This is a genomic window from Psychrobacillus mangrovi (assembly GCF_037104765.1).
Classification (GTDB): Bacteria; Bacillota; Bacilli; order Bacillales_A; family Planococcaceae; genus Psychrobacillus; species Psychrobacillus mangrovi.
Map to the genome: position 1 here is coordinate 1 of NZ_JBAWSY010000016.1, position 57671 is coordinate 57671.

The following is a 57671-nucleotide window of genomic DNA, read 5'->3' on the forward strand; positions in this document are numbered from 1 at the left end:
CCTTCTATTTTTTGATAATCTTGTTACGTTTGTCTGTCCGTCGCCCTCCTGCAACTATTGGAGACTAGTTAAGAGCCTATTGGATAATTATAAAATAGATACGTCCTATTCATATTGTAAGCTTCCGAAAATGCAATTTCGGAAAAGCTATTGTACTACTCTTTTGGTGAGTGCTTTCTATTTTCTGAAATTCCGATTATAACCATACATACACCTTAATATAAAAAAATATCTTTCGTATGGATATTTATTAAATTTCATCTGTTTTCAAACGTTTCCGAAAAACTATGGACAGACTTTTGCTACATCATTACCGCGTGAATTATCTTTTGGCAGTTATTTGATTCAACAAACAGAATTCGCTGGAAAAAAATGTGGCCCTAATATTACGGACCACATTAAATTTATTAGATATAATGTTTTTCCACTACTTCTGCACAACGAGTACATAATGTTGCATGTTTTTCGTTTGCCCCTACTGAATCAGAAATTGTCCAACAACGTTCACATTTTTCACCATCTGCTTTTTCAACCAAAACAGAAGCATTTTCAAGAGCCAAACAATTGTCTGTAGCATCTTGTTGAGAACCTGCAAGTTCAAATTGAGAAACAATGAACAACTGAGCAAAGTCAATCGCATCTGTATCAAACAATGGTTTGAATTCATCTTTGACATATAACGTTACTTTTGCTTCTAATGATTTACCAATTGCTTTAGCATTTCGAGCTTCTTCTAATGCTTTTAATACATCATCACGTAAATCCATAATTTTATTCCACTTAGCAGCTAATGCTTCATACTCTGGGTATACTACAGCGTCTGGCATATCTGTAAGTTGGATACTCTCTTCTTGCTCATGCGCTAAATAAGACCATAGCTCATCAGCTGTGTGAGGTAATATTGGTGTCATTAATTTTAATAGTGATAGAAGTGTATCATACATAACTGTTTGCATTGCACGACGATCTTTATGATCTTGACCATAAATGTATACAACATCTTTTGCAATATCTAAATAGAATGAGCTTAGCTCTCCTGAAACAAAGTTATTTACCGTATGATAAACGCTAGCAAAGTCATAACGCTCATAAGCAGCTCTCACTGTTTTAATGACTTCCTGAAGCTTCATATATACATATTGATCTACTTCACGAAGATTTTTAAATTCAACACGATCATTCACTGGATGGAAATCACTAATATTACCGTGTAAGAATCTAAATGTATTACGAATTTTTCTATAAACTTCCGTTACTTGTTTAAAGATCGCATCAGAAACACGTACGTCAGCTGTGTAGTCAACAGAAGCAACCCAAAGGCGAACAATGTCTGCACCAAGCTGATTCATCACTTTAGAAGGGACAATAACGTTACCTAGTGATTTACTCATCTTACGTCCTTCACCATCTAACGTAAATCCGTGGCTTAATAAGCCTTTGTAAGGTGCATGTCCATACACAGCAGTACTAGTAATTAAAGAAGAGTTAAACCAACCACGATATTGGTCTGAACCTTCTAGATATAAATCAGCAGGGAATACTAAATCGTCACGTTCAACTAAAACTCCTTGATAACTAGAGCCAGAGTCAAACCAAACGTCCATAATATCTGTTTCTTTTGTGAAGATACCATTTGGACTTCTTGGATGCGTAAATCCTTCTGGTAGTAATTCTTTCGCTTCTTTTTGGAACCAAATATTTGAACCATGTTCACGGAATAATTTTGATACATGTGAAATTGTTTCTTCTGTAAGGATTGGCTCTCCATCTTCCGCATAAAACACAGGAATTGGAACACCCCATACACGTTGACGAGAAATACACCAGTCTCCACGATCGCGAATCATATTGTATAAACGAGTTTCACCCCAAGTGGGAGTAAATTTAGTATTACGAATCGATTGCAATAGTTCATCTCTAAAAGCTTCAATTGATGCAAACCATTGTGCAGTAGCACGATAAATAACTGGTTTTTTAGTACGCCAGTCATGTGGGTATGAATGCGTAAAGAATGAAAGTTTTTCTAAAGCCCCAACTTTATCAAGAGCTTCTGTAATTGCTTTATTAGCATTATCATAAAAAAGTCCTTCGAATCCTGGCGCCTCTGCAGTCATAACACCTCGGTCATCAACAGGACATAAAACATCTAGTCCATATGCTTTACCAACATAAAAGTCCTCTTCCCCATGTCCAGGAGCTGTATGAACACATCCTGTACCAGATTCTGTCGTTACATGTTCTCCAAGGATAATTAGTGAATCACGATCATAAAGAGGATGTTTTGCAACAAGACGCTCCATTTCTTTTCCGACTAATGTACGCTCAACAGAATATTCTTCCCAACTTAGCTCTGATGCAACAGATTCCACTAAGTCTTTTGCAACAACAAATTTATTTTCTTTTACTTGAATTACTGCATATTCTACAGATGGATGAAGGGAAATTGCTAAGTTCGCCGGAATTGTCCAAGGCGTTGTCGTCCAAATAATAAATTTAGTTCCTTCTTCTAGAACGCCTTTTCCTTCCGTTACTGAAAAGCTTACATAAATTGAAGGTGATTTTTTATCTTGATATTCAATTTCTGCTTCAGCTAGAGCAGATTCACTAGAAGGTGACCAGTAAACTGGTTTTAAACCTTTATAAATATAACCCTTCTTCGCCATTTCTCCGAATACCTCGATTTGTCGAGACTCAAAAGATGGTTTTAGTGTTACATATGGATTTTCCCAATCCCCACGAACACCTAGACGTTTAAACTGATTGCGTTGGTTGTCAATTTGTTGATATGCATATTCTTCACAAAGCTTACGAAATTCTGCTAAAGTCATTTCTTTTCGCTTTACACCTTTATTTGTAAGTGCCTGTTCAATTGGTAAACCATGTGTATCCCATCCTGGTACATAAGGTGCATGGAATCCAGTCATTGATTTTTGTCGAACAATCATATCCTTCAATACTTTATTTAGAGCATGCCCCATGTGAAGATCACCATTTGCATAAGGAGGACCATCATGTAAAACGAAAAAAGGACGTCCTTGTGTACGATCTTGCACTTTTTTGTAAATATCCATTTCAGCCCATTTTGCTTGGATATCTAACTCTTTCACAGGTAAATTTCCACGCATTGGGAAATCTGTTTTTGGCATTAATAACGTGTCTTTGTACTCCATTTGTATTCCTCCTAATTTTAGAAAAGCGTAAGGCTCTATATAAAGAAAAGAGCTAGAAAATAAAAAAAACCCTCATCCCAAAAAGGGACGAGAAGTTATTGCTCGCGGTACCACCCTACTTGCGATTTCCTAGAAAATCGCCGCTTAGTATGTCATAACGGGACATAATCCGAAGACACTTACTCGCAATGTAAAGTTCAGTGTCTTTGCTCAAAAGGGATAATCTAAATAGGTTTCATTGCTCGGGCTTTCACCATCCCCAAGTCGCTTTACGAAATCTTGTTTAGACGTCTTTTTCAACGCATATTTATATGATATGAAATTATTATAGGAAAAGTAAGTGAATCAGTCAAGAAATGTATTAGTCCTCTTTAATAGATATGCGATCTATTTCCGTCGTATCTACATCATATTCCATTAAATGATTCCAATCATCAGTATTAATTAAGTCTAGCTGTGCTTCCACAAGCATTTTGAAACGATTACGGAAGACTTTTGATTGTTTTTTCAGCTCTTCTATTTCTAGCGCTATTCTTCTTGCTTTCGTAAGTGCTTCATTTACAATTCGATCCGCATTTTTTTCTGCTTCTTTAACGATTAGCTTAGCCTCTTTTTGGGAATTACGACGTACTTCTTCCGCTGCCTCTTGCGCTACAACGATAGATTTATGTAAAGTCTCTTCGATCGATGTGAAATGTCCTACTTTTTCGCTTGACGATTTCAGTTGTAATTCAAGTTCTTTTTTTTCTTTCATAAGAATTTCAAGGTCTTTCATAATTTGGTCTAAGAATTCATTTACTTCATCCTCATTGTACCCTCTGAAGCCTTTACTAAATTCCTTGTTATGTATATCAAGTGGGGTTAGTGGCATCTATTCCATCTCCTTTACTATCTATCATCCTTTCCCTCTATTATACATTTAGAATAGAGGGAAAACATCAAAATTCGAACATAATTTATAGATTATTTAATTTTTATATCTAAACGACCAATTTGCAGTCTAATTTTGTCCTTTTTTGTACGACCTTCGATCATTAATAGTTTAACTCTTCCCAATCCTCTAATCGAAATAAGGTCTAATTCTTGTAATTCTAATGATATTTGATCTTTCTCAGCCCAGTTTACTTTCACTTTTCCGCTCTGAATAAGCGAGGAGGATTTCTGCCTAGATATATTGAAAACAGCGGAGATGACCGTATCAAGTCTTAACGAACTGACAGTTAAAGTTTCAGAGGACCATTCCTCCTGTTGTTGAAAATAATTAGTGGGGTCGTCAACCGTTTCTATATGTACTTTTACTTTTCCAATCGCCGTGAAATTTGCACGAACATAGTCTAAAACTTCACTTGCTACCACAAATTGAACAGACCCATCTTGCACTCTGATATCTCCAAATTTGCTTCGATCAATTCCTAAAGACATCATAGAACCAAGTACGTCTTTGTGTCGTAATGTCACAAACTTTTTAGGATAATGAACTTCCACTACAGTCATCAAGAAGTCTTCTAGAGAAGGTATAAAATAGGATGGATATAAGAGTAATCTTTTTCGTTCTACTTCTTCTAATGCTCCATTCGAAGCCACTTCGATATCACCATATTGTCTTCGGATAGAGTCTACAATAAATTGCTGTCTCGGATCTAAAAAATCAGTTAGCTTTGGAGCATAATGGTCCTCCACTTCTCGCATCATATTCACCACTTGTTCAATGAAAGGCTGCTCTTCTCTTCTAAAATGCTGCAATACATTTTCCATATAAATAATTCCCTCTCAGATATAGTAAAAACCTCACAAATGTGAGGTTTAAAATAAGTATACTAATGATACTATACCATTTAATGCAATATTTAACACAAAGATTGCAACAATCGGAGATATATCAATCATTCCAATTGGTGGTATAATTTTTCTAAACGGTTCTAAGTATGGTTCACAAATTTTTCCTAATAATTGTCCAAAACTCGATTGTTGAATACTAGGAACCCATGACATTAATATATATATAATCAATGCATATGTGTAATATTTAACAACATAACTTAACAAAATTAAAACTATGTCCATAAGATTATTTACTCCTCTATCAATTTAGGTCATTATAATAATAATCCGATATTGCCCCAGCCACTTCTACAGAATCTGGCGCACAGAGGAATATATCTGTACCTATTCGTTGAATGTCACCACCTAAAGCGTACACTGTTCCACTCAAAAAGTCGATTATTCTAATTCCTTGGTCTTTATCAATCCGTTGTAAATTGACAATTACAGCTTTTTTACTTTTTAAGTGTTCGGAAATATCTTGAGCTTCTGCGTAAACACGTGGCTCTACTAATATTACTTTAGAAGACTTTTGCACATTTTGGATACTTACAAGATTTGATGCTGCAACCTCTTTGGAAGCAGTATTAGCTTTACGTTCTTTTGTGGAAGATTTTATCGGTTGCTGTCTCATTTGATTATCCACAGGCTGTTGTTGTTGAGGTCTTGGTTGCTGTCCTGTTGAAGTTTCTTCATCCTCTTCTAGGTAGAAGAAATTTTTCATCCAGTTTTTCATGCTCATTGAATTCCCTCCCTCTCTTTACCGACTAAAGCTGTCCCTATGCGTACAAATGTTGCTCCTTCTTCTATAGCAATCTCATAATCTCCAGACATACCCATCGATAATTCAGTACATGGAGCATTCGATATTTTTTTAAGAGCGATTTTTTCCTGTAATTGCTTTAAATTACGAAATACGTTTCGGATAATATTCTCATCATCTGTATTAGGAGCCATCGTCATTAAACCAATCACTCGTATACGTGAGTATTTCTCAAGCTCACCAATAAAGGATTCTACATTCTCCATAGATAATCCATGCTTTGATTGTTCTTCAGATACATTCACTTGCACGAAGCAATCCTTTGTAGAAGTTGCCCTTTTTTCGATTTCTTCTGCTAAACTTATTCGATCTAATGAGTGTAAAAAGTCTATGTGATTTATTACTGATTTTACTTTTCTTGTTTGAAGTGTGCCTATGTAATGCCATTTAACATCGCTTTGAATGGCATCTAACTTTTTATTTAACCCTTCTGGTCGATTCTCACCAAGGTGCTGCAATCCAGCTTCAATTACTTCAACTGTTCTTTCTACAGATACCGCTTTAGTTACTGCAATAATCGTAGCATCAGATAGTTGACGATTTGCTCGTGATAAAGCTGCATTCATATGATCTTTAATTGTTTCTAAATTTTGCTGAACATTTGTCATGTAAAAACCAACTTTTCATCAATTGTTTTTGTTTATTGTATCAATGAAAGGCTTATTTATCAATGATGAATACATACTAGAGTGTATTTTTCGAAACAATTATTACATCTTTACCAATTATAGCTATATTTTGTACAGCAATTTTTTTAGTTTCACTTTTTTTATTAAAAAATGTTGGATAAGAACCCTGTGCTTCTACAATAAAAGATGTGATAAACCCTGTCTCCTTATCGATTTCTGCATCAATAATATACCCTAACAATTGACCACTAGTTGCTTCTATAACTTCCTTTTGTTGCGCATCAGAAAATTTCATCTTCATCCCCCTTTTCCACATTATATGAATAGGAACATAAAAAAACGCTTTTTCATTTCAGAAAAAGCGTCAAGCTTTAGACAAACTCTAATTTATTATTTTTATATTGGAGATTTCAGATTTTTCCGAAGCTACCGCTCGTTTAGGACGCCGTTGATTTCCTTTCCAGGCGGACGCTTTCCGCAGGTGAGTGCTTCCCTATTTAAATTCATGGCAATTTACAAATAGGCAAAGAAATAAAGACACTTTCTGTTCAAAATTGAACAGAAAGTGCTTTTTTTGTTTAAAATACACGTCATTTAAAACGTAAGCCTCAGGTTGCACCAAATTAATTTAAATATTTTATCTTTACGATTCCTTAGGATTCAACTGACCTTGAATAATAGACAAAGCGCTTTTTTCTAGTCTTGATATTTGAGCTTGTGATAAGCCAAGATCACTTGCTATTTCCGTTTGAGTAGCTCCATAGTATATCCGTTTTGTTAGTATCTTCTTCTGCCTAGCATCTAACTTTTGAAATGTATCTTTCACTGTAAAATAAGTAACCCATTGTTCTTCCGATACATCATTATCACATAATTGATCCATCATATAGATAGCATCTCCCCCATCGCTAAAAATGGGTTCTTGTAACGATACTGGATCTTGAATTGCATCTAAAGATAATAAAATATCTTCCACTGGGATTTCTAATATTTTGGACAAATCTTCTAGTGTCGGTTCTTGTAAATTATCGTTAATATACTGTTCTTTTGCTTTCATTGCTTTATATGCGATATCTCTTAAAGATCTAGAAACACGTACAGAATGATGGTCGCGTAAATGCCTTTTTATTTCTCCAATGATCATTGGTACAGCATAGGTTGAAAAACGGACGTTATGCTTTAAATCAAAATTTTCAATTGACTTGATAAGACCAATACAGCCTACTTGGAAAAGGTCATCAGCCTGTTCACCACGATAAGCAAATCGTTGAACAAGACTTAAAACTAATCTTAAATTACACATGACTAGCTCTTCTTTTACAGATTCTTCACCAGCTTGTAATCGAATAAACAGTTCTTTCATTTGTTCGTGGGTAAGTAAAGGAAGCTTAGATGTATCAATGCCGCATAATTCTACTTTTGTTCTCGTCATAGATCTTCCTCCGGACTCTTTTAATAGTTCTTAATCAGTTTGTCCGAGAGTATGAACTTTATTCGAAAGGTGCGGCATCCAATTTCACCCATTAGGCTATCGGTTCATTTAAAAGCTCTTTTAAATCCAATATTATTTTCTTTTCTAAACGTGATATATATGATTGGGAAATACCTAAATGATCTGCTACTTCTTTTTGTGTCATTTCTTCTTTACCGTTTAATCCAAAACGACATTGCATAATATATTTTTCTCGATTTCCCAAAAGATTAATCGCATCAAACACATGTTGTCGCTCTAGCTTTTTCTCGACGTCTTCAATAATTAAATCTTCGCTTGTTCCTAAAATATCAGATAGAAGGAGTTCGTTACCATCTGAATCAGAATTCAATGGTTCATCAAAAGAAACCTCTGATTTCATTCGATTTGTTTTTCGCAAATGCATTAATATTTCATTTTCAATACATCTTGATGCGTATGTTGCCAGTTTAATACCTTTATCCAAATTAAAAGTTTCTACTGCTTTTATTAGACCTATAGAGCCTATACTTATTAGATCTTCTATATTCGTATTTGTTTGGTCGAATCTTCTAGCTATATACACTACAAGACGTAGATTCCGCTCTATTAATACATCTCGTGCATATTCATCTCCATCCATAAAAGCAAGGAGCATTTCTCTTTCTTCTTCTCTTGTTAGTGGTTTTGGTAAAGATTCATTTCCACCAATGTAGTGTACACTGCTTTTCCTTAAAGAGATTAACCAAAAATAAATACGACGAAAAAACTTCAATAACATTATAAGACACTCCTTTTCTTTAGATGATAGTAGGAAGAGCTATGTAAGATTCCTTCAGCTCCATGTGGAAATTTATCACGCAACTTCGTCATGACAATATATCCTCTAGGTAAATATTGGTCGTTTATTTTCCACTCATCAAATTTCATCCCGATGACCCACGTTTTTTCTTGTTGAATAGTTGAAATAGGTATTAACCTTAATTTGCTTATAAACTCTTTTGGAAGGTTGTCCAAACCAACTCTTCGATCAAACTTCCATTCAAAAATTGCTTGAAACAAAGACTCTGGAAGAATATCTTGTAACACTTCTGCAGCAACAAAATGGACCGGATCATTGGAAAGAGGTTCTTTGCAAACATTCCCTGAGTCTATAAATAGGGTTAGTTCCTTTGTTTGGCCAAACAAACGGAGATTTGAGGAGAATAGAAGCTCTCTTTCAGATTGAGCAATGTTAATATGCAATACATGTTTCGTTAATAAATACAAGCCGCCAGTGGCAATCAAAGCGAAGTTTACAAACATGAAGAGATTGCTACTAGTGTGATAGAGTGGAGCAATTGCTGTAAGTAAACCTCCAGCAAATAGACTTGCAAGTAAAGTAAGTGCGATAGCCTTAATGATTTGTGAACGTTTACGCCAAAAAGCTATTCCGATCATAAGAAAGAAAGATAAGAAAACAGTAATGAAATAGTTTGAAAATGTAACTGTAATTGTTCCTGCGATAAAGGCGGAAAGAAACAAATATCTTTTTTTGTTCTCAATCCAACCAATGCGATTTGCAAATGCCAAAACAGTGTAATTAAAAAAAGTATTGGTTGCAATCATCACTTCTGCATACATAGCTTCCCTCCTTTTGACTAAATCGTAACATGGCATTTGTAAGAAAAATGTCAAATCAGGGGATAGAAATCATTCTTTTTTTACGACAAGAAGTGCTATATAGAATAACTAAATGTCAGTGGAATGGGTAAGATAAGAGAAAGAGGCAAGTTAAATAGCTAAGGTTTGTTATCTAATTAGAGAAAAAGTAAAGATATGAAAGGTCATACTATCTAGATTAATTCGGCTTGCCTCACGTCGACAAGAGCTCGATAAATGTGCCCCCGTAAAGAACGTTGGAGCGACATAGGAGCGAATCTTCTTGCAGAGACTCATATGCGTAGTGTGCAGCAAGCGCACACCCGTTTTTTCCACTTTCAAAATGTTATTATGCACAGAAAGGAACGGATAGATCACCAACTATAGGCATTCGCGCTGCTCGCACGTCCGAATGAGCCGCTGTACGCGCTAGCGCATTTCGCTGTCTCATACTGCACGTCATGCGGCTTGCAAGGCGCGAATTCCAGTTTATTGATGGAATATATTAGGTTCTATTAAAAATAGGATGTGGGATTGCTTCTTTCGATATTTATTTTAAATTCATTGGGATGTCTACACGATGTGTGCCTTACAAGCAGCAGGAGAGAGAAGAATAAGACCTCGTAAAGGAAGTAGAAGAAACGAAGGAACGAATCATCTTGCGTAGCGTGCGGCAAGCGCACATCCGTGTTCTAATTTATAAGATATTGATTGGTTTTATTTTTTCTAAACACACATAATAAAAAAAGCAACCACCTGTTGGTGATTGCTTTTTTGTTTAGAAATTTAGTTTCTTCTTTGACGATTTCTTAAGAATGTCGGAATATCTAATGCATCTTCTTGTTGATGTTGTACATTTGGACGCTCTTGGTGTATAGGTTGTTGATGTTCTTCCTTTCTTTGCTCACGAATAGGAGGAGGAGTACTTGCAGCTTGTTGTGCACGAGCTGCGCCAAAACCAGTATTTCTTGGTTTATTTTGAGTAATTAACTCTTCATTGAAACCAGTTGCAATTACTGTAACAATAATTTCATCCTTCAAATTATCATTAATAACTGAACCGAAGATCATATTCACTTCTTCATCTGAAGCAGAAGCAACGATATCTGCAGCTTCTTGAACCTCAAATAGACTCAAATTTGATCCACCCGTAATATTCATAAGTACTCCTGTTGCTCCATCAATTGAAGTCTCTAGAAGTGGACTTGAAATTGCTTTTTTAGCAGCTTCAGCAGCACGGTTATCTCCACCAGAAATACCGATACCCATTAGTGCTGCACCTTTGTTAGACATAATTGTTTTAACGTCAGCAAAGTCTAAGTTAATCAATCCAGGAACAGCGATTAAGTCTGAAATACCTTGGACCCCTTGACGTAGTACGTTATCTGCTTCTCTAAATGCCTCAAGCATAGGTGTATTTTTGTCAACAATTTCAAGAAGACGGTCGTTAGGAATAACAATCAGTGTATCCACTGATTCTTTCATCATTCCAATACCACCAATTGCTTGAGTGGAACGTTTGCGTCCTTCAAATGTGAATGGACGTGTAACAACTCCTACAGTTAATGCACCGATATCACGTGCGATTTGAGCAATTACAGGAGCCGCTCCAGTTCCAGTACCTCCGCCCATCCCAGCTGTAACAAAGACCATATCAGCGCCTCGTAACGCTTCCTCAATTTGCTCTTTACTTTCTTCAGCTGCTTTCTTACCAACTTCTGGATTTGCACCTGCTCCAAGTCCTCGTGTAAGTTTTCCACCAATTTGTAACCTAACTTCTGCTTTAGACATTTTAAGAGCCTGGGCATCCGTGTTAACAGCAATAAAATCAACACCCTGTACTCCATGTTCAATCATTCGATTTACAGCATTATTACCACCGCCACCTACTCCAATAACTTTGATAATGGCTAATTGGTCATCGTTCGTTTCAAATTCTAGCATGCTATTGCCTCCTATATTCTTTCAACTATGATAATGGTTAATTTTATTCAAAAAACTTGTCGAAAAATTTCTTGGCTTTTGTAATTGCGCTTTCTTTGTTTTCATTGTTTCCATTTTGAACAGTCTGTTTTTGTTTCTTAAGACTTGGTGTAGATTCATTTTGTGCAGTTTGAGATAAGGCATGACTGCTACCAATTTTACCATAGAAAAGATCTTCTTTATAGGCATATCTTATAAGACCAACAGCAGTTGTATATTGTGGCTCACGAACACCAATGTAATCCGGAGTATATAAACGTACTCTTGTTTGTAGAATATGTCTTGCAAGTTGACCAATACCTTCTAACTTCGCAACTCCTCCTGTAATTACAACACCACCAGGTAAGTCTTGAAGTCCCATTCGGTAAAATTCTTCTAATACCAATTCGAAAAGCTCTTCTAAACGTACTCCAATAATTTCAGCTATATAGCGCTGAGAATATTGTTCTTTCATATCGGCACCAATGACTGGTACTTCAAAAAGCTCATCATCTGATGCATCATCATAGAAGGCATGTCCATATTGGATTTTAATTTTTTCTGCTTGTTCTGTTGGCGTTTTTAATACAATTGATAAATCTTTTGTTATATGATCTCCACCTACCGGTATAACGGAGGTATTTATTAAATGGCCTTCACTAAAAATAGCGATAGTGGTAGATCCTCCACCTATATCAATATAGGCAGTACCATGATTTTTTTCATCTTCGGTTAAAGCAAAATAACCACCAGCTAATGGTTGTAGATATATTTCTCTTATTTGTAACCCAGCTCGCTCCACACATCTTAACACATTATGTAAAATTGTTTTAGATGTAGTCATCATGATTCCATCCATTTCAAGACGGGTTCCAATCATTCCACGTGGATCTTTAATTTCATCTAGATGATCTACGATAAACTGCTTTGGCGATATATTGATAAGCTCACGTTCTGGAGGAATAGACATTACTTGAGCAGATTCTATTACTCTATCTAAATCTGTATCTGTAATTTCACGGTCCTCACGATTAACAGCGACTACACCTTTAACGTTTTGTATGTTTGCTAGATTTGCAGGAATGCCAAGTACTATCTCCTGAATTGACATCCCAATCATTCGTTCAGCTTCACTTACAGCTTTCTTGATGGACTGCACGGTTGCGTCTATATCTACAATGGAACCTTTACGAATCCCATTTGATTTAACATTCCCTACACCTATAACATGCAGCGAGTCATCACTCATTTCACCGATTAAAACTTTAATTGAAGACGACCCAATATCTAATGATACGTACAATTCTGATTGATTCAACCCGTGGCACCTCCTAAAAACTCTTTATTTATTATTCTATTGTAAAAAACTAATAAAGTCTAAAAATTTATAATCAAAAAGTCAATATTTCATTACCATTACGTAAATATGACTATGTATTTTTTCTTTCAGACCATTTTGTCAAAATTAACCGACGGATAACCGCAATATTTTGGAATAAACGAACCCCAAAAGCAAAGATTGCAGCTAAGTATAAGTCAACTCCTAGATGTACTCCTAAAAAAGCAAGTGCGGCTGCTAAAACAATGTTAAAGAAAAATCCAGAGACAAACACCTTATCATCATATACGCCTTGTAATTGGGCTCTAATTCCTCCAAATAACGTATCTAAAGCCGCAAGTACAGCTATAGAAAGATAACTTTCATATATCTCAGGTATTTGTATTTCTGTTAAAAGACCAAGTGAAATTCCAAGTATTAGACCTAATAACGGCAACCACATTTATTTACTCTCCTCCTGGAATTTCAAATAAAAATTGTTTATTGATTGTTTGATCAAAAGCTTCTATGTTTATATCGTTTACAGGTTCACCAATTGACAATTTTAGGTTATCAATATAAAAATCATCCCCAATAGAAGAAGCCTTTAATTGATTATACATTTTTTTAGCGTCGTCGTAAGTGGAAGTACCAATTTTTATCGTAAATGGCGCAGTTTTTATAGCAAGATTGTTAACTGTTGTTCTTCCATTCACATCCCTTATCGCTGATGAATGGATCATCCTTTTCCCATCAACTTCTATAGCTTTTGCTTTAAAACGATTTATTTCATTAACTAGACGAACAAGTAAATCAGGAGTTATTCCTTCCACAGCTTGTCCAACAGCAATACTTTCAAGGGATGGTTCAACGGTAATTGTTAAGCCTGGACCACTAAAATCTGTTAATCCAATGTCTTGTTTCAATTGCATTACCGTTTCATTTAAAGCAGTTTTGGGACTTTCATTTACCATATTTTCATATTTACCAATTGTTTGCTCCAACACACGTACTTCCGATAATAACTCTGAATGTAATTCGGTTTCTTTTGCAAGCTCTTGTCGAATTGTCCAAACGTCCCTAGTATCCCGTTCCTCTGGTTTTTGCACCGTATTATATTGGACTGCTAACATAAACCCAACAATAAACAAAATTAATGAAAACCGAATATAGACGGTTTTTTTCATTTATTCGGCCCCCTTCACCTTGCTTAATTTTTGTCGTCACGTAAAGCAGGCATCGATATTTTTCCTTTTTCCTCTACAGTTACTATAATGTTATCACTTGTTAATTGATCAACAACACCCCCACCAAGCTTAACAGAAGCGAGTAATACTTCGGGATCTCCGACAGCTTCAATTTTAAAAGGAGCTGGAAATGTTTTACCGTCAACCGTAATAACTGGACCCGTACAACTAATATAGGAATTTGTATGGAGCCTCTGTCCATTTATTGATATAGCTTCAGCACCAGATATTTTCAATTCATTGATGACCTTAAATACATGGCTTTCATGGACAATATAATCATTTGGATTCTCTTGTGACGGATTATAAGCACCATCTTGTAGAGAAACAGCAATTCCTTTGCCTTGGGATGGAATGTCACCAATTAATAATCGCAATTTTTCCGCCTCTTCTACTAACTCTTCGACGCTCTCTTCACTATTTGCAAAAGACTGTTCAAATTCTTTGATTTCTTGCTGTTTCCCATTAATTTCTTCCGAGAGCTCTTTATTTCTTTCTTTTTGCTCGATTAATTCTTTTTTGTATTTTTCCTGTTCATTTAAACTTACCGAGTTTGTAACTTGTTCTTTGTTTACAGAAGAAATACTATACGAGTAAGCGAGTATAAATCCTAACACTAAGCTTACTAAAGAAATTAGTACTAGTCCTCTCGAAGGAATTCTAAGGAGTCTGTTCTTCCTCAACCTCCATCGCCTCCTCTTCGACTACATTGTTATACACTTCTTTATATGGTTGAAAAAAGGATCCAACTTCAAGATCAATAATTCCTTTTACATCTGGTTCAAGCTGAGACACGATGGAAGGATAGAAATTCATCTTTTCAGAGAAAGAAGGAATTATTGCTTGAACCTCATTCCCATCATTCATAAAAACTTGAATAGAATAGGGATCATTTTCAGTCGGCTTATAATTAATTTGAGAAATAGTTAATAATACTTCAGAGTCCAAGTTTTTTAACTCTTTTATGAGCCTTACCCTAATTTTCTCTTTCTCAAAACCCGAAAGGATCGGGCCATCAATCGGTACTACTTGTCCCTCAGGTTCGATAGTCTTTCCATTCTCTAAAATAATATGAAGAGCTTCTCCGTTTTCTTCATAACCAACTTTTTTGTATTCTTTTACTTGTATTTCTACCCCAGTTAACCAAGTCCGTTTAACTTTAGCAGATTCAACCCAATCATTTTGTTCTATTATTTCTGTCACTTGGTTTTCTCTAAAACCCCACATTGATTCTCCAAGCTTTATTGTACTTTGCTCTATATATTTTTCCTCAGAGACTAGAGACGCACCACTAACTGAAATAGATTGAATCTGGCTATAAGAGGATTGAAAATATAATACTATTAATAATGTTGTAACGAAGAGAAAAAGTAGAATGGAAAACTTTTTGTTCGTTCTTCGTCGTCTACGTTCTTTAAAGGTTGGTATTCGATCTTCAATATCTATTACTTTTTCCATTCTACCGCCTCCCTTCTCCTGTAGAATTATTTGCTAAGTTTAAGATTATACCGATAATCCCCCATGTGGTAACTAGAGAAGAACCACCATAGCTTATAAATGGTAAAGTAACACCTGTAACTGGTAGTAAACCTGTAACCACACCCATGTTAAGAAACGTTTGTACTGCTAATAAGGAAGTAAATCCGATAATTGTTAATTGATAAGCACGTGTTTTGGCACGTGCAGCCATTGCAAAGCCTGTCGTGAAAAATAGAACAAAAGCTGAAATAATAACTAAACCTCCGATGAACCCAGTTTCTTCTAATAAAATAGAGAAAATAAAATCATTTTGTGGTTCCGGTAAGTATAAAAACTTCTGTCTACTATTCCCATAACCAAATCCGAACAGTCCAGCCGGGCCAACCGCAAGTAAGGATTGAATTGCTTGAAAGCCAGTACCTAAAGGATCACTCCAGGGATCAAGAAACGATTGAATTCGGTCGAGCCTGTAAGGTGCCGAAGCTATCAATGCTACTAATGCTATTATTCCAGTTATTCCAATGGTAACAAAAAATTTTAAAGGTAATCCTGCTGCAAAAAGCAGGAAAAAAGATGCCACAATCAAAACGAAGGCTGAACCAAAATCTGGTTGAATCATAATAAAAGTAATCGGCAGTAATAAAATTACGGCACTTTGGAAATACATCTGCCCTTTTGTTTTTTTCTCATTCGACAATGAAAATGCTAGCATTCCTAATACAGCGATTTTAGCAAGTTCGGCAGGTTGAAAGTTCATAAAACCAAGTGAAATCCAACTTTGTGAACCATTTCGAACTACCCCAATTCCAGGAATGAGCACACCAATTAAAAATAATATAGAAAACACATAAATGATTAGCCAAAACTTTGGTAGCCTTATAAATCTCTTATTTCGAATAAATAATGCACCTAAAATACCGACTATTAAATAACTCCCTTGCTTTAAAGCAAATGGTAATTGGTCTTTGTAATGCACCTGACTCCAATAAGAACCTGCAGAGTGTACGAATAGTATCCCGATAATAGATAAAAATAGGACAGATGCTAAAAATAGGATTGTTCTTTTATCGTTCGTTTAGTTCATCCCTTCGTTAATCTTTTAATGCTAGCACTTGTTCGATAAATTCATCTCCACGAATTTCAAAGCTTTCATACTGATCCCAACTTGCACAAGCCGGAGAAAGTAAAATAACATCTCCCTCAGCAGAAATTCTAACCCCTTCTGCAATTGCATCAATTAAGTTATTCACTTGTATAACAGCAGGAATTCCTTGCTGTTCTCCAAATTTTTGTAGACGTTCCGCTGTTGCTCCGTAGTGAATGAGTGCCTTCACATTGTGTAAATGTGGAATCAATTCATCAAAGGAATGACCACGATCTACACCACCTGCAAGTAATATTACAGGTTCAGAAAAACCTTCTAATGCACTTTTTGTAGCAAGTGCATTTGTAGCTTTTGAATCATTATAAAACTTTCTATTTTTCCACTCACGTACAAATTGTGTTCGATGCTTAACACCGTGGAAATTCGTAAGAACCTGAACTATACTGTCTAATGAGCAATTCAGTAAAATGGCAGCAGCAGTTGAAGCTAATACATTTTCTAAGTTGTGTTTTCCTCGTAGTGCAATGATAGATCGTTCAAATAACATTTTACCATTCCAATATACATATAGATCATCAGCACTTATTCCTTCCTCTGTTTTTTTACTTACATAGAAAGGGATTTTCTTTGCATTACTTTTACTAGCATAATCTTTAACAATTTGCTGCTCGCCATTATAAATAAACCAGTCCGAATGATCTTGATTTTTAGTAATATTGAATTTTGCATCTGTATATTCTTGAAAACTTGAATGATAGTCTAAATGAGCTTCATATAAATTCATCAAAACTGAAATCTTTGGTTTTAGTTCTTCCGTACCCATCAACTGAAAAGAAGATAGTTCCGTTACAATAATATTATCATTTGTAGCTTTTGCAGCGACTGCACTTGCAACAGTACCAATATTTCCAGCAATTAATGGTTGTTTATTTCCTGCTTCTAACATTTCAAATATTAATGTTGTTGTGGTAGTTTTCCCATTTGAACCAGTAATTCCAATCATTGGAGCATCACTTATTCGATATGCTAATTCCACCTCTGTCCAAACTGGAATACCTCTCTTTTTAGCTTCGGCAATAACAGTATTTGTGTAAGGAATACCAGGGTTCTTTACTATAAGACTGAATCCCTCGTCTAATAGATCCTCAGGATGACTTCCACAGATGACTGTTAATCCTTTAGAAAGTAAGTACTGTGCATGTTCATTTTCATCAAAAGGTTTTGAATCATTAACAGTTACAAATGCTCCTAAATCATGTAAAATTTCTGCTGCAGCTGTTCCGCTTTTCGCAAGTCCTAATACAAGAATTTTTTTATGATAAACCATTGGTAATTGCTTCATTTTTTATACAACCTCCAAAATAACAACAAGCATTGCTGCTATAAAACCGATAGCCCAAAATACAGTCACAATTCTTTTTTCTGACCATCCAGAAAGTTCGAAATGGTGATGAATAGGACTCATTTTAAAAATCCGCTTACCTGTTGTTTTAAAACTAATTACTTGCAAAATAACAGACAGCGTCTCTATAACAAAAATAATTCCTACTAGTAATAATAAGAGTTCTTGTTTTACGAGAATAGAAACCATCGCCAATGCCCCGCCTAATGCTAGTGATCCAGTATCACCCATAAAAACTTTAGCGGGGTTTTTATTGAACAAAAGAAATCCTAATAGTGCACCTGCTACACTAAATGTAAAGATCGCTATATCTGTTTGCTCATATGCTAGTGCAAGTACACCGAACGTTGCAAATGCAACAGATGCTGTACCTGATACTAAACCATCTAAACCATCTGAAAGATTTACTGCATTAGAAAATCCAACTAACCAAAATATTAGAAATGCTACATAAAATTGTCCAAAATCTAATTCTGCATTCGTAAATGGAATAGCAAGTGTTGTGTCAAATGGTCCAAGTTTTAATAAGAAATATGCGCCAACTGATATAACAATTTGACCAATTAATTTTTGAATTGAAGTTAATCCCAAATTTCTTTTTAATACTACTTTAATAAAATCATCTAAAAAGCCAATTAAACCAAAACCAACTAAAATAATTAGCAGCACAATAGATTGCGTCGTTAGCTTATCGAAGTAAAACGAGACTGCTACTGTCCCTATAATGATGGACGTTAAAAATATAAGCCCACCCATTGTTGGTGTTCCTGCTTTTTTTTGATGGGATTGTGGTCCTTCTTCTCGAATACTCTGACCAAATTTCATCCTTCTCAAATATGGGATAATTATTGGCGCGAGAATAACGGACAAAAGAAAACTAATACTAATTGTAATAATCGTTGTAGATAAAGTCATGAAAAAATCTCCTTAGTTGCGATCAACTATCAATAAATTTACTATAGTTAATTATTTTGTGTAGACATGTATTTTTCCGTCTATTGGAATTAAACTGTTTTCCTTCGGTAATTGTGAAAGTATTTCTTCCCCATCACCATGCCAAACAATTGTAAATGGGTACATATAGGTTGTAATCTCTTTTTTCTTTATTCCTACTAAGTTTGGTACACGAACTTGTTGGATATCCCCCCATCGATATTCTTTTTCAAGTTGCTTGCCACCGGCAGTAACCTCAAGTGAATCCTCAATGATCTGCCCTACTATAGGTGCTGCAATAACTCCACCAAATTGTGAACTATGTTTAGGATTATCAATGGCAACATAGACGATTAACTCTGGATCATCTGCTGGGGCAAATCCAATGAATGAAACAATATATTCTCCGTCCATATATCTGCCATTTTGTACTTTTTGTGCTGTACCAGTTTTTCCACCTATTCGTAAACCATCTCGATATGCATTTCTACCTGATCCTTCTGCTACTACATGTTCAAGTGCATCTCGTACCATTGCTGAAGTTTCTTCACTAATTACCTGGTGCTTCATCTCCGGCTCAGATGTCGATAATACTTCGTTCGTTTCACCATCTAAAATATTTTTTATAATAAACGGTTTAAATAATTTACCACCATTTATAGCGGCAGCAACCGCTTGCACTTGCTGAATCGGTGTTACAGAAATACCTTGACCAAATGAAGTGGTGGCATGCTCTACAGGACCATAAGCTTCTTTGCTAAAAAGAATTCCTGTTGATTCTCCAGCCATTCCAGAACCCGTTGACTGCCCGAAACCAAATTTTCGTATGTAATCCGAAAGTTTTTCCGGCCCTACTCTTCTTCCAAGCTCTATAAAACCTGGATTACAGGAGTTCTCCACAACTTCTAAGAAGGTTTGGCTTCCATGTCCAGATCTCTTCCAGCATCTAAGGCGAGCACCCTCTATCATTGTATAGCCAGCATCATGAAAATGATCATCTTCCAAATCCACTACTTTTTCTTCTAAGGCTGCACTTAATGTAATTATTTTAAAGGTAGATCCAGGCTCGAAAGTCATCCAAACTGGTAAATTACGATTATAAATAGTAGAGTCAACTTCTTGATAAGATGATGGATCAAAGTTTGGGGCAGAAGAAAGTGCAAGTATTTCTCCATTTTTGGGATTCATCACAATAGCAATTGCTTGCGTCGCTTCGTATTTCTGCATTGCTTGTGAAAGTTCTCTTTCCACTACCTGTTGTATTTCCATATCAATTGTCAGTTGAACATGGTTACCTGAAACTCCATTTTTCCACCCATCATCCACATGTGGAAGAGGTACCCCTTTTGCATCTGTAAACATACGTATAGCAGATTGCTTTCCTTTTAAAACGGAATCATATTGATATTCGATTCCCGCTAGTCCTTGAGCGTCATACCCAGTAAAACCTATCAATCTTGAAAGTATATTACCCTGTGGATAGTCTCGTACATAATCAATACCCGCATACAATCCAGGTATATTTTTATCTTGGATTTGCATCGCAAGTTCTGCACTAATGTTTTTTCCTTTTGGCGCGAGTTTTACTAAATAATCTCTTTTATTGAGCTGTTCAAATAATTTTGCTTCATCCATTTTTAACAGTGGAGCAATTTCTTTTGCCACTTTTTCTGGTTCATCGTTTTGAGAAGGCATGTAAAATAACGTAGGAGAAAGCTTATTTCCAACAATTACTTCTCCATTCCTATCCAGAATATTACCCCGAAGTGACGCATAAGGAAGTTCGCGATCCCAACTTTCTTTTGCTTTTGTTGTCAATTCATCAAACTGAAAAAATTGAAGTTGCACTAATTTCAATACCACTGCTAAAAACAATAAAATCATCAATACCCAAATTAAGCGGAGGCGCAATACTTGTTTTACTTTAGAAATTACATTTTCCCCTTTTATTCGTTTAAGATAACCTATGAGAAAATGACAAGAACTATTCTATTTGCTCAACTAGTCTTGTGGTGGTACTTCCATAGATTCCTCTAATCCCGGGGCAATTTTTGTTTCTTCCGGTGTCGTCAAATGAACAACAACAGGAGTATCTTTTGAAACAACAGAACCAGCAGTTAAACTTTGGCTTGTTACATAGCCATCTCCTGAAATTTCAATTGGTATATTAGACAATGATTTGTAAATCATTATATTTCGTTTAGACCAACCAGAGAAGTTAGGAAGTTTAATATTTCCCTCCCCTTGTAGAAAAACTGTTCCATTGGCTAAAATCGAAGTTCCTGCAGCAGGGAATTGCTCTTTTACATTTTCCGCTTGTCCAATTATAACAGTTTTTAAGCCTTGTGACTCTAGTCTACTCTGACTTTCCACCACATTTTCCCCGACAATATTTGGCATTTCTATCGAAGAGGCAAGTTCTAGATTTTCTGGTTGTATATTTAAGTATTTTAAGCTGTTTTCCGTTACAGAATTAAAAATTTCTGAGGTAGGCTCTGATCCCACTTCGGTATCTTTCAATTTCGGTTTATGAACAGCAACATAGACAATAAGCTGTGGATCTTCTACAGGCGCCATCCCTAAAAAGGAATACAAAAACAAATTACGGCCCCAAAAATATCCACCCTCAGGGTTGGCAATTTGGGCAGTACCTGTTTTTCCTGCAGTTGTATAATCAGCTAATTTAAACCGTTGAGCAGTACCTTTTTCTGATGTAACTGTGCTTGCTAAAATTTCTTTCACCTGATCAGCAGTCTTAGCAGATATTGGAGATTTCTTTTCGACTGGTTTGTGGTCACTTATTACCTCACCAGTGTTTGGATCTACTATTTTCTCTATCACATATGGCTGCATCATTTTACCTTTATTTGCTATAGCTGTCATGGCCTGAATTAATTGAATTGGTGTAACAGTTGTCCCTTGTCCATAGGTTGTAGTCACTCTATTAATCGGATACTTATCGCTTACTGTTCCGGTTGCCTCATGTGGCAAATCAATTCCCGTTTTTTCTCCAAATCCAAATCGATGAATATACTCAATAAAAGTCTCATCACCGATTCTATTTAACAAGTAAGCCATTGATACATTTGACGAGCGTTGAAATCCTTCTAAGTACGAAATAGTACCCCATCCGTATACATTATGATCACGTATTGTTCGGTCGTATACTTTATAAGATCCGGATTTATAAGTTGCATTAGGTTCCCATACCCCTTCTTCGATCGCCGATGCCAAAGTGAAGATTTTCATTGTAGAGCCTGGTTCTATTGTTTGTTCAATTGCTTCGTTTAGCCAGTTTGTTGATAAACCTTCTCTAGTATTCGGTTCGAAGGTTGGTCTTTGAGACATAGCAAGAATTTCTCCTGTTTTTGGATTCGCGACAATAGCGGTAATCTTTTCAGGATTATACTTTTCTTCTGCTTTGTTAAGTGCATCTTCTAAAAAGTTTTGAATTGTTTTATCAATAGTTAAATAAATATTATCTCCATCTTGCGGTTTGGTTATCATTTTTTCAGTATTTGGCAATAAAAAGCCTTTCGTATCACCTTTAAAATTCACCTTACCATGAGTTCCAGTCAATTCTTCGTCATAAATATATTCCAAGCCCATCTTTCCTACTGGTACAGCTTCTCCATCTTCATTTTCTTCTTTTAATGCAAAACCGATTAGATGAGATGCGAATTGTCCATTTGGATAAAGTCTTTTCATATCTTGAACAAAAATTATTCCAGGTAAATTGTTATTTTTTATTTCTGACATCACTTTATAACTAATATCTCTACCAGATTTTCCGAACTCCACTTGATATTTTCCTGCTTTAATATTTTTGTTTAGTATGTCCAATATATCTTGCTCTGGCAGATTAATATATTCTGCTAACACTTTTGCAGTATTTTCAGGATCCACTACATGCCGTGGAGCATTACTGTTATTAGTAGCTTTCGGGCTAATAACAGCAATAATTTTGTAACTGAGCGTATCTTCTACGATAACATCTCCGTTGCGGTCTATAATTTTACCTCTACTCGCCGGAATCACTTGTTCTCTACTATACTTTGAGTCTGCTTTAGTAGATAATACTTGCCCTTCAGCAGTCCCAGTCACTTGAATAAATACAAATCGACTAAACAATAGAAAAAAGAGCCCTCCATAAAGTAAAAACATTAGAAAGGCTCCCCATTGAAAACGAAATTTCTTATTCATTGTCCTGGTACTACCTTTACGTTTTGCTCATTCAGTTTCAAACCGAGCTCTTCCGCCTTTTTCCAAATACGCTCATAGGTAGATAATTCGCTTACTTGTATGGACAAGTCTGTATTTTCTTTTGATACATTGTCGATTTGTTTTTCCATTAGTTGAATGTCAGCACTCGTTGAACGAACAGCTGTCTGAGTTTGAATAATCATTAAGCCTAGTATAGTTACTACTGATAATAAACCAATAAGGAGAAACCTCTCCCCTTTGGTTAATATTTTTTTTGCTTGTTTTGTCGGCTTCTTTATTTGTGGTTGTTCAGGAAAAGAAGGACGACTTATGTATGTTTGAGATTGTTGTTTACGTAAAGCCATTTAGACACTTCCCTTTTCATTAATTTTTTCCACAATTCTTAGTTTAGCTGAACGAGACCTATTGTTTTCTTCTAATTCTTCTACAGAAGGTAGAATAGGCTTTCTTGTGATAAGTTTTAAAGCAGGTTCCATTCCTTCCGGTATAACTGGTAAATTAGGTGGCAATTCTGGTAACGACGCAGCTTCTTTAAAGATAGTTTTTGTTAATCTGTCTTCTAGAGAATGAAACGTAATAACACTAATCCTTCCGCCTACCTTTATAACTTTAATTGCATCTTCCAAAGATTCTTCCGCTGCTCCTAATTCATCATTCACAGCAATTCTTATAGCTTGAAAAATTCGTTTTGCAGGATGTCCACCTGTTCTTCTAGCAGCTGCAGGAATCCCAGCCTTTATCAATTCAACTAATTGAAATGTTGTTTCAATTGGAGCGTTCTCTCTAGCTTGTTCAATCTTTCTTGCAACTTGCTTAGAGAACTTCTCTTCTCCATATCTAAAAAATATTTTCACCAGTTTTTCATATGGCCAATCATTAACTATGTGATATGCGGTTAGCTCACTAGTCTGATCCATCCTCATATCTAGTGGGGCATCGTAATTATAACTAAAGCCTCTTTCTGGAGTATCAAGCTGAGGGGATGAAACACCTAAATCATATAAAACTCCATCGACTTTCTCAATTCCAATGTTCTCAAGTTCTTCTTTTAGATAACGGAAATTTGCATGTACAAATGTTACTTTGTCTAAGAAAGGAGCTAATCTTACTTTTGCATTCTCAATAGCAATCATGTCTTGATCAAAACAAATTAATCTTCCATTTTCCCCTAATTGCTGGACGAGATATTCACTATGGCCAGCTCCTCCAAGAGTACAGTCCACATAAATTCCATCTGGACGAACGGCTAGTCCATCTACCGTTTCTTTTAATAATACTGTTGTGTGATGAAACAAGCCTTTTCCTCCTCTTTATCAAGTATCCTCGATGTTTACCTGTACATTGCTATGCAGGTAACATTGCTTCCAGTTTTACGTGGAAGGCAATATCTTTTTAGCAAGTGTCTAACACTATACCGAATAAGATTAAATGTCAAAGCCAATCATATTCTCTGCTATATCGTTGAAAGAATCCTCAGATTCCTCAAAATAATTTTCCCAAGCATCCTTAGCCCATATTTCTAAACGATTAGAAACACCAAGAACTACACATTCTTTATCCATCTTTGCATAGCTACGCAAATTACTTGGAATATTAATACGTCCTTGTTTGTCAATTTCAACTTCTGTAGCACCAGAAAAGAAAAAACGGGTAAATGCCCGAGCATCTTTTTTCGTAACAGGAAGTTCTTTTAATTTTTCTTCGAGTTTTCGCCATTCATTCATAGGATAACCAAATAAGCAATTATCAAGACCACGTGTTAAAACAAAACAATCTTCTAAATGCTCCCGAAACTTGGAAGGTATGATTAACCGGCCTTTCGGATCAACGTTATGTTGATATTCGCCCATGAACATGCTACTCACCCCACTTTATGTGAATAACATACCACATCCCCCCACTTTCCTCCACCCATTTTTCAAAATTTAGTGTAATAAATTTCAAAATGTGTAAATAGTACTTGTTGAGATGGAAAATGCGAAGCAAAGTTTAAGTAGATAATTAAAAATACAGGTATTTTTCCATATAAAAAATCTCCACGAATTACCGTGGAGATTTTTTATAATGAATGGTTAAACTTCATAATCGCTATTTAATTTGCTCCTGCGCAAAGCTCGTCGCAGAAGATATTTGCTCCTGCGCAAAGCTCGTCGCAGAAGATATTTGCTCCTGCGCGATGCTCATCACTTAATTATAAGTTGCCAATACCTTGGTACTTAATATAGTCGATAAGGTATTAATGCAATTGTCTTCTTTAAACTTAAGAGAAATGTAACAATTCAAGTTAATGTTAGGCAATCAAAAGTACTGAATACCGAATCCCGCGTTTACTTCTTCCATTGAAGGGGTATTACATCTTATCCGAATTACAAATTCACAAAAATAAATTAAAGAGCCTTTTATATAAATACTATATGATGCTGCCCATTAAACTCATATTGAATTTCTAAAAGATCTTGTATCAATTCCGTCCCAGCTTCATTTAAAAGCTGAAGTGGTGAAAATGTACGTTCTTGTAATCCGCCGTTTGGAGTTAATTCCATCGTTAAACGGTCATATCGATTAATGGAAGCATCTAACTTTCCAAGGAAAGTATCTTCAATTGCATTGTTTAAAAATGTTATCTGTTTTTCATGATAGTCTAAATTTTTATTTACTAAAGGAGCTAATTTTATATTCTCTTCTTGAAGAATAGTTTCTAACTCTTTATATTTTGCTGTAAGATCTTCTTTTATAGAAGCTAGCAATGTTGGTATCTTTTCATTTCTATGCTCATCAATATATTGCAGCTTCGCTTTTTCTGCCATTCCTTCCCATATATCAGGAACTCGGAAAGAAAACTTCTCCAACAAATTTTGCGTTTTAGAGTTAACAATTGTAATGCTTAACCTTGGCATAATGACTGGCATTCTCATCTCAAATAGTTCAAATGCAGACCTAAGTGTACCCCAATAAGCAATTTCTCCCGGTCCTCCAATAAAGCTTAATACAGGAAAGACCATTTCTTGCATAAGAGGTCTCGTTACGACATTATTACTTAATCTTTCAGGTTCATTTATAGCAATATTCATCAATTCTACTTCTGAAAAAGCTATTCCTTTTCCTTCATTGACAAATTTCCCATCTTTTCTTTCTAATAAAAAACGTTCACCATCTTCTACATAAAATAAATGAGCTGCATTTTCCTTAGTCTGAATAGGTGTACCATAGCCTGCCTTCTCAAAAGCTGCCTCATTTTCAAATACGACCTCTGCTAGCTGAGAAGAATACTTCACCATTTTTTGAAAGTATTCACTTTCTAACTTACGTAAAGGCTCATAGGCAGCATCTATCAATAACAAACCTTCTTGTTGGAAAAAGTCATTCATCAACGCTGCAAAAAAATCACTATAATTCAAATTATTTTCTAATAAAGCAATTACCTTTTGAAATAACTTTTTAGTATGCAACGTTTCAGGCAGACTTTTAAACAATTCTTCCAAATAAGCTGTAATCATTTTTTTATCAAAAGGACTTTTAGAGGCTATTTTTTTGATTCTCGATGCTTCAGGATAAGTCATCTTTTGAAGCTTTCGTCCTCTTTCTATGTATACATGATTAACCTCATCAATATCGTGATCCTCACCCGCTATCCAGAAAACTGGAATGACAGGTACCCCTAGAATTTCTCGTTGTTGCTTTGCTAACACGATTACTGAAATAGCTTTATGAATGGAATACATAGGGCCTGACATTAGACCTGCCTGCTGCCCACCAATAACAACAATTCCATTATCCTTTAGTTCTTCTAAATGCAATTTACTTTTTTCTGATAACCCAAACGGACTCATATAGCTAGTTATCACTTCTACAAGTTCATTTCTTTTATGTTTACTAAAATCAGTTTCCTGAAGTCTATTATTTAATGCATTTTGATTCCATTCATAATGATAGAAAGAAGACAAACTAGATATATCTTCTAAATATTTCTTATAAAATGAGGAAGCGAATGGTTGTGTGTATTGCTCTACTCGCACGATTTTTCCACCTCTAAATTTCAAATTCACCTTGGCGTATTTGAGCTCAGATTAAAATGCAATCTGTGGCATCCGCCGTTGGCATCATGCAGGCGTCCTGCTTGACAAAATTTTATACTTTACGAGTATATCACTTCGAAAAGAAGTGTTAAAATTATTAGCTTATATAATACAATACATAGCGGATAACTCCGATTAACCAAATGAGTGCATAAATCACGCATAGTAATAGGAATAGTAACCTCCATATTTTCCGAAGAAGAGGCTTAATTTCAATCTCTTTTTCTTTCTTCCATTCAATATAAGTTAAAGTACTGGCAATGATTAAAGAAATACCAATTAGTAGAAGAAAGATATTCTTTGAAAAAACTACATAAAAAGCATTAGATACGGAGAAAAACAATAAGAATGTCGTTAAATCTGCCGCTAGCCCAAATGACTTTTTTCTCTTTTGTAATAAATACTTTGAAATAATAAAGGAAACAAAGAACACAATAACAGGAAATAATATTAATAAGGTAATCATCTTACTCATGGCGATTACCTACTTTGTTCATTTCTTTCAACAATAGATAAAAAGTATTTAATATAGGTAATACTTCATTCCTTTTCTTTGCTTCATCCAATATTGCTCCCACAATTGTGTCAATCTCCATTATTCGATTATTTTCAAAATCCGCTAACATAGAAGAACGGTTATTTTCTGTGTTTTTGCAAAGCTCGACTACCTCTTCCCAGAGAAGTAGTTCATTCCATTCATTGAACACATTCATTATTTCTACATACATATTTTTCATAATCAACTGATAAGATTCATTTTTAATGAGCATTCCGTTCGGAGACTTTGTAATTGTCGATAAAGGATTTATTAAACAGTTCATTAATGCTTTTTTAACTAAAGTTGTTTTTATTTGATTTGAATAAACAAGAGGGAAATTATTTGATGAACTTTTGAAAAAAACATCGGCATTTTCCCAAACACCTCTATACACGCCAACCGATGTTTTTCCTATGCCCAGATGACGTACTGTAAATGAATTAACTTTCGTAGCCCCAAGTAATACAGATCCAATTACAATTGTTTCTTGCTTAAGTTGATCTGTATATGATAGGTGGAGTAAACCATTCTGTAGAAACAATAATGGGATATGTCTTGGTAGTAAATCTAATTCACTTTTCAAGTTTTTAAGATGGTGGTATTTCACAGCAATTATTATTAAATCCATTGAAAATAGTGATTCTATCACACTTACTTGTTTACACCTAATAAGTTCTGGACTATTTGGTTCTTTTTCTATGTATAAATTTTCATTTTCTTTGCGTACGTAAAATACAATGTCATGCTTAGCCTCAGCTAAATAGGCGCCAAATATCATACCTATTGCACCTGCTCCAATAATACCTATTTTCACCAGTTCATCACCCCAAGCTTATAAAAAAGGCCTACCAGTATGGCAGACCTTATTTTTAGATTTATTATACAGGAAGCACAGGATGTTTTCGAGGTGCTTTCGGAATTTCTTTATTTTCATAATATCTAAAACGATTTGCAAGCTCGTTGCGTAGCTCACTCGGAGAAACTATTTCATCAATAATCATCTCAGATGCTAATTTATAAATATCAATTTCTTCTTTATACTCAGCATGTTTTTCTTGGACAAACTTTAATCGTTCTTTCGGATCTTCAATTGCTTCTATTTTATTAGAATACACTGCATTGACTGCAGCCTCTGGACCCATTACTGCTATTTGTGCAGTAGGTAATGCTATACATACATCAGGTTCAAATGCTGGACCAGCCATCGCATATAGACCTGCACCATATGCTTTACGAACAATAACGGAGATTTTTGGTACAGTAGCTGAGCTCATAGCTGCAATTAGTTTCGCTCCATGGCGAATAATTCCAGCACGTTCTACCTTCGTTCCAATCATGAAGCCTGGAACATCAGCTAAAAATAATAGAGGAATAGAAAAAGCATCACATAGTGAAATAAATTTTGCGGCTTTATCCGCTGAATCAACAAAAAGTACTCCACCTTTTGCTTTTGGCTGATTTGCTATTATTCCTACAGCTTGACCCTCGATACGCCCAAAACCTGTAATTAACTCAGGAGCAAATAATTTTTTTACATCAAAAAATGTATCTTCATCTATTAATGCACTAATTGCTTCATACATATCAAATGGTGCATTTTGATTTTCAGGAATAATGGCTTCTAAAGTTCTGCCTTCTTTTGCTTTCTTCGGTTCTACTTTTTTAGGCTTTTCCGTATAGTTTGCAGGGAAATAGCTTAAATATCGTTTGGCTTCGCTGATTGCTTCTTCCTCAGTAGTTGCCAACACGTCTCCACATCCACTAACTGTACAGTGCATGCGTGCTCCACCCATTTCTTCTAAAGTAACCTTTTCACCAATTACTTTTTCGGCCATACGTGGGGAACCTAAGTACATAGAGGCATTACCTTCTACCATAATAACTAAATCACAGAATGCTGGTATGTATGCCCCACCAGCTGCAGATGGACCAAATAGTATACAAATTTGTGGTATGAAACCAGAAAGTCTTACTTGGTTATGAAATATTCTGCCTGCACCACGGCGATTAGGAAACATGTCTAATTGATCTGTTATACGAGCACCTGCAGAATCTACTAAATATAACATTGGTACTCTATTTTTCTCTGCAATTTCTTGAATACGAATAATTTTCTCCACTGTACGTGAACCCCAAGAACCTGCCTTTACAGTAGAGTCGTTGGCCATTACACAAACCGTTTGACCATTTACTTTTCCAGTTGCTGTTACAACTCCATCAGCAGGTAAGTCACCTGCCTCGACATTTGCAAAGCGTCCATCTTCTATATATTCCCCATTGTCAAAGAGTAATGCTAAACGATCACGAACAAATAACTTATTTTGCTCTTTCATTTTTTCATGGTATTTGGAATGACCACCTGCAAAAATGGACGTTAACTTTTCTTCTAATCTTTCATTATACGCTTTCGTTTCTTCCAAACTAAAAACCCCCTTGTCTGAAGCATTGGCTGATTTTATAACTGTTATTTTGATTTGCAAAAGAATTTGAACACGGCTGTGCGCTTGCCGCAAGCTACGTAAGAGCCTCCACAGGATGAGTCGCTCCTTTGTCGCTCCCACATCCTTTACGGGGTCTCATTCTTCGCGCTCTTGCGGCGTGTAAGGCGCACATCCTGAAAACGACAGTGGATAAATTACCGTTTCAATAAAAGCTGTTCCATTCATTTAATAGAATCTTCATTTCACTCTAGTTGCATTTGCTTGCTCCTTGCCAACTGCATGGCATGCCAAACGGTACAAGTTTTTCAAACTCAAAGCAATTGATAGTTTACTCAAACGTTACTAAAACGTCTCCTTCATTAACAAAATCGCCTTCTTTAGCATTAATAGTAGCTACTTTACCTGCAACTTCTGCTTCAATTGGAATTTCCATTTTCATTGATTCTAGAACCATCACTACTTGTCCAGCAGAAACTTCTTCTCCTACTTCTACATTCACTGTAAATACTGTACCTGCCATTGTCGACTCTAAATTTTTCATTTTGAAACTTCCTCCCCTTGGTTTTGCATCCATTCCCCTAAAATGGATGTGGAATAAACTCCACTGTTAAAACTTTCATCGTGTAAAAAACGATTAAACAAGTCAATATTTGTCTTTACACCTTCTATTTTAGCAGAAGAAAATACTTTTTGTGCTTTCTCAATAGCCAATTCTCTGTTCGATTCATGAATAATTATTTTAGCAATCATCGGATCATAAAAAGGGGTAACTTTATTTCCTTCTTCGTAACCAGACTCAATTCGAATATCTTCCACTTCTCCCCAATTTAGATGAGTGATTGTACCTGGTGAAGGAAAGAACGTTTTTGGATCTTCTGCATATACTCTAAATTCAAATGCATGTCCTTGTGAATTAATTAATTGTTGGTCTTTAACAGGTAATTCTTCTCCTGACGCTACTTTTAACTGCCATTCTACTAAATCAAAACCAGTCACAGCTTCGGTAACAGGATGTTCTACTTGAAGTCTTGTGTTCATTTCTAAGAAATAAAATTGATGATTTTGATCGACTATAAATTCAACCGTTCCAGCATTAACATACTCTACAGCCTTTGCGGCATTTATAGCAGCCTCATACAATTTTTCACGTGCTTCTTGCGGAAAATTTGGGGACGGAGACTCCTCTAGAACTTTTTGATTTCTTCGTTGTACCGAGCAATTTCGTTCAAATAAATGAACGATATTCCCAAAGCTATCCCCAAATATTTGTACTTCAATATGCCGTGATGCATCAATAAATTTCTCTAAAAATACAACATCATTTCCAAAGTATGATTTTGCACGTGTTTTAATTGACTCAAAATGCTTTTCTAAAGTGGCTTCATTATCACAGCGAATCATTCCTATGCCTCCACCACCCGCACTAGCTTTCAGCATAACTGGATAGCCTATGTTAGATGCAGCATCTTTCGCTTCCTTAATAGAGGTTAGACCCTCCTCCGTTCCAGGAACTACAGGTACATTTGCATGAATCATCGTTAGTCTAGAACCAATTTTATCGCCCATTTTTTCAATTGTTTCTGGTTTAGGTCCTATAAATTTAATACCTGCAGCTTCTGCTTTTCGAGCAAAGTCTGCATTTTCCGATAAAAATCCATAGCCTGGATGGATAGCATCAACATTCTCTTTTTTAGCAATTTCAATAATATCGTCCACTTTTAAATAGGACTGTTGGACAGGGTTTGGTCCGATTAAATAAGCATAATCTGCTTCTTTTACATATGGTAGTTCTTGATCCGCTTCCGAATATATTGCAACGGTTTTAATATTCAGCTTTTTACAAGTTTTAATAATACGCCTTGCAATTTCACCCCTGTTTGCAATTAGCACTTTTTTCATTATATTACCCCCTTTTATAAAAACGTGATCCCCTTCTCTATTAGTCTATACGAATAATGAAAACGATTTCAACTAAATAGTTAGATTTTTTTGTTCGAGAAGTAATTTATTTTACAATTTAAAAAAAGCCTCTAATTATAGAGACTTTATGTTATTACTATTCTATATGCGTAATCCCTTGTTTAACCCAATTAACTAATTGTTCGTAATCTCTCTTTAATAAGTTGTAAGCATTGGAAATTTGATCATAAGACTGTTTCATCTCATCATAACTTTCCATCGCTAACTGGAGATGATTTTGCACAGATGATGAATCTGCAGTATCTCTTACTGACGCTTCTTTTTTCGGTGTTTCTCTTTGTATTACAATTGGGCGAAGATTTTTATTCCACCTGAAAGCACAGGCTTGTTTTGAGCGACCTAACAAAATGCTTGCTTCTTCAAATCCAGATATTTGTGTATGGCCTTGCTCTATTTTCTTTAAAACTATTTCTTTTAAAAGATTGTCTTCTTCCGCAGTCCAACTATCTTTTCTAATTTTAACAGTCATGTTATCACCCTTTGCTTTTTTAATAATATATGCAAACTGGGTGTAAATAGACTCTAATATTATTTCTTTTTTTATAAGAAAAGCGTAAAAAATTCGATTAGCCGTGACATCTTTTTTCTAGGACGACGTTGGCCGGGATAGATTTTTTGTTGCGAAGAAAATTGGCAAAGTAGATAAATGGTATTTGACATCGAGCAGCTGCCCTCAAAGACATACTAAACTGAGTAAATTTTAAACCCTCTTATTTGATAAAAAGAAATTTACAGCCTCGTGGTGAAGATCTTGCTCCCAAAGAATAGCGCAGCTTGCAACCTCTTCCATTACTCGTTCATATAATTTACTTTGCTCCCATTTACGGATTGCTTGAATTTTATATGCTTTTAACACAGTAGGATGGGGTACAATCATTTTTTGGATAAACTTGTTTAATGCCATTAGTTTATCACCTTCATATAAATGAGTTGCCCATCCGATTGATAAAAGGTGGTCTGCAGTGTAGGGCACAGCTTCTGTCAGCATTTGTAACGCTTGGTCATGTCTCATCCCTTTTTCAAATAAGTAGGTTCCACCTCCCCAGCCAGAAGTAATTGCCAATTTCCCTTGAATAAACCCACATTTCGCTTCCTTTTTTACAAGACGATAATCACAGAGGGTAGCTATTTCACAGCCACCTCCTACTGCTGTCCCGTTAATTAACGCTAGTGTAGGAATTGGTAATGTCGCTACTTCGTATAAAACTTTTGCTGTCTCACTTAACATTTTATAGGATTCCTTTTCTGTTTTTAATTTATGAAAAACAGAAAGGTCTCCTCCTGAGCAAAACGATTTTTCACCTGCACCAGTAATGACAGCAAATTTGATCGATTCATTTATTTTTACATTATGTATTAATTCCTTAAATCCTTCCATCACTTCTCCATTAACGGCGTTATGAATTTCAGGTCTATTAATTTCAAAAATTATCATGTCGTCTTTTATTTCAATTGTAAAAGCCATATCATGCACCCCTTTTTTGAAAATATATAGAGAAAAAGGCTACCGAAGAGCCATGGTCTCTTTGGTAGCCTTTAATGGAACAAATACTGAATTATTTGCTCACTACTTCTTTCCCTTTGTATTGACCGCATGATTTACAAATTCGGTGAGCCAATTTCATTTCACCACAATTTGGACAAGCAACCATACCAGGTACGGATAATTTAAAATGTGTACGACGTTTTCTTTTTACAGTTTTAGAAGTTCTTCTAGCTGGTACTGCCATTGGTGGCACCTCCTTACAGATCTATTATTCGTCTGTTTGATCAAAATACTTAGCTAAGTCAGCCAGTCTTGGATCCAATTTTGGTTGATCATCTTCCTGCATATCATTAAGATCTTCATCTGTTGTATATGACCAGCCGTTTCCACCTTCTGGTTTAAATTGGTCTGCACCTTCTTTAAACACTTGCAATGGAATTTCTAGTAGGATTAACTCCTCTAAAACTGGATCAACTTCAATTACATCGCCTTCTACAATATGAAAGTTATCATATGCTTGCGCAATAGCAGTTGCAGTGTCAGACCAGCTGAAAATTTCATCAGATTGAATCTCAAATGGAAATTCTACATCTTCCCAAGTGCGAGCACAAGGTAATATGAGAGTCCCTGAAAGCTGAAAATGACAAGTCATTTGCGCTGCACCAAACGTGCAGTGCCCTGTTACATGAACGGGTGAAATATTTCGAACGTCCGGGTTTCGCTTCTTCACATTTTCGAGAATTACGAATTCATCTAACGTCATCCCGTTATCACGATATTTAGCTAATTGATGAATTGCCCATTTCATACGATTATCACCTCAAGACAACAAAATTTATTATATAATGACAGGATTTAGATGTCAAGATAATTTCTTGTCACTACTTTATTTTAACATTATACTCTCATTAAGGAAAGCGTTGTATTCTAGACAGTTACTATTTAAGAAAGTTATACTTTCTTAAAGTAATGAAAGGATTTGATTAATGATGAAAGCTACAGGAATAGTTGTTGAATATAACCCTTTTCATAACGGACATTTATATCATTTAAATCAATCACGAAGTAAAACAAACAGTGACGTGATTATAGCTGTAATGTCTGGAAACTTTTTGCAACGAGGAGAACCAGCGTTAGTTGACAAATGGACGCGCGCTAAAATGGCTGTTTCTGCGGGTGTTGATTTAGTAATAGAATTGCCATATGCATTTGCTACTGCCCAAGCAAGTGACTTTGCAAAAGGTGCCATATTTTTATTAGATTCTTTAAAATGTGAATTCTTTTGTTTTGGTAGTGAGGAAGGATCTTTAGATTCATTTCATCATACATATCAATTATTATCTACCAATAAAGCAGATTATAATACAGCTATTTCAACTTTTATAAAACAAGGTATTAGTTATCCAAAAGCTTTAAACGAAGCTTATAAACTGATTTCAGCAAATTCAACAGTTCCATTAGTGGACTTATCTAAGCCAAATAATATTTTAGGGTATCATTATATCGAAGCTGCATATAAGTTAAATGCATCTATAAAACCAGAAACGATCCATCGGGTCATTGCAAACTATCACGATGAAGCTAATCCCTCCGAAACGATTGCAAGTGCTACAGGAATAAGAAAAGTGTTGTTCGGGGAGATGAATCTTACGTCCATTCAATCTTTTTTACCTAGCACTAGTATAACTGAATTACAAACTTGGCATACAGCTTACAAAGCTTTTGGTAGTTGGGAAGGATTTTGGCCATCTTTACGCTTAATTATTTTAAGACATACTAAAGCGCAATTGGCAAACTATGCAGAAATTACAGAAGGCATAGAGAATGCCATTTGGGATGCTGCGATGAAAAGCGAATCATTTCAATCTTTTATGATGCAAATAAAATCAAAACGATTTACCTGGACAAGGATCCAAAGAATGTTAACGCACATATATAATTGCTTTACATGGAATGAATTAGAGCAAATGGATTTGCCCACTTATATCCGACCACTTGCAATGAGCAAGAATGGTCAAGCTTATTTAAATTCATTAAAAAAAGATTTGCAGCTTCCTCTTATAAGTAGAGTAGCTGCTCATAAAGAAAACGATATGTTAATGCTCGATTTAAAAGCTTCTAATTTGTATTATTTAGGTCTTCAATCAACAAATGCACATGAGATGATTGGAAACGATTATAGAAATGCTCCAATCATTCAGTGACAGCTTATTTAGGTTCTAATTGGTCTAAATAGGCAAGTGCATCATCTATTGTTCTTACTGGCACAATTTTCATTTTTGTGCCTATTTTTTTTGCAGATTTTAATGCTTCTTCATAGTTAGTTGTTAAATCAGGATTATTCGCTAAAATAGCTGGATCTATTTCGTCATCTGGTGCAAACATTATTTCTATTCCTTTTCGATCCGCCGCGATAACTTTTAAATCTATTCCACCGATTCTTCCAACCGTGCCATCTGGCTTCATTTCTCCAGTACCTGCTATGTTGTACCCTTTTGAAATATCTTCAGGAATAAGCTGATTCAATATTTCTAATGTAAACATGAGACCAGCAGACGGACCTCCAATTTCTTCTGAGTTCATATGAACAACAGGTGTAGTTTCGACTTTTTTGTCTTCTGTGTAAGATATCCCAATTCCTGGTTTTTCTAAAACACCTGGTATTGATTTTAAAGTTACTTCTTTTTCAAGTGTTTTTCCATTTCTTTCAACAGTCAGTTGGACAACATCACCTTGAACTTTTCCACTCAGATAAGTTTTAAGTTTTTCTTCGGTGAGTTCAGATAAATTATCCATTCCAATAATTTTATCTCCAGGTTCTAAAATTCCGTCAGCAGCACTATCTTTTAAAACATTAAAAATAAATATTCCGTTGTTTATTACTTTATAAGGCTTATTCGCTCGATCAAAGGCTACCGAGATAGCATTAAATTGAGAATCAGACATAAGCTTTAATTGACGTATATTATATTCTTGTTCATTTTCATCTGCATTACGGATTTGGCTAGTTTTATAAATTTTTTGGTTATCGACTAATTTGGCATAAGCATAAGTTAATGGAGTAGCTTTTGCTAAGGAGATTGTAAGAAGACTCATCATCCCTTCGTCGTCTTCATCTCCACCTTGTACTTCAACAAATGGCGTAAGTTCATATGCACCACCCGGTTTCGAAATATAAGATTCCATTGGGTAAAAGGCTAGGGTTGATACTAGCACCAAAATTAGAAGGAAAATTATAGGTTTTCTCTTCAACATAAAATATTAATCCCTTCCTTTTAAATTTCATATTCATTAGTTTATCACTTCGATTTTTTTCTGACAAAACAAATGAACAATAAAGGATGTAATAATATGCACAAAATAATATCAATCGGCAGTTGGGCACTCATCATTCTTTTATTTTTGCAGCCAGGTATTGCACATAAGGGGGCTGTAGAAGGAATGCGTATATTTACAACCGCATTACTTCCTTATTTACTGCCCTATTTAGTAATCACTCAAATGTTTATCCGTTCGCAAAATTCGTTTTTAAAAACCAAAAATAAGTATAAGCTGTATTTGAATATTTACCTTCTTAGTGCCATTGGCGGCTTTCCTAGCGGTGCAGCGATTATTTCATCTTTAAAAGAAATGGGCACTTTAAATAATAGGAATGCAAGCTGGCTTATCGCAATTTGCCATGCCCCAAGCCCAATGTTTGTCATTGGTTTTGTCGGTATTGATATATTTCATGCAGAAATTGCAGGCCTCAAGTTGTTACTAATAATTCATATTGTAAATTTGTTATTCCTTTTAGTATTCATTATTCGAACCCCTGCTATTCAGACAAATCTTGAGAATGTTAAAATTTCTTCTTCGCCGTTTCAAGAGAGTATCAAAGAAACCTCTCAAATATTACTATTGATTGGCACTACAGTGGTATTTTTTACGACGGTAAGTATTATTGTGTTTGAATCCGTAAAAGAGATCTTGCCTAATCTATCTCCACTTTTGTTAGTATTTGTAGCATCCTTTTTTGAAATGACAGGAGGAATTAGTCTTGCCGGTGAAATATTATCTGGAAATGAATTGCTACCTGTAATTGTAGCATTGATTATTGCATTTAGTGGAATAAGTATCCATATGCAAATAATTGTTCTAGCCCAAAAAGCAGGCATCTCCATTCGACGTTACATAGTCTTCCGTTTTCTTCATATAATCATTATCCCAATGCTCTACTACATTTTTGCATAAGCAAAAATGTTACGAGTATATTACTGGTGCCAGGCACTAGTAATATACTCGTAACATTAGGGGAAATCGGGAATTAGGGAATTAGGAAAATAAGGAAACAAAAAACCTTGCAATGGTTGCAAGGTTAGTCGAGGTTGAATTTAAGTTTAAGTGCAGCTTCTACTTGAGGTGGAACTAACTCGCTAATTTGGCCGCCATATTTAGCAACTTCTTTAACTATACTCGAGCTTAAGAACGAATACTGATTTTTGGTCATGATGAAAAATGTTTCTATTTCATCATTTAACACTCGATTCATTGAGGTAATTTGCATTTCATATTCAAAATCCGAAACTGCTCGTAAACCACGAATGATAGCGCTAGCATTTACACTTTCTGCATAATCCATTAATAACCCTGAGAATGTTTCTACTTTCACATTCGGAAGATCGGCTGTTACTTCCTCGATTAGCTTTACTCTTTCTTCTACTGAAAAAAGTGGATTCTTCGATGAATTGTTAAGGACAACTACATTAACTTGTCCAAAAATAGTTGCACCTCGATGAATAATATCTAAATGACCATATGTAATTGGATCGAAACTTCCCGGAACGACTGCAATTTTAACCAACTTAATTCCCCTCTTCCATACGTTTGCGGTAAATAGAGATAACGGTATTTCCATATGTTTCTCTTCTAGTTAGCGAAAATGTTTCTAAATCAGTTTCTAAGTCAATGGTTTTATCATGTTCGCAAACAATTATCCCCGTATCTTTCATACATCCCATTTCTACAATCTTTCGTGCTAAATCATAAAATTGTACTTTGCTATAAGGTGGATCGACAAATAGCAAGTCAATTTGAAGTTCTCTTTTCTCAAAAGCCTTCACTGCTCTAGAAGCATCAATTTTATATCTTTCACTTGATTCTTCTAAACGGCATTTTTGTAAGTTATCCACAATAGTTTGCATCGCTTTTTGGTCTTTCTCGATAAAAATACAAGTATCAATTCCTCGACTGAGTGCCTCAATTCCTAAATTTCCACTACCTGCAAACAAATCGACTGCTATTCCCCCATCGAAATAAGGACCTATCATATTGAAAATAGATTCTTTTACTTTATCCGTTGTTGGTCTTGTATTAGTTCCAGTTACCGCCTTTAAAGGCAACCCTTTTTTCGTTCCTGATATAACCCTCATTTTTACTACTCCTAGCTTTCAAATTCGCCCTAGCGTATTTGTGTCCAGATTTCGCGCCTGATTTCCAGGCATCTCCTAGAATAACGGAAGACTTTTACTCAATTTAAATTAAGATAATCAAGATTGTATAATATTAATTCTCTTATCTTCTTTTTCTACATCCAGTAAAAATAAGCGGATCATCCACGCCTCTTCAATATAATAAACGGAACCAATTTTTTCAAATGGTTCGGACATTGCATCGTATCTTTTTTGGTTTAATACATAAAAAGGTTCATGAATAGGAAAACGAAAAGCTCTTGTAGCATTTTGAACATATAATCCTTTATCTGTATCATTTATCGAATATCCTAAAACAGACAATAAAGGTTCTACAGCATACAATACTTTACCTTCTTTAAATAATACCTTCATATTTTCCTGTTGTAATTCATTTATATAAACAGGTCTTGAATCTTCAAAAAGCAACGGAAAATGCTCGGCACCAGCTTGCACATTTAATGCAAAAAAAGAGGTCTTTAAATGAAGAATGTTTGATAACAACGCATCTAATTTTTCAGCATCCATTTGATTTTTTTTCTCAAATTCTGCTTTCCAACTTTCCAATTGCTCCGTAGTAAGATAGTTAACAAGCGTATCATACATCCAGTTAGCTTTCTCGGTTCCAATAGGTCGGTCAAGTAAAAAACTACTAATTACTTCTGCTAACAACGGATCAGCCGAATCTATTCCATATCTTAGCTGAACTTGTTTAACAATTAACTCTCTTTGAATTGAAGCAATATCCTCATTTTCAATAAAAATAATTCTGGAGTCATTCATATCATTTTTTTTGTTTGTAAAAAGCACAGACACATGTTCCCTATTTGGTAAGTGTAATTCTTCTAACTGTACTATTAATTCTTTTGGTATTTCATTATGAGAATAAAGGCTATAGTAGTTAGCTTCATATTGAACAGGCAGCACTTCTTTTTGCCAATATAAATCCCTAAGATCCCCTTCACCTTCGAAAAGCGAATAGTCTATTAAATCTAAAGAAGTGCTTCCTAGCACAGGCAATCCACTTACCCACATCCCACCTCTTTTTAACTCATCCGTTATGTGAAGTGTTGTATAAGAAACGCCACCTTTTTCTAATTTAACAAGAAAATCAGATAGAATTTGACCGTCTTTAAGTCCATCTTTAAATGGAATTTCATATGAAATGCTTTCGCTCAAAGATTCACCTTCTTTAAAGGAAGTTAAGTCTTCAGTTAAACGATCACAGTTTGTGCTTTTACTTAAGTCACAGCTTCTATTTTCACTAGAAATTGGCCAAACTACTGCAATTTCTCCTTGAGGTAAATTATTAAAATGTTGTTTTACAATAATTTTATCTTCTTTAAATTTCAATTCAACCTCTTGCTCGTAAAAGTACGAAGCCTCTTTCTCATCCAAACTAGAGGAGTAGACGTGATACTGAGATAATAATAAAACGCTATTTGCCACAATGAGTAACATGGTTATAAAGCTAATAATAAATTTCATAGAAATGTCCTCCAACATAATGGTAAGATAAATTGGAAAGGAAGTGTTATCATTGATTCAACGTTTTATTGAGCTTGGTGAGGGCTATGGAGATATATTTGAGCTTTGTGAACTTGCAAAAGTAAACAAAAATCGCATTCATCGGGCTTTCATCTTTACTTCTAAAAAAGAAAGTAAAGAATATTGTTCCATTGCAATTGCCCTTAAACCAATTAATTCTGCTAATTTTTTTCCGATTTATATATGTCGTGAAGGTATACCTAATACCAATCCAAGTACACAAAGGCTCTTGACCTTTCAAACAACATTAGATGATTTAAAAATAATACCAGTCAAATTGGATATCAAACATTCATCCATTTTTGATGATAAGGAATTATTTTATCAATATGTTATCGGAGTTTTACGTTTAAATCATTTAATACCGCCATTACAATAGACTAGTTTATAAACCGATTTTATAATCATATTCTTTCGCTTTATCAGGCTTACTATTTTCAAATTCAGTTTTTAAAAACGGACGATAAGATTCTAAAATTTCTTTAACAAAAGGTAGCTTGCTCATCTTTTGTTTCGCAATTTCAATTTGATCTTGATCACAATATAAGACTACATATTTTAATCTTTTTGAAATAAAATGGACATGCCCATATTTACGTAAAGACTTTGCTTGTTTTAAATGATGCACATAGACAATTAATCCTTGTCTTTCTGTCATACGTTTCCCCTCATTTCTTCATATAAAGAATAACATATGCATGAAATTGATAGCAACAACAACTAGCTGACAGTTACTCATCAATTCGATATAATTAAAACTACCTTTCGTTTAAAAAGGAGGATTAGAAAGTAATGGGTAAAAAAACAAACGTAGCAATCGCCATTGCAGCAGCTGCTGGAGCAGCATGGGCAAGTACAAAGGCTCTGTCTAAACCACTAAGCCGTACTGCAAAAGAAGCGCTAGAATATAATCAACCTATTATTCTTGCTCATCGTGGAGGATCTGCTCTTGCACCCGAATGTTCTCCATCCGCTTTTGAAAATGCAGCGAAGCTTGGTGTTCATGGTTTTGAAATAGATATTAGACTAACAAAAGATGAAGAGATTGTGGTTTTTCACGATGAATATACAGGCAGAGTGACTAACCTTACTGGAAGAGTTTCGGATTATACGTTAGAAGAGATTAAAAAAGCAGATTTAGGATTTCACTTCCTAGATTTAAATGGAGAAAATTCTTTTAGAGATTGCGGAGAACAAATAATGACATTAGGGGAACTTTTAGACAAATATCCTCAAATGCTTATTAATCTGGATATAAAAGATGCACCACAGTCTTACGAAGGAAGCTTAATGCCATCTAAACTTTGGAGATTATTAGATGAAAAACAGGCGTTGCAACGGGTTGTGGTCACCAGTTTTTATGACGAACAGATAGATAGATTCAATCTATATGCTCAAAACACAGTGGCTCTAGGAGCTGGAGAAAGAGAAGTAAGAAAAGCATATACAGCATTCACTAGTCAATTTAAACACTTATACCATCCAAAGGCAGATGTGTTTCAAATCCCAGTGAGATCGAATATGTTCCCTTTAGATAGCGCGAGTTTCATAAAATTTTTAACTTCTTTAAATATCCCAGTCCATTATTGGACAATTGATGACCCTGTTGTTATGAGAAAGCTAATTGACAATGGAGCAAAAGGAATTATAACAGATCGACCTGACCTAGCTATCGAAGCACTAAAACTAGACTAATTCAGAAAAGCATCGTAAAAAAGGATGTGTGCCAATGCACACATCCTTCCTTATGCCATACATTAAGCTGAACAAGAGCAGGAACCACCTGTACCACAACCACTGCCACAGCTAGAACCGCTTGATGCAAAAAATGGATTACTTACTGGTACTTTTACACCCTCTGAAACAGATTTACCGATTAACAGGCTCACTTCGTCTAACAAATCTTGCAAGTCGTTTTCAGCGACTTTTAGTGTCGCTATTTCTTCTACCATATCCAGCTTTCTTTTAGTAACTCGAATATTCTTCATTACTACAGAATAATCTGGATGGTATTTTCCGAAACGTTGAACCTCTTCGTATAGGTCCTTAAGTCTTGCAAAATCATTAATTTCTCTGACTAAGCTTGAATTTGTATATACAGCACTGTGTGCGTCTAAGTATCGATAAAATTGTTCAGAGGAAAGTATCATATTACATAGATCATCCGATTGGTCCATTATAGTGGCCCATTCATAGGTCATAATCATTTAGACATTCCTCCAATCATCCTTATCATAACAAAAACTAGAAACAATTGCTAAACTATTATCTTAACGTTAGGAGTAATAAATATGAATGAATTACATACTTTAATAGCTCAGGTGACAGAAAGTGCAACAGAAGTAGAAATAAACTTACTAAAACAATTTTTAAAAGGTTTACAAAATAAGCAACAAGAAAAAGCAACTACATATCTAAATGCAGTTTTTCATATGGATACTCAATATGAAGAAGACAAATGTATTGTAACTCTACCAGTAACTCCATTATCTTATAATAGCTTCGATATGCCACATGGTGGAGTAATTGCGACTCTTGCAGACAATGCCATGGGTTTTCTAGTAAATAAAGATTTACGTTCTGAAGGTAAAGGTGCAGTAACAACAAATATGACGATCCATTATGTAAAAGCAGCAACAGAAAAAACTTTAATAGCTACTGCTTCATACTTACATAAAGGCCGCCAAACATTGGTGATGGAATGTACGGTAACTCAGCCCAATGGGAAAAAAATTGCTTATGCAACTGGATCATTTTTTGTTATTGATCCATCTAACTCTTCAAAATAATTTTGAACTACTTCATGATCAGAAAAAGGGACTACAAGATCATTCACAATTTGCTCTTGCTCATGTCCCTTTCCTGCTATTAATACAATATCTCCTCTCTTGGCAATACTTAATGCTAGTAATATTGCTTGTTTTCTATCCATTTCTATAATAATCTTATCTTTTTTCGTGCCCTGTATAATGTCTGCGATTATGTCAGCAGGATTCTCATATCTTGGATTATCGTTCGTTATTATAGCCTTTGTAGCATACTTAGTCGCTACTTCTCCCATCGATTTTCTCTTTTGCCTATCTCGATTTCCACCACAACCAAAAACAACATAAACATCATTTTTCGCATAGGTTCTTATTGCTCCTAAACTTGCGTCTAATGCATCCGGAGTATGTGCGTAATCTATTAATACTTCGATTCCTCTTTCATTATCAATTCGTTCTAATCTACCTTTAGGAAGTTTTACAGGCTTTAGCTCTTCTATGGATATACCTAGGGATTTCATAACTGCAATTGCCGCTGCAAGATTCGCCCCATTATAATATCCACTATTAGTCATCTCTATGTGCAATGCTTTTTTGCCGACCAAAAATTTATACTTTATCTTTTCCTTTGAATAATCTACCTTTTGATAGATAATATCATTTTTATGATTTTCTCCAAAACGTGTTACAGGTAAATAAGTTTTCTCTGCTATGGATTTACACCATGCATCATCATCATTGATCACCAAATGGTTAGAAAGAGACACAAGTAGTTCCTTAGACTTTTTATAAGGAACCATTCCGCCATGGAACTCTATGTGATCTTTCCCTATATTCAAAAATACTCCTACATCAATCGGATAATTACTTAATCTTTGATCTAATAGTCCTTGAGAGGATGCTTCCAGCACAATATAACCTACATTGCTCTCATAACAATGCCTCACTACTTGAATGAAATCATAAAAGGGTAACGTCGTATTACTTCGTAAATAATTTACTAGTTTTTTTCCATTTTCAAATACACCTAACGTTCCTATTACACAAACTGATTTATTTTGTTGCATCAATAGCTGTCCAACAAAGGATGCTACTGTAGTTTTTCCATTAGTCCCTGTAATACCTATCGTTTTTATTTTACTACCGTATAGTTCATACGTTAATATCGATAGTCTACTATTAAAGTGATGCATATCGGTAGGAATGATTATCTGAGGAACCATACAATCCGGAATAAAACACTCCGATAAAATAGCGATAGCTCCATTTCTTATCGCTTCATCAATGAATAATCGATTTTTCGTTTGAGAGACAAAAACATCTCCCTCTCTAATTTGCTTAGAATGATCAATACATCTGTTTATTGAAACGTGTTGAAAATCACCAATAATCTCATACTGTAATCCTTTTAACAACTCTTTTAAAGGATAAATAGTTATCCACTCCCTACACCATTCTTGTATGCTCGCATAAAGTAAAATGAATTCCTTGTATCGTATGAACGGAGTGTTTAAAATGTCACGAGTAAAGTTGATGAGGTTATGATTGTTCAAAAGTATGGTGGTGTTGCTATGCAGAATCATCAAAGTAGAAAATTTGTTATATCACATATTCAAAAAGCTATCAGTAAACACCAAAAAGTGCTCGTTGTTGTCTCTGCCATGGGAAGAAGAGGTCAATATTATTCAACAGATACGCTTTTAGACTTAATACCTCCCTCTGCTAATAGCATAGAAACAGATTTACTATCTGCATGTGGTGAGTTAATTTCTGCATCAGTTTTGTGTGCAGAAATAAAAAAGGAAGGAATTCCTGCTACGATTCTATATGGAAAAAGTGCAGGTATTATTACGAATGAGGCATATGGCAACGCGGATATTTTATATGTAGATACAAAAGAAGTAACTAATACATTTAAGGATTATCCTTGCATTATTGTACCTGGCTTTCAGGGTCTTTCAGAAATTTCTCAAACTTTTACAACATTAGGAAGAGGTGGAAGTGATTTAACTGCAGTCGTATATGGACATCATTTAAATGCAGATATTGTCGAATTTTATAAAAATGTCCCAGGTGTTATGACCTCTGATCCATTTAAGAACGAATCAGTACAATTAATTTCATCAATGTCATATGAAGAATTACAAAACATTATTATAGAGCCTGTAGAAATCATACAAAAAAGAGCAGCCAAATTTGCTGCCCTTCACAAAGTACCTTTGCATATTCGTTCTTTATATGAAGAACGAGATGGAACTTACGTTTATCAATAACTGTTATCTGTCTTCTTTAGGTATAGGTCTCTCAATAAAATTTTGTGTGTAATAATTACCGTATACCCCTACTCCTGTATGTGAATACCATTTTCCTAGTATAGTATCCCGATGGTCTTTTGAGTTTAACCATCCATTGACTGCATCTCCAGCATCAAAATAAAAAGCTGCAGTATTTCCCCCAGCACGGTTAAAATCAATCCCTGATTCCTGGAGTGTATCACTAAATTTAGGAGCCTCAAAAGACTCGTTTTTTACAATATTATTTTTTGCCATCTCTTCACTCTGTTGTCTTGCAATTTTTTGTAGCTCTAAGTCAGATTCTAAAACACGGAAGCCATGTCTCAGTCTAAACAAGTTTGTAATTTCAACAATTTGTCGTTCATTTGCTCGGTCTACAGCTACTTGCAAGTCAGAAGGAGGAGTTGAAGACTCCACCATTGATCCATTATATAAAATATCATATGGTTTTTGTAAAAGAAGGGTTTCTGCATCTGAAAAGCGAACTGCTTCTAATTGATGATCTTTCCCGTCGATATATAACATTGCATATAAGTTATCAAATGGTACTAAAATTCTATTTGTTATATCATCTTTATTTAATGAAAAAGTATATATATTGGAATCGATTGAGATCGTTATCTCAGATTGTACAATCGTAAAACGATAGATATCTTCCAGTGATTGACCAATGTCATATGGTGTCACATCAATCTTATTTCCGACAGCCAGAATCTGTGCTACTTTATCTTCCGAAACACCAATCATTTGATAATCAGAAAAAGCTGAATTATATATCCACCAATCATATCCAAATACCGAAGGTTCTACTCGATCCGGTTTTCCTAATAGTTTAACTACTTCGTTAGAAGATTGACCTATTAAAACGGAGATACCTTTATTTGGTCTTGTAAAGATATTGTTTGATTCCACTACTTCTGTTGTTTCTTGAGGAATAACCTGTCCAGAATTTTTTGATCCTGTAATTAGTTCATTTTCTTTCACAGGATTATCCAAATATATAAAAATCACTAGTATTATAGCAATAAAAATTAAGATTTTAAAAAGATTCTTCATCTTATTATAACTCCTTACCAGTTATACCATTATCACTAGTATAACAAGCATCTATAGAAATACACAATGTTGTCATTGCAACATTTTCAAATATGAATTAATATTAATTAGAACGTACACTATGGCATATTGAACGTGAAGGAGGACAATTTAATGTATTTCGAAAACACAGGTATTGAAGACACGGTCATTGATCTAAATGTATTAGATGATGTTATGAAAAAACATGGTCTAGTTCGTGAAGGCCAATGGGACTACGAACGAGTAACTTACGACAAAAAATATGAAATAAAAGAGGGAATTTTTTACCTTCGTGTATTTGGTTTTACTAAAGATGGTGATGTTGGTGCACATGATGCAAATATCACTTTACTTAAACCAGTTGTAGGTAAGCATTATTACCCGCATGGTGTTGAATATGGTGAAAATGAAGTTTTCCCAAATCACCTAGTTAAATCTTGTGAACAAACTTTAGCTGCTTTAAAAGAAGATTTAAAAGTTTTTGAAGCACATGTCTAATATGTATTACTTATAAAACGTTAGAGAATGTTTTCTCTAGCGTTTTAATCTGTTCAATTATAATTATCTTGTCTATACTAATAAAAAAGAAAAGAAGAAGGGAGGGAAAAACATGGTATGGAAAATCTTTAAAAAAGAATATCTTAGATACATAATATTAGCTATATTTCTTTTAGTTATTGCTATTTTTATTCTTCCCGTTTCTGTTCCAATTATTTTAGCATTGCTTACTGCAATTATAATTGAACCAGCTGTAAAGTTTACTCAAAAAACATTTAAATGGAAGCGAAAGCCTGCAGTAATTGCTAATTTCACGTTTTTTATCATTATTATTTCAAGTATCTTATACTTTGCTGTTACCAAATTAATAAGTCAGCTCATTTATACGTCTAAAGTTTTCCCATTCCATTTAAATAATCTAACTGGTATTTGGATTGATATACAAAATAACCTGTTTAAATATACGGAAGGCTTACCGAAAGAGGTAGTAACATCCATTCAAGATAAATTGGATTCCACTTTAAATAGCATGAAAGAGTCCTTACTTGATTTACTTAGCTATTCTAATATATCTGCTATCCTCACAAATATCCCGAATTTTTTAATTAGTTTCATTGTATTTATCATTGCCCTTTTTTTATTCATGCTTGACTTAGCTAAATTAAGGACGAAGCTCTTTTTTTATTTATCCGATAGTACCGCAGTAAAAGTGAGGTTTATGTCATTAAGCATTAAAAAAACTATTATTGGATTTTTGAAAGCCCAAATTTTAGCCAGTTTTATTATTTTAGGTGCATCATTTTTGGGGTTACTTTTTATAATAACACCGAAGTTTGCCTTTATTATGGCAATTGTTATTTGGATCATTGATATTATTCCAATACTGGGGTCCATCGCTGTATTAGCGCCATGGGCAATATATCATTACTTAACTGGAGATATTGTTTTAGGAACAAAACTCACTGTACTAGCTATTATTTTATTAATTATAAGAAGAGCTGTAGAACCAAAACTAATGGGATCTCAGATGGGAATTTCACCTCTAGCTATTCTAATTGCGATGTTCATTGGTGCAAAACTATTTGGTTTCCTTGGATTTATGATAGGACCTCTTATTGTGATCCTGTTCATCACTGCTAAAGAATCCGGGATGATTAAACTAAACTTCAAATTATAAAAAAACAGTAACCACAGAAATGCGGTTACTGTTTTAATTTGCAATTTAACCGCCAATTATAGCTTTAATAACGGACGTAGTTTGTCCACCATGGTAAATTACATAAAGTAAGAGATAGACGGCTACCCCTGTAATTGCAACAAAGAACCAGATAATGCTAGTAATTGGACCTATTTTACGATGTTTTACTATATTATTTTTATAACCTAAATACAAAGTTACTATTCCAAATACTGCACCCACAGTTGCTAAAATAATATGGAAAACTAAAAATATTGTGTAGTAAATCTTAATATCATCAGGACCACCGAAAGCAGTATTCCCTATAAAGATTGTCCGAGAAACGTAGATAATAAAGAAGGTTAAAGCTGCGATAGCAGCGGCAAACATTGTTTTCTTGTGTGCTTCAATTTTTCTTTGTTTTACTAGTATCCAACCAATCGCTACTAGTACTGCACTTAATACGATAAAAAAGGTACTAATTGTAGGTAAAATAGGTAAACTCATTATCATTCTCCTCGGAAACAAAATTAAACATACTGTTAAGCTCTACTTGAATTATGAAGATCATCTAATGCTTTTTGGGTAATTTCATCAGCAGTGTCCTGCTCTTTACGATACCATTGGAAGAAGATTGAAAATAGAACTACCCCATAAATTATTTCTTGAATAATCTTCATTATAATTCCACCAAGTTGTTGATCTTCGAATGGTGGCATATCTGAAAATAGTTCTGGACCGGATAGGGATAAACCTGTTAACGTACTAGTTGGTACACAAAGCTCCATTGCTTTTAACCATGAATCTGGATTCGTATACGTGTCATACATTGCAGTTCCAGAAAAAATAATAAGCGCACATGCAGGAGTAATTAGAACTGCACTTGAAATAAGGAATCCTATTTTCTTTAATCCATGCAATCCTTTATCATCTTTTATTATTTCAACAACAGACCACCACATAAAAATTGCGGACATAAACAAAATGAATGTATATGTTCCGTGTAATACCTCATTCAACTTAATATAATCGAAAACTAAAGGTATATGATAAAAAGAGAATAATCCAGAAAATACAATTAATGCTAACAAAGGTTTTGTTAAAAGTGGAAACACTTTTCGAACAGCAGGCAATTCAATTACTACTTTCCACACCCACCAAGGGATCCCCTTCATCATTAAAGGTGGAACTAGTAATAACAAAATAGCCATCTGTGTCATATGAAAAGAAAACATAATGTGCCCCATTAAGTCTACAGGTGATCCTTTAACAATATATAAAATAACTAAGCTTGTTAGAAAATAAGCCGCTTCTTTACCTTTTAATGGTTCGGATATTTTAAAATCCTTTCTCCATTTTACAGTGATTAAAAAATATAATATTGTAATAAATACTAAAACGCCAATCATGACAGGACTCCACAATGCTTGAAAACCAAATATACTTAAAGGCATACGTATTTTCGCTCCTTTTTACATTACTTCCACTATTATAATGCTCTATCGCTATAACTTCAATGAACGAACTATGACAAATGAGATTACGAAACTATAAGAGCCCGAAGTGTAGAGCTATTTATAAATAGAAATAAAAATGAGAATAAGGATACTTAGTCCCGGACTATAGAAACAAACTCGAATTAGATTTTCCGAAGCTTTCACGGACGATCGCCGAGCCATTTTTGCGACGAGCTTTGCGCAGGAGCAAGGGAAGCTGCTGCTGCCATGCCGGCGGAACGCGTCCGCCTGGAACAGAAATTAACAGGTCCAAGTTAAAAATCGAGTATGCGAACATTTTTTCGTTCACATACTGTTATGGAATCTTAGTGAGGACTTTTTCAGTACCCTCGCTACGCTCCTGTAGGATCCCATCTGTCTCGCTTTCCCGCGGGAATCGAGTTGAGGCTTTTCCAAACTAATCCTTATTGTTTTTTAACGTGTTTGACCAACTCTCTACGCTCTCCCTCTAAAAAAGAGTATAAAGTATAAAAAAAACGAGACTAAGAATAAACTTAGTCTCGTTTCAAATTACCACCAAATAATCGTTAAGAATGTAAGTAGTATTGTAAAGCCGATAGTGGCAGCTGAATATAAGAAGAATGTAGTAACAGCATGCCCCTTTTCACTCATATGCATGAAATAATAAAGTTGCAATACTACTTGTATTGCAGCCAACAATAAAATTATTGGAACAATATAGTATTTAGAAAAACCTGCAGCAACTGAAGTAAAAGAAACTAGTGTCAAGAAAATCATTATTGCAAATGTTGTTACTTGAGCACGCATATCTTCTCTTCTTTTGCGGCGAGTATATTCATACTCAGTTTGTGTTTTCACATATACGTGAGCGTCGTTTGACATATTAACCAACAACTCCCATCAAGTATACTACTGTAAAGATGAATACCCACACAACATCAATGAAGTGCCAGTATAAAGAAGCAGTATAGTATTTTGGTGCATTATACAAGCTAAATCCACGTTTTGCATTACGGATAATCAATAAGATAATCCAAGCCAAACCAACAACAACGTGAAGACCATGCGTTCCAACTAATGTAAAGAATGCTGATGAAAACGCACTTTGTCCATAAGTAAATCCTATGTGTACATAATGATAAAACTCATAAATTTCTAATGCTAAGAAACCAAAACCAAGTAAAACTGTGATAGCCAACCAAGTTTGCATTCCTCTAAAATTATGGTTCTTCATGTGATACATTGCATACACACTTGTTAAAGAAGATGTTAATAACAGCATCGTCATAACAAAAGCAAGTGGTAATTCATATAACGACTGAGTTGAAAACTCCATACCACTTGGCCCTTTGTTTTTAAGAGCCAAATAAGTAGCAAACAAACTAGCAAATAGTACAGTTTCTCCACCTAGAAACAGCCAGAAACCTACGAATTTGTTTTTACCTTCTAAGGTTACTTGCTCTGGATGATCTGGCCAAGATTGTGGGGTGTACTTCGTATTAAAGTCCATTATTAATTACCCCCTTTTTCATTCATTAAATCTTCTTTGTGAATATGGAAACCATGGTCATCTTTTAATGAACGTACTGCCATTGAAAGGAATGTGATTGCTAATCCGAGAACGATAACTGGAATTGCCCATGATTTTTCACCATTGTAAAGTGCACCGAAAGCTGCTACAAATGTTCCAAATGATATTACTAAAGGAATTATTGAGTTATTTGGCATATGAATATCAGAAAGTGGTTCTGCATATGTCATCCCTTCTTTATTACCTTCTTGTTTTTCAATCCAGAAAGTATCAAGTCCACGAACAAGTGGAGTTTGTTTAAAGTTATAGAATGGGATTGGTTGTGGAATAGCCCATTCTAATGTACGGCCATCCTCCCAAGGATCATTTCCAACAGGAACGTTCTTAACAACTGTAATGATAATATTGATTACTAAAATGATTACACCAATTGCCATGAAAATTGCACCGATTGAACTGATTAGGTTGAATAGATCCCAACCTTGATTTGCTCCATAAGTGAAAACACGGCGTGGCATACCCATTAAGCCTAAGAAATGTTGTATAAAGAATGTTAGATGGAAACCGATAAAGAAGAACCAGAAGGTCCATTTCCCAAGTTTTTCACTTAACATTTGGTTAAACATTAAAGGCCAATATAAGTGCAATGCTGCTAAGATTGCCAATACTACCCCACCTACGATTACATAGTGGAAATGGGCAACGATAAAGTAAGAATCATGTAACTGATAGTCAAGAGGTGCTGCAGCTTGCATAACTCCCGTAACCCCACCTGCTACGAATGAAGGAATGAATCCTAATGCATAAAGCATCGGAGTGGTTACTTTAATACTTCCTCCCCACATCGTAAGAAGCCAGTTAAAGATTTTCATACCGGTTGGTACAGCAATAGCCATTGTAGCAACAGCAAAAATTGCATTAGCTGTTGGTCCTAATCCAACTGTAAACATATGGTGAGCCCAAACCATGAATCCTAAGAATCCAATTAATACAACAGCAAATACCATGGATGAGTAACCAAATAAACGTTTACGTGAGAAAATAGCAAAAATTTCTGAGAAAATACCGAAAGCAGGCAATATTAAGATATATACTTCAGGATGCCCGAATATCCAGAATAGATGCTCCCAAATAATTGTATTACCACCCATTGTATGGTCAAAGAAGTTTGCTCCAAACATACGGTCAAAGATTAAGAAAAATAATCCAATTGTTAATGGTGGAAAAGCGAATAATATTAACGCACTTGCAACAAATGTAGTCCAGGTCATTAATGGCATACGCATGTATGTCATACCAGGTGCTCTCATATTAATAATTGTAACAAGAAAGTTAATACCGGCTATATATGTACCGGCACCAGATATTTGAAGTCCTAGTGCATAAAAGTCAATCCCATGACCTTCAGATGCAAGTGATAAAGATGCATATGAAGTCCATCCAGCATCAGGTGCTCCACCCATAAACCAAGATAGGTTAAGGAAAATGCCCCCAAAAAGGAAAAACCAAAAACCAAGTGCATTTAAGAATGGGAATGCAACGTCACGTGCACCAATTTGCAATGGTACAACAGCATTCATATACCCAAATAATATCGGCATGGCTGCTAGGAAAATCATTGTTGTACCATGCATTGTAATAATTTCATTAAATAAACCTGCACTAACAAAATCGTTATCCGGTTTTGCTAATTGTACACGAATAAGCATTGCCTCGATACCACCGATTACAAAAAACAATCCGCCGGCAGCGAGGTAAAGGACAGCGATTTTTTTATGGTCAACCGTTGTTAAATAGTCCCATAAAGTTGCGCCAAAGCCTTTTTTCTTAGCAGTTGAACTCACAACTTTAACCTCCTTTGTTTTTTATCTATTGAAATTACTTTTCAATAGATAATCCCATTAAATATTCCGCAAGAGCATCTAATTGCTCTTCACTAAATTTTTCGCCATTGTTGATTGCCTCAGGCTGTGGCATTAGGTTACCTGGTTTGTGACTTTGTGGATCATTAATCCAAGCTTTTAAGTTTTCTTCGTTATGTTCCATGAATCCTGCAACGCGGTTACGGTCTCCAAATGAAGCCAAGTTAGGGCCTACACCACCACCAGTGCCTGCAGCAGAAGTTGCGTGACAAGCGATACAACTTGTGTTAAAGATTTCTTCACCAGATTGAGCAAGATCGCTTCCTGCAACAGGTTTTGTCGTTTTAGCAGAATCTACCCATGCATCAAAATCTTTTCGATCCATTGTTTTGACTTTGAAGTCCATTAAAGCATGTGACGGACCACAAAGTTCCGCACATTTCCCGTAGAAAGCACCTTGTTCTAAACCAGCAGAAGGTTCATCAAATTCTAAATAGAATTGGTTTACGTTTTCTACGTTTGTATCCATCTTACCACCAGCTGATGGTATCCAGAATGAATGCTTCACATCTGCAGCTTTTAAGTTAAAGTATACTTTTTCATCTGTAGGAACTACTAATTCTTGAGAAGTTACTACACCTAAATCAGGGTATTCAAACTCCCACCAGAATAGTTTTGCTGTTACATTTACTGTAACCGCTGTCTTGTTACCTTCCTCATCTACTTGTTCCATACCGGCAACATCCGCGTGTTTATAAGTTAGATAAACAGTTGGAACAGCAAGTACTAGTAAAAGAAGAATAGGGATAACTGTCCAAATAATTTCTAGAGTATGATTTCCTTCCACTTGCTTTGGAATAAAGTTTTCCCCTAATTTTTTACGACGGAATTTCACAAGAGCAAGTACATAGATAATTACTACTACTATAATAACTAAAGCCATAATAGCAGAAGACAGTAATAGTAAGTTAAATTGATCTCTACCGACTTGTCCGGCAGGTGTTAGCGTAGATAAATATTTTTCGCCACAACCTGATAGAAAAATCGTAAGAGCTGCTAACAGTGAAAAAAGTCGCCATTTTTTAAGCCCTTTCATCATAGCTAAATCAAACCCCTCTTTCATAGTTGTATTCATGTGCATTGGACTGTGGTTCTGTTCTATATGAATTCTTGTTGATCAAAGAAAGAATTCCAGTAGTTAAATAAAGATAGAGAAGATAATCATTGCTACGAATAGGATGGTCATATAGTTTAACGAATAAACAAACATACGAGAAGCCCATTTCAAATCGTCTTCAGCTCGGAAGCCTTTAATAGAAAGTATAAGCCAACCTATATTTAGTGCAGTAGCTAAAATGATAAAGAATGTTCCAAGTTCCATTAACAAGAATGGTAATGGGAATAAAAATATTACCCATAAAAGCATAGAACGCTTCGTACGTTCAAATCCTTTTACAACTGGAAGCATAGGTATATTAGCTGCTCTGTATTCCTCTGTTCGTTTCATCGCTAATGCATAAAAGTGCGGTGGTTGCCAAACGAACATTATTAAGAACAATGCTAGAGCCCCGAAGCTTAAACCAGGTTCTACTGCCGCCCATCCGATTAAAGGTGGTATTGCACCAGAAATACTGCCGACTACTGTATTACTCACATGTTTTCTTTTTGACCACATGGAATAAAGAACTACATAACTAATGATACCAGCAAGTCCCCAAACTCCCGCAGAAGTTGAAGCCATAAATAACAAAATTTCACCTACAACTAACAAAGTAAGAGAAGTTATCAGCACGGCATTTGGATTAAACCTTCCAGTAACAGTGGGTCTTGCTCTTTTACTCTTCATAATAGGATCTATATCACGATCTATATAGTTATTCATCGCACCTGACCCAGCAACTATTAGAGCTGCCCCAAATAGTGTGTAGAACAACAAATCTAATTCATGAAGAAAATTACGGTTAGTAAATTGGAAAGCTAACCAAATACCAGTAAACGTCGTTATTAGATTTGAATTGACAATCCCAATCTTAATAAGTGCAAGAAAGTCTTTTATGAATGACGCTGTTTCTGGATTTTTGTCAGTATCGGTATTAGCGGTGATTGATTGACTATTCGACATGCTGTCCCCTCCTTTCAAAGTTGTAAGCATATTCCGCTATCTTTTACTATATCGAAAATTATCACTAATTTCTATAGTGAAATATGTTTTTTCGACATATAAGTATTAAAAGATTCTCCTAAACAATACAACAATATCAATAGTAAATCATTTCTTTTTATTATTTGTGAAGGTTCACGCACGAATTTATGAACAATTTGTGAAATGGCATTATCATACCCTACTGTTCAAATGATAAACATTGTATTTTCTTCAATGTTTCGATATCATCAAAAGGCAGATACCGTCTTTAAAGACGATCAACATACATAAAGTAGGTGGCATATTGCACATTCACAAAAGTTTAAAATGGTTGGCTGTGGCCTCTACTGTTGGTATGCTTCTCATACTTTTAGGTGGAGCTCTTGTAACCAAAACCGACAGTGGAATGGGTTGCGGAAGACATTGGCCTGGCTGTAATGGACAACTTATACCAGATGTAATTACTCCGGAAGTACTTATTGAATTTTCTCACAGACTTGTAACAGGTGCTGTAGGAATACTTATAGTCGCTTTAGCGGTTTGGTCATGGCGTGCACTAGGACATGTTCGCGAAACAAAGTTTTTATCATTTATGGCATTTTTCTTCTTAGTATTACAAGCTTTAATAGGAGCAGCACAAGTAAAGTGGGGTCAAGGAGATTTTATTCTAGCTCTACATTTTGGAATATCACTTATTTCTTTTGCGGCAGTCTTATTATTGACCTTGTTGATTTTTGAAGTGGATCGGAAGTTTGACACAGATAATATTAGAATTGGTAAAACTTTAAAGTTTCATACAATTGAGGTCACATTATATTCATATATAGTAGTTTATACAGGTGCATTAGTTAGACATACTGAGTCAAGTTTAGTTTGTAAAGATTGGCCTTTATGTAGAAATGACGAATTTTCATTACCAACCAACTTATATGAGTGGGTTCAAATGGGTCATCGTGCTGCAGCCGGCTTAATTATCATTTGGATATTGATTATCGCTATTCACGCAATTAAAAACTATAAAGATCAACGTGCTATCTATTGGGGCTGGATTATCGCATTAGTACTTGTTGTTTTACAAGGATCTACTGGCATGCTAGTGGTATTAACTAAACTTAATCTCTATATTGCATTAATGCATTCACTATTTGTTTCATTACTTTTTGGACTGCTATGCTATATGATTTTACTTTTATCGAGAAGTCGAATGAAAAAATAAAATCAGCGAAATCCCCTTTGACCTCTATTAGAACGTTATCGGTTAGGGACAAAACGCATGTTATACAATTCTCTTTGAGCGTGGAGTAAAGTGGCTTTGTCACTTTACTCCACGCTTTTTCGGTATTACATCGCTTCCCTACAATGTGTTCAAGGAACGATGATTGCCACTGAACTTGATTTTAAAAATGTTGTGTTGCTTTGTTATTTATTCTTTAATGATAATTTTATTGTGATTAAAAGAATGTGTTTCGGCATAAGGAGTAGAACATGGATGTGCGCTTGCCGCACGCTACGTATGAGCCTCAGCAGGATGAGTCGCTCCTTTACGGGTATCATTCTTTGCACTCCTGCGGCGTGTAAGGCTCACATCCTGAAGACATCCCGATGACTTTGAAATAATTACTAAGAAACTATCCTATATCCTGTTTTCAGAATTCCATTTTATTAAGAGAATACACTGGCATTCGCACCTTGTACTAAGAAATCTGAAACACGGATGTGCGCTTGCCGCACGCTACGCATGAGCCTCCGCAGGATGAGTCACTCCTTCGTCGCTCCCACATCCTTTACGGGGTCTCATTCTTCGCGCTCTTGCGGCGTGTAAGGCGCACATCCTGAAGACATCCCGATGATTTTGAAATAATTATCTAAGAAACAATTCCCAGCTGTATGACGTGCCGTATGAAACAGATGTATGTGCTAGCGCTTACAGCGGCCCATGAGGACGTGTGGCCATCGCGAATGCCTATAGATTAGCGATCTATTCTTATGGATTTTTATATATGAAAAATGAAGTTTATAAATTTTCATTAAAAAAGACTGTTTGACAACTCATGTCAAACAGTCTTCTTTATTATTCTTTTTCTATCTCAATTAATAAATCACCTGTTGTGATAGCTTCCCCT

59 protein-coding genes and 1 other annotated feature (1 of these 60 running past the window's edge) are annotated in these 57671 nt (G+C 35.2%); of the genes, 9 read left to right on the top strand and 50 right to left on the bottom strand.

The features are described from left to right. Positions 1-407 precede the first annotated feature (407 nt). From ileS to WAX74_RS16310, 34 genes are all read right to left on the bottom strand, one after another. Positions 408-3170 (bottom strand): isoleucine--tRNA ligase, encoded by a 2763-nt coding sequence (ileS, locus tag WAX74_RS16145; protein WP_336498692.1) that lies wholly within the window; start codon positions 3168-3170, stop codon positions 408-410. A gap of 80 nt (positions 3171-3250) precedes the next feature. After that, positions 3251-3479 (bottom strand) — a binding site (T-box leader). Positions 3480-3531: 52 nt separating this feature from the next. Beyond that, positions 3532-4041: a DivIVA domain-containing protein gene (locus WAX74_RS16150; protein ID WP_336498693.1), complete on the bottom strand. Its 510-nt coding sequence runs from the start codon at positions 4039-4041 to the stop codon at positions 3532-3534. 92 nt (positions 4042-4133) lie between these two features. Next, positions 4134-4925, bottom strand: a complete 792-nt coding sequence (locus WAX74_RS16155) for a YlmH family RNA-binding protein (RefSeq protein ID WP_336498694.1) — start codon at positions 4923-4925, stop codon at positions 4134-4136. A 48-nt stretch (positions 4926-4973) separates the two neighbouring features. Further along, on the bottom strand, positions 4974-5234 hold the full coding sequence (locus WAX74_RS16160; protein WP_336498695.1) for a YggT family protein: 261 nt from the start codon (positions 5232-5234) through the stop codon (positions 4974-4976). Positions 5235-5253: 19 nt separating this feature from the next. Next, entirely contained in the window at positions 5254-5733 is a 480-nt protein-coding gene (locus WAX74_RS16165) for a cell division protein SepF (protein WP_336498696.1), read from the bottom strand. Then, a complete protein-coding gene (locus WAX74_RS16170) occupies positions 5730-6422 on the bottom strand; it encodes a YggS family pyridoxal phosphate-dependent enzyme (protein ID WP_336498697.1) in 693 nt (230 codons plus the stop codon). The genes WAX74_RS16165 and WAX74_RS16170 overlap by 4 nt, the downstream gene beginning before the upstream one ends. 76 nt (positions 6423-6498) lie before the next feature. Continuing rightward, entirely contained in the window at positions 6499-6738 is a 240-nt protein-coding gene (locus WAX74_RS16175; RefSeq protein ID WP_336498698.1) for a YlmC/YmxH family sporulation protein, read from the bottom strand. Positions 6739-7086: 348 nt separating this feature from the next. Next, positions 7087-7875, bottom strand: a complete 789-nt coding sequence (sigG, locus tag WAX74_RS16180) for an RNA polymerase sporulation sigma factor SigG (protein ID WP_336498699.1) — start codon at positions 7873-7875, stop codon at positions 7087-7089. 91 nt (positions 7876-7966) lie between these two features. Then, positions 7967-8674, bottom strand: a complete 708-nt coding sequence (sigE, locus tag WAX74_RS16185) for an RNA polymerase sporulation sigma factor SigE (protein WP_336498700.1) — start codon at positions 8672-8674, stop codon at positions 7967-7969. After that, the gene (locus WAX74_RS16190; protein ID WP_336498701.1) at positions 8674-9516 is read right to left on the bottom strand and encodes a sigma-E processing peptidase SpoIIGA; all 843 of its coding nucleotides are present in this window, start codon (positions 9514-9516) and stop codon (positions 8674-8676) included. The genes sigE and WAX74_RS16190 overlap by 1 nt, the downstream gene beginning before the upstream one ends. 804 nt (positions 9517-10320) lie before the next feature. Beyond that, positions 10321-11478 carry a cell division protein FtsZ gene (ftsZ, locus tag WAX74_RS16195; protein ID WP_336498702.1) on the bottom strand — a complete coding sequence of 386 codons (1158 nt, stop codon included), beginning with the start codon at positions 11476-11478 and terminating at the stop codon, positions 10321-10323. 43 nt (positions 11479-11521) lie between these two features. Continuing rightward, entirely contained in the window at positions 11522-12814 is a 1293-nt protein-coding gene (gene ftsA, locus WAX74_RS16200; RefSeq protein ID WP_336498703.1) for a cell division protein FtsA, read from the bottom strand. 112 nt (positions 12815-12926) lie between these two features. Further along, complete coding sequence (locus tag WAX74_RS16205) at positions 12927-13277, bottom strand: small basic family protein (RefSeq protein ID WP_336498704.1); 351 nt, start codon at positions 13275-13277, stop codon at positions 12927-12929. A 4-nt stretch (positions 13278-13281) separates the two neighbouring features. Continuing rightward, positions 13282-14001: a DUF881 domain-containing protein gene (locus WAX74_RS16210; RefSeq protein ID WP_336498705.1), complete on the bottom strand. Its 720-nt coding sequence runs from the start codon at positions 13999-14001 to the stop codon at positions 13282-13284. A 23-nt stretch (positions 14002-14024) separates the two neighbouring features. After that, complete coding sequence (locus WAX74_RS16215) at positions 14025-14744, bottom strand: DUF881 domain-containing protein (RefSeq protein ID WP_336498706.1); 720 nt, start codon at positions 14742-14744, stop codon at positions 14025-14027. Beyond that, entirely contained in the window at positions 14722-15519 is a 798-nt protein-coding gene (locus WAX74_RS16220) for a cell division protein FtsQ/DivIB (protein WP_336498707.1), read from the bottom strand. The genes WAX74_RS16215 and WAX74_RS16220 overlap by 23 nt, the downstream gene beginning before the upstream one ends. A 1-nt stretch (position 15520) precedes the next feature. After that, positions 15521-16597 (bottom strand): FtsW/RodA/SpoVE family cell cycle protein, encoded by a 1077-nt coding sequence (locus tag WAX74_RS16225; RefSeq protein ID WP_336498764.1) that lies wholly within the window; start codon positions 16595-16597, stop codon positions 15521-15523. A 34-nt stretch (positions 16598-16631) separates the two neighbouring features. Then, positions 16632-17987: a UDP-N-acetylmuramoyl-L-alanine--D-glutamate ligase gene (gene murD / locus WAX74_RS16230; protein WP_336498708.1), complete on the bottom strand. Its 1356-nt coding sequence runs from the start codon at positions 17985-17987 to the stop codon at positions 16632-16634. A 3-nt stretch (positions 17988-17990) separates the two neighbouring features. Further along, positions 17991-18962 carry a phospho-N-acetylmuramoyl-pentapeptide-transferase gene (mraY, locus tag WAX74_RS16235; RefSeq protein WP_336498709.1) on the bottom strand — a complete coding sequence of 324 codons (972 nt, stop codon included), beginning with the start codon at positions 18960-18962 and terminating at the stop codon, positions 17991-17993. Positions 18963-19013: 51 nt separating this feature from the next. Continuing rightward, positions 19014-20912 (bottom strand): stage V sporulation protein D, encoded by a 1899-nt coding sequence (locus WAX74_RS16240; protein ID WP_336498765.1) that lies wholly within the window; start codon positions 20910-20912, stop codon positions 19014-19016. Between the two features lie 69 nt (positions 20913-20981). Continuing rightward, on the bottom strand, positions 20982-23183 hold the full coding sequence (locus WAX74_RS16245; protein ID WP_336498710.1) for a penicillin-binding transpeptidase domain-containing protein: 2202 nt from the start codon (positions 23181-23183) through the stop codon (positions 20982-20984). After that, a complete protein-coding gene (gene ftsL, locus WAX74_RS16250) occupies positions 23180-23548 on the bottom strand; it encodes a cell division protein FtsL (protein WP_336498711.1) in 369 nt (122 codons plus the stop codon). Before ftsL ends, WAX74_RS16245 begins: the two co-directional genes overlap by 4 nt. Then, entirely contained in the window at positions 23549-24499 is a 951-nt protein-coding gene (rsmH, locus tag WAX74_RS16255) for a 16S rRNA (cytosine(1402)-N(4))-methyltransferase RsmH (RefSeq protein WP_336498712.1), read from the bottom strand. Between the two features lie 129 nt (positions 24500-24628). Continuing rightward, a complete protein-coding gene (mraZ, locus tag WAX74_RS16260) occupies positions 24629-25060 on the bottom strand; it encodes a division/cell wall cluster transcriptional repressor MraZ (protein ID WP_336498713.1) in 432 nt (143 codons plus the stop codon). A gap of 543 nt (positions 25061-25603) precedes the next feature. Continuing rightward, positions 25604-27220 (bottom strand): bacillithiol biosynthesis cysteine-adding enzyme BshC, encoded by a 1617-nt coding sequence (bshC, locus tag WAX74_RS16265; protein ID WP_336498714.1) that lies wholly within the window; start codon positions 27218-27220, stop codon positions 25604-25606. 157 nt (positions 27221-27377) lie between these two features. Further along, positions 27378-27755, bottom strand: coding sequence for a DUF3397 domain-containing protein (locus WAX74_RS16270; protein ID WP_336498715.1), 378 nt, complete (start codon positions 27753-27755; stop codon positions 27378-27380). Continuing rightward, positions 27748-28632, bottom strand: coding sequence for a 2-dehydropantoate 2-reductase (locus WAX74_RS16275; RefSeq protein WP_336498716.1), 885 nt, complete (start codon positions 28630-28632; stop codon positions 27748-27750). Before WAX74_RS16275 ends, WAX74_RS16270 begins: the two co-directional genes overlap by 8 nt. Positions 28633-28696: 64 nt before the next feature. Next, positions 28697-30238, bottom strand: coding sequence for an acyl-CoA carboxylase subunit beta (locus WAX74_RS16280; RefSeq protein WP_336498717.1), 1542 nt, complete (start codon positions 30236-30238; stop codon positions 28697-28699). Positions 30239-30587: 349 nt separating this feature from the next. Next, on the bottom strand, positions 30588-30800 hold the full coding sequence (locus WAX74_RS16285) for an acyl-CoA carboxylase biotin carboxyl carrier protein subunit (RefSeq protein ID WP_336498718.1): 213 nt from the start codon (positions 30798-30800) through the stop codon (positions 30588-30590). Then, positions 30797-32158 carry an acetyl-CoA carboxylase biotin carboxylase subunit gene (locus WAX74_RS16290; protein ID WP_336498719.1) on the bottom strand — a complete coding sequence of 454 codons (1362 nt, stop codon included), beginning with the start codon at positions 32156-32158 and terminating at the stop codon, positions 30797-30799. The genes WAX74_RS16285 and WAX74_RS16290 overlap by 4 nt, the downstream gene beginning before the upstream one ends. A 157-nt stretch (positions 32159-32315) precedes the next feature. Next, positions 32316-32708 carry a transcriptional regulator gene (locus tag WAX74_RS16295; RefSeq protein WP_336498720.1) on the bottom strand — a complete coding sequence of 131 codons (393 nt, stop codon included), beginning with the start codon at positions 32706-32708 and terminating at the stop codon, positions 32316-32318. A gap of 231 nt (positions 32709-32939) precedes the next feature. Beyond that, positions 32940-33704: an enoyl-CoA hydratase/isomerase family protein gene (locus WAX74_RS16300; RefSeq protein ID WP_336498721.1), complete on the bottom strand. Its 765-nt coding sequence runs from the start codon at positions 33702-33704 to the stop codon at positions 32940-32942. A gap of 91 nt (positions 33705-33795) precedes the next feature. Next, complete coding sequence (gene rpmF / locus WAX74_RS16305; protein ID WP_053590111.1) at positions 33796-33969, bottom strand: 50S ribosomal protein L32; 174 nt, start codon at positions 33967-33969, stop codon at positions 33796-33798. Between the two features lie 24 nt (positions 33970-33993). Then, positions 33994-34533 carry a YceD family protein gene (locus tag WAX74_RS16310; protein ID WP_336498722.1) on the bottom strand — a complete coding sequence of 180 codons (540 nt, stop codon included), beginning with the start codon at positions 34531-34533 and terminating at the stop codon, positions 33994-33996. Positions 34534-34714: 181 nt separating this feature from the next. Here WAX74_RS16310 and WAX74_RS16315 point away from each other — a divergent pair, with 181 nt between their 5' ends. After that, a complete protein-coding gene (locus WAX74_RS16315) occupies positions 34715-35929 on the top strand; it encodes a nucleotidyltransferase (protein WP_336498766.1) in 1215 nt (404 codons plus the stop codon). A 4-nt stretch (positions 35930-35933) separates the two neighbouring features. Here the strand turns inward: WAX74_RS16315 and WAX74_RS16320 are convergent, their stop codons facing one another. Further along, the gene (locus tag WAX74_RS16320; protein WP_336498723.1) at positions 35934-36980 is read right to left on the bottom strand and encodes a SepM family pheromone-processing serine protease; all 1047 of its coding nucleotides are present in this window, start codon (positions 36978-36980) and stop codon (positions 35934-35936) included. A gap of 96 nt (positions 36981-37076) precedes the next feature. Here WAX74_RS16320 and WAX74_RS16325 point away from each other — a divergent pair, with 96 nt between their 5' ends. Continuing rightward, on the top strand, positions 37077-37958 hold the full coding sequence (locus WAX74_RS16325) for a hypothetical protein (protein ID WP_336498724.1): 882 nt from the start codon (positions 37077-37079) through the stop codon (positions 37956-37958). Between the two features lie 124 nt (positions 37959-38082). Here WAX74_RS16325 and coaD read toward each other — a convergent pair whose 3' ends face one another. The 3 genes from coaD to WAX74_RS16340 all read right to left on the bottom strand — a co-directional run bounded on the left by coaD (position 38083) and on the right by WAX74_RS16340 (position 40663). After that, a complete protein-coding gene (gene coaD / locus WAX74_RS16330) occupies positions 38083-38568 on the bottom strand; it encodes a pantetheine-phosphate adenylyltransferase (protein ID WP_336498725.1) in 486 nt (161 codons plus the stop codon). A 1-nt stretch (position 38569) separates the two neighbouring features. Continuing rightward, the gene (rsmD, locus tag WAX74_RS16335; protein WP_336498726.1) at positions 38570-39136 is read right to left on the bottom strand and encodes a 16S rRNA (guanine(966)-N(2))-methyltransferase RsmD; all 567 of its coding nucleotides are present in this window, start codon (positions 39134-39136) and stop codon (positions 38570-38572) included. Between the two features lie 117 nt (positions 39137-39253). Further along, entirely contained in the window at positions 39254-40663 is a 1410-nt protein-coding gene (locus tag WAX74_RS16340) for a hypothetical protein (protein WP_336498727.1), read from the bottom strand. A 43-nt stretch (positions 40664-40706) separates the two neighbouring features. On the opposite strand from WAX74_RS16340, the gene WAX74_RS16345 reads away from it, so the two are divergent. Then, a complete protein-coding gene (locus tag WAX74_RS16345) occupies positions 40707-41102 on the top strand; it encodes a DUF7147 family protein (protein WP_336498728.1) in 396 nt (131 codons plus the stop codon). Positions 41103-41108: 6 nt separating this feature from the next. On the opposite strand, the gene WAX74_RS16350 is transcribed toward WAX74_RS16345, so the two are convergent. After that, complete coding sequence (locus WAX74_RS16350; RefSeq protein ID WP_336498729.1) at positions 41109-41381, bottom strand: YlbG family protein; 273 nt, start codon at positions 41379-41381, stop codon at positions 41109-41111. Between the two features lie 134 nt (positions 41382-41515). Here WAX74_RS16350 and WAX74_RS16355 point away from each other — a divergent pair, with 134 nt between their 5' ends. Continuing rightward, positions 41516-42418 (top strand): glycerophosphodiester phosphodiesterase, encoded by a 903-nt coding sequence (locus WAX74_RS16355; protein ID WP_336498730.1) that lies wholly within the window; start codon positions 41516-41518, stop codon positions 42416-42418. Positions 42419-42480: 62 nt separating this feature from the next. Here WAX74_RS16355 and WAX74_RS16360 read toward each other — a convergent pair whose 3' ends face one another. Continuing rightward, positions 42481-42930 (bottom strand): YlbF/YmcA family competence regulator, encoded by a 450-nt coding sequence (locus tag WAX74_RS16360; RefSeq protein WP_336498731.1) that lies wholly within the window; start codon positions 42928-42930, stop codon positions 42481-42483. A gap of 84 nt (positions 42931-43014) precedes the next feature. Here WAX74_RS16360 and WAX74_RS16365 point away from each other — a divergent pair, with 84 nt between their 5' ends. Further along, a complete protein-coding gene (locus WAX74_RS16365) occupies positions 43015-43512 on the top strand; it encodes a PaaI family thioesterase (protein ID WP_336498732.1) in 498 nt (165 codons plus the stop codon). Here WAX74_RS16365 and WAX74_RS16370 read toward each other — a convergent pair. Next, positions 43461-45041 (bottom strand): UDP-N-acetylmuramoyl-L-alanyl-D-glutamate--2,6-diaminopimelate ligase, encoded by a 1581-nt coding sequence (locus WAX74_RS16370; RefSeq protein ID WP_336498733.1) that lies wholly within the window; start codon positions 45039-45041, stop codon positions 43461-43463. The two genes, WAX74_RS16365 and WAX74_RS16370, sit on opposite strands and share 52 nt — an antisense overlap. Before the next feature lie 18 nt (positions 45042-45059). Here WAX74_RS16370 and WAX74_RS16375 point away from each other — a divergent pair, with 18 nt between their 5' ends. Continuing rightward, entirely contained in the window at positions 45060-45761 is a 702-nt protein-coding gene (locus WAX74_RS16375) for an amino acid kinase family protein (RefSeq protein WP_336498734.1), read from the top strand. 3 nt (positions 45762-45764) lie between these two features. Here WAX74_RS16375 and WAX74_RS16380 read toward each other — a convergent pair whose 3' ends face one another. Then, positions 45765-46838: a CAP domain-containing protein gene (locus WAX74_RS16380; RefSeq protein WP_336498735.1), complete on the bottom strand. Its 1074-nt coding sequence runs from the start codon at positions 46836-46838 to the stop codon at positions 45765-45767. A 153-nt stretch (positions 46839-46991) separates the two neighbouring features. Here WAX74_RS16380 and WAX74_RS16385 point away from each other — a divergent pair, with 153 nt between their 5' ends. Beyond that, positions 46992-47357 (top strand): YugN family protein, encoded by a 366-nt coding sequence (locus tag WAX74_RS16385; RefSeq protein ID WP_336498736.1) that lies wholly within the window; start codon positions 46992-46994, stop codon positions 47355-47357. A 112-nt stretch (positions 47358-47469) separates the two neighbouring features. Next, positions 47470-48534 (top strand): sporulation integral membrane protein YtvI, encoded by a 1065-nt coding sequence (ytvI, locus tag WAX74_RS16390; protein ID WP_336498737.1) that lies wholly within the window; start codon positions 47470-47472, stop codon positions 48532-48534. Between the two features lie 45 nt (positions 48535-48579). Here ytvI and WAX74_RS16395 read toward each other — a convergent pair whose 3' ends face one another. From WAX74_RS16395 to cyoE, 7 genes are all read right to left on the bottom strand, one after another. After that, positions 48580-49041 carry a DUF420 domain-containing protein gene (locus tag WAX74_RS16395; protein ID WP_336498738.1) on the bottom strand — a complete coding sequence of 154 codons (462 nt, stop codon included), beginning with the start codon at positions 49039-49041 and terminating at the stop codon, positions 48580-48582. A gap of 35 nt (positions 49042-49076) precedes the next feature. Then, positions 49077-49988: a cytochrome c oxidase assembly factor CtaG gene (gene ctaG / locus WAX74_RS16400; protein ID WP_336498739.1), complete on the bottom strand. Its 912-nt coding sequence runs from the start codon at positions 49986-49988 to the stop codon at positions 49077-49079. 573 nt (positions 49989-50561) lie between these two features. After that, the gene (gene ctaF / locus WAX74_RS16405; RefSeq protein ID WP_336498740.1) at positions 50562-50894 is read right to left on the bottom strand and encodes a cytochrome c oxidase subunit IVB; all 333 of its coding nucleotides are present in this window, start codon (positions 50892-50894) and stop codon (positions 50562-50564) included. Between the two features lies 1 nt (position 50895). After that, positions 50896-51522, bottom strand: a complete 627-nt coding sequence (locus tag WAX74_RS16410) for a cytochrome (ubi)quinol oxidase subunit III (RefSeq protein ID WP_336498741.1) — start codon at positions 51520-51522, stop codon at positions 50896-50898. Between the two features lie 2 nt (positions 51523-51524). Next, on the bottom strand, positions 51525-53387 hold the full coding sequence (locus WAX74_RS16415; protein WP_336498742.1) for a cytochrome c oxidase subunit I: 1863 nt from the start codon (positions 53385-53387) through the stop codon (positions 51525-51527). 34 nt (positions 53388-53421) lie between these two features. Further along, positions 53422-54504, bottom strand: a complete 1083-nt coding sequence (coxB, locus tag WAX74_RS16420; protein ID WP_336498767.1) for a cytochrome c oxidase subunit II — start codon at positions 54502-54504, stop codon at positions 53422-53424. 99 nt (positions 54505-54603) lie between these two features. After that, complete coding sequence (gene cyoE, locus WAX74_RS16425; RefSeq protein WP_336498743.1) at positions 54604-55527, bottom strand: heme o synthase; 924 nt, start codon at positions 55525-55527, stop codon at positions 54604-54606. A 325-nt stretch (positions 55528-55852) separates the two neighbouring features. Between cyoE and WAX74_RS16430 the strand changes: the two genes are divergently transcribed. Further along, positions 55853-56764 (top strand): COX15/CtaA family protein, encoded by a 912-nt coding sequence (locus WAX74_RS16430; protein WP_336498744.1) that lies wholly within the window; start codon positions 55853-55855, stop codon positions 56762-56764. Positions 56765-57619: 855 nt separating this feature from the next. Here the strand turns inward: WAX74_RS16430 and pyc are convergent. Next, positions 57620-57671 carry the 3' end of a pyruvate carboxylase gene (pyc, locus tag WAX74_RS16435; RefSeq protein WP_336498745.1) on the bottom strand. It continues 3392 nt past the right edge of the window, so only the last 52 of its 3444 coding nucleotides appear in the window; its start codon lies beyond the right edge, outside the window — the gene reads right to left on this strand; it ends in the stop codon at positions 57620-57622.

Coding starts and splice junctions, on each gene's coding strand:
- ileS (WP_336498692.1), bottom strand. CDS start 3,170: ATGGAGTACAAAGACACGTTATTAATGCCAAAAACAGATTTCCCAATG.
- WAX74_RS16150 (WP_336498693.1), bottom strand. CDS start 4,041: ATGCCACTAACCCCACTTGATATACATAACAAGGAATTTAGTAAAGGC.
- WAX74_RS16155 (WP_336498694.1), bottom strand. CDS start 4,925: ATGGAAAATGTATTGCAGCATTTTAGAAGAGAAGAGCAGCCTTTCATT.
- WAX74_RS16160 (WP_336498695.1), bottom strand. CDS start 5,234: ATGGACATAGTTTTAATTTTGTTAAGTTATGTTGTTAAATATTACACA.
- WAX74_RS16165 (WP_336498696.1), bottom strand. CDS start 5,733: ATGAGCATGAAAAACTGGATGAAAAATTTCTTCTACCTAGAAGAGGAT.
- WAX74_RS16170 (WP_336498697.1), bottom strand. CDS start 6,422: ATGACAAATGTTCAGCAAAATTTAGAAACAATTAAAGATCATATGAAT.
- WAX74_RS16175 (WP_336498698.1), bottom strand. CDS start 6,738: ATGAAATTTTCTGATGCGCAACAAAAGGAAGTTATAGAAGCAACTAGT.
- sigG (WP_336498699.1), bottom strand. CDS start 7,875: ATGACGAGAACAAAAGTAGAATTATGCGGCATTGATACATCTAAGCTT.
- sigE (WP_336498700.1), bottom strand. CDS start 8,674: ATGTTATTGAAGTTTTTTCGTCGTATTTATTTTTGGTTAATCTCTTTA.
- WAX74_RS16190 (WP_336498701.1), bottom strand. CDS start 9,516: ATGTATGCAGAAGTGATGATTGCAACCAATACTTTTTTTAATTACACT.
- ftsZ (WP_336498702.1), bottom strand. CDS start 11,478: ATGCTAGAATTTGAAACGAACGATGACCAATTAGCCATTATCAAAGTT.
- WAX74_RS16205 (WP_336498704.1), bottom strand. CDS start 13,277: ATGTGGTTGCCGTTATTAGGTCTAATACTTGGAATTTCACTTGGTCTT.
- WAX74_RS16210 (WP_336498705.1), bottom strand. CDS start 14,001: ATGAAAAAAACCGTCTATATTCGGTTTTCATTAATTTTGTTTATTGTT.
- WAX74_RS16220 (WP_336498707.1), bottom strand. CDS start 15,519: ATGGAAAAAGTAATAGATATTGAAGATCGAATACCAACCTTTAAAGAA.
- murD (WP_336498708.1), bottom strand. CDS start 17,987: ATGAAGCAATTACCAATGGTTTATCATAAAAAAATTCTTGTATTAGGA.
- mraY (WP_336498709.1), bottom strand. CDS start 18,962: ATGACTTTATCTACAACGATTATTACAATTAGTATTAGTTTTCTTTTG.
- WAX74_RS16245 (WP_336498710.1), bottom strand. CDS start 23,183: ATGAATAAGAAATTTCGTTTTCAATGGGGAGCCTTTCTAATGTTTTTA.
- ftsL (WP_336498711.1), bottom strand. CDS start 23,548: ATGGCTTTACGTAAACAACAATCTCAAACATACATAAGTCGTCCTTCT.
- mraZ (WP_336498713.1), bottom strand. CDS start 25,060: ATGTTCATGGGCGAATATCAACATAACGTTGATCCGAAAGGCCGGTTA.
- WAX74_RS16270 (WP_336498715.1), bottom strand. CDS start 27,755: ATGAGTAAGATGATTACCTTATTAATATTATTTCCTGTTATTGTGTTC.
- WAX74_RS16285 (WP_336498718.1), bottom strand. CDS start 30,800: ATGAAAAATTTAGAGTCGACAATGGCAGGTACAGTATTTACAGTGAAT.
- WAX74_RS16290 (WP_336498719.1), bottom strand. CDS start 32,158: ATGAAAAAAGTGCTAATTGCAAACAGGGGTGAAATTGCAAGGCGTATT.
- WAX74_RS16295 (WP_336498720.1), bottom strand. CDS start 32,708: ATGACTGTTAAAATTAGAAAAGATAGTTGGACTGCGGAAGAAGACAAT.
- WAX74_RS16300 (WP_336498721.1), bottom strand. CDS start 33,704: ATGGCTTTTACAATTGAAATAAAAGACGACATGATAATTTTTGAAATT.
- rpmF (WP_053590111.1), bottom strand. CDS start 33,969: ATGGCAGTACCAGCTAGAAGAACTTCTAAAACTGTAAAAAGAAAACGT.
- WAX74_RS16310 (WP_336498722.1), bottom strand. CDS start 34,533: ATGAAATGGGCAATTCATCAATTAGCTAAATATCGTGATAACGGGATG.
- WAX74_RS16315 (WP_336498766.1), top strand. CDS start 34,715: ATGAAAGCTACAGGAATAGTTGTTGAATATAACCCTTTTCATAACGGA.
- WAX74_RS16320 (WP_336498723.1), bottom strand. CDS start 36,980: ATGTTGAAGAGAAAACCTATAATTTTCCTTCTAATTTTGGTGCTAGTA.
- WAX74_RS16325 (WP_336498724.1), top strand. CDS start 37,077: ATGCACAAAATAATATCAATCGGCAGTTGGGCACTCATCATTCTTTTA.
- rsmD (WP_336498726.1), bottom strand. CDS start 39,136: ATGAGGGTTATATCAGGAACGAAAAAAGGGTTGCCTTTAAAGGCGGTA.
- WAX74_RS16340 (WP_336498727.1), bottom strand. CDS start 40,663: ATGAAATTTATTATTAGCTTTATAACCATGTTACTCATTGTGGCAAAT.
- WAX74_RS16350 (WP_336498729.1), bottom strand. CDS start 41,381: ATGACAGAAAGACAAGGATTAATTGTCTATGTGCATCATTTAAAACAA.
- WAX74_RS16355 (WP_336498730.1), top strand. CDS start 41,516: ATGGGTAAAAAAACAAACGTAGCAATCGCCATTGCAGCAGCTGCTGGA.
- WAX74_RS16360 (WP_336498731.1), bottom strand. CDS start 42,930: ATGATTATGACCTATGAATGGGCCACTATAATGGACCAATCGGATGAT.
- WAX74_RS16365 (WP_336498732.1), top strand. CDS start 43,015: ATGAATGAATTACATACTTTAATAGCTCAGGTGACAGAAAGTGCAACA.
- WAX74_RS16375 (WP_336498734.1), top strand. CDS start 45,060: ATGCAGAATCATCAAAGTAGAAAATTTGTTATATCACATATTCAAAAA.
- WAX74_RS16380 (WP_336498735.1), bottom strand. CDS start 46,838: ATGAAGAATCTTTTTAAAATCTTAATTTTTATTGCTATAATACTAGTG.
- WAX74_RS16385 (WP_336498736.1), top strand. CDS start 46,992: ATGTATTTCGAAAACACAGGTATTGAAGACACGGTCATTGATCTAAAT.
- ytvI (WP_336498737.1), top strand. CDS start 47,470: ATGGTATGGAAAATCTTTAAAAAAGAATATCTTAGATACATAATATTA.
- WAX74_RS16395 (WP_336498738.1), bottom strand. CDS start 49,041: ATGAGTTTACCTATTTTACCTACAATTAGTACCTTTTTTATCGTATTA.
- ctaG (WP_336498739.1), bottom strand. CDS start 49,988: ATGCCTTTAAGTATATTTGGTTTTCAAGCATTGTGGAGTCCTGTCATG.
- ctaF (WP_336498740.1), bottom strand. CDS start 50,894: ATGTCAAACGACGCTCACGTATATGTGAAAACACAAACTGAGTATGAA.
- WAX74_RS16410 (WP_336498741.1), bottom strand. CDS start 51,522: ATGGACTTTAATACGAAGTACACCCCACAATCTTGGCCAGATCATCCA.
- coxB (WP_336498767.1), bottom strand. CDS start 54,504: ATGATGAAAGGGCTTAAAAAATGGCGACTTTTTTCACTGTTAGCAGCT.
- cyoE (WP_336498743.1), bottom strand. CDS start 55,527: ATGTCGAATAGTCAATCAATCACCGCTAATACCGATACTGACAAAAAT.